Source organism: Pseudomonas sp. S60 (assembly GCF_016647865.1).
In the GTDB taxonomy this organism is placed as follows: Bacteria; Pseudomonadota; Gammaproteobacteria; order Pseudomonadales; family Pseudomonadaceae; genus Aquipseudomonas; species Aquipseudomonas parafulva.
The window spans coordinates 1-55979 of the sequence record NZ_JACVVH010000021.1; the positions used below are offsets into that span (position 1 = coordinate 1).

At 63.4% G+C, this 55979-nt stretch carries 48 protein-coding genes, 5 pseudogenes and 1 riboswitch (1 of these 54 running past the window's edge); of the genes and pseudogenes, 32 read left to right on the forward strand and 21 right to left on the reverse strand.

Features of this window, described 5'->3' with window-relative positions:
• Positions 1 to 408 precede the first annotated feature (408 nt).
• The 5 genes from hemA to murI are packed head-to-tail and all read left to right on the forward strand — an operon-like array spanning position 409 to position 5134.
• Positions 409 to 1686, forward strand: coding sequence for a glutamyl-tRNA reductase (gene hemA, locus IAE33_RS12500; protein ID WP_028631686.1), 1278 nt, complete (start codon positions 409 to 411; stop codon positions 1684 to 1686).
• The gene (gene prfA / locus IAE33_RS12505) at positions 1683 to 2765 is read left to right on the forward strand and encodes a peptide chain release factor 1 (protein ID WP_201163727.1); all 1083 of its coding nucleotides are present in this window, start codon (positions 1683 to 1685) and stop codon (positions 2763 to 2765) included. The genes hemA and prfA overlap by 4 nt, the downstream gene beginning before the upstream one ends.
• On the forward strand, positions 2765 to 3595 hold the full coding sequence (gene prmC / locus IAE33_RS12510; RefSeq protein ID WP_201163728.1) for a peptide chain release factor N(5)-glutamine methyltransferase: 831 nt from the start codon (positions 2765 to 2767) through the stop codon (positions 3593 to 3595). Before prfA ends, prmC begins: the two co-directional genes overlap by 1 nt.
• Entirely contained in the window at positions 3589 to 4344 is a 756-nt protein-coding gene (locus tag IAE33_RS12515; RefSeq protein WP_201163729.1) for a molybdopterin-synthase adenylyltransferase MoeB, read from the forward strand. The genes prmC and IAE33_RS12515 overlap by 7 nt, the downstream gene beginning before the upstream one ends.
• Positions 4337 to 5134 (forward strand): glutamate racemase, encoded by a 798-nt coding sequence (murI, locus tag IAE33_RS12520; RefSeq protein WP_201163730.1) that lies wholly within the window; start codon positions 4337 to 4339, stop codon positions 5132 to 5134. The genes IAE33_RS12515 and murI overlap by 8 nt, the downstream gene beginning before the upstream one ends.
• Positions 5135 to 5171: 37 nt before the next feature.
• On the opposite strand, the gene IAE33_RS12525 is transcribed toward murI, so the two are convergent.
• The 5 genes and pseudogenes from IAE33_RS12525 to IAE33_RS12545 form a co-directional block, all read right to left on the reverse strand.
• Positions 5172 to 5861: an SDR family oxidoreductase gene (locus IAE33_RS12525; protein ID WP_201163731.1), complete on the reverse strand. Its 690-nt coding sequence runs from the start codon at positions 5859 to 5861 to the stop codon at positions 5172 to 5174.
• 23 nt (positions 5862 to 5884) lie between these two features.
• Positions 5885 to 7303 (reverse strand): deoxyribodipyrimidine photo-lyase, encoded by a 1419-nt coding sequence (phrB, locus tag IAE33_RS12530; protein WP_201163732.1) that lies wholly within the window; start codon positions 7301 to 7303, stop codon positions 5885 to 5887.
• Positions 7294 to 8194 (reverse strand): annotated as a pseudogene (locus IAE33_RS12535) (MerR family transcriptional regulator). The gene phrB and the pseudogene IAE33_RS12535 overlap by 10 nt, the downstream one beginning before the upstream one ends.
• A complete protein-coding gene (locus tag IAE33_RS12540; RefSeq protein WP_060483308.1) occupies positions 8184 to 9152 on the reverse strand; it encodes a YbgA family protein in 969 nt (322 codons plus the stop codon). Before IAE33_RS12540 ends, IAE33_RS12535 begins: the two are co-directional and overlap by 11 nt.
• A gap of 98 nt (positions 9153 to 9250) precedes the next feature.
• A complete protein-coding gene (locus IAE33_RS12545) occupies positions 9251 to 10237 on the reverse strand; it encodes an NAD(P)/FAD-dependent oxidoreductase (RefSeq protein ID WP_201163734.1) in 987 nt (328 codons plus the stop codon).
• A 186-nt stretch (positions 10238 to 10423) separates the two neighbouring features.
• On the opposite strand from IAE33_RS12545, the gene IAE33_RS12550 reads away from it, so the two are divergent.
• Both IAE33_RS12550 and hemH read left to right on the forward strand, forming a co-directional pair.
• Positions 10424 to 11329: a TIGR01777 family oxidoreductase gene (locus IAE33_RS12550; protein ID WP_201163735.1), complete on the forward strand. Its 906-nt coding sequence runs from the start codon at positions 10424 to 10426 to the stop codon at positions 11327 to 11329.
• A gap of 13 nt (positions 11330 to 11342) precedes the next feature.
• On the forward strand, positions 11343 to 12359 hold the full coding sequence (gene hemH, locus IAE33_RS12555) for a ferrochelatase (protein WP_201163736.1): 1017 nt from the start codon (positions 11343 to 11345) through the stop codon (positions 12357 to 12359).
• Between the two features lie 65 nt (positions 12360 to 12424).
• Here hemH and IAE33_RS12560 read toward each other — a convergent pair whose 3' ends face one another.
• Positions 12425 to 13699 carry a uracil-xanthine permease family protein gene (locus IAE33_RS12560; protein ID WP_028631675.1) on the reverse strand — a complete coding sequence of 425 codons (1275 nt, stop codon included), beginning with the start codon at positions 13697 to 13699 and terminating at the stop codon, positions 12425 to 12427.
• Positions 13700 to 13701: 2 nt separating this feature from the next.
• Positions 13702 to 14340, reverse strand: coding sequence for a uracil phosphoribosyltransferase (gene upp, locus IAE33_RS12565; protein ID WP_028631674.1), 639 nt, complete (start codon positions 14338 to 14340; stop codon positions 13702 to 13704).
• 160 nt (positions 14341 to 14500) lie between these two features.
• On the opposite strand from upp, the gene IAE33_RS12570 reads away from it, so the two are divergent.
• The 3 genes from IAE33_RS12570 (at position 14501) to IAE33_RS12580 (ending at position 15954) form a co-directional block, all read left to right on the forward strand.
• On the forward strand, positions 14501 to 15058 hold the full coding sequence (locus tag IAE33_RS12570) for a hypoxanthine-guanine phosphoribosyltransferase (RefSeq protein ID WP_028631673.1): 558 nt from the start codon (positions 14501 to 14503) through the stop codon (positions 15056 to 15058).
• A 66-nt stretch (positions 15059 to 15124) separates the two neighbouring features.
• Positions 15125 to 15595, forward strand: coding sequence for a hypothetical protein (locus tag IAE33_RS12575; RefSeq protein WP_201163737.1), 471 nt, complete (start codon positions 15125 to 15127; stop codon positions 15593 to 15595).
• Between the two features lie 68 nt (positions 15596 to 15663).
• Positions 15664 to 15954: a PA4642 family protein gene (locus IAE33_RS12580; RefSeq protein ID WP_201163738.1), complete on the forward strand. Its 291-nt coding sequence runs from the start codon at positions 15664 to 15666 to the stop codon at positions 15952 to 15954.
• A gap of 39 nt (positions 15955 to 15993) precedes the next feature.
• On the opposite strand, the gene mqo is transcribed toward IAE33_RS12580, so the two are convergent.
• The gene (gene mqo, locus IAE33_RS12585; protein WP_201163739.1) at positions 15994 to 17502 is read right to left on the reverse strand and encodes a malate dehydrogenase (quinone); all 1509 of its coding nucleotides are present in this window, start codon (positions 17500 to 17502) and stop codon (positions 15994 to 15996) included.
• Positions 17503 to 18105: 603 nt separating this feature from the next.
• The gene (locus IAE33_RS12590) at positions 18106 to 18339 is read right to left on the reverse strand and encodes a hypothetical protein (RefSeq protein WP_028631669.1); all 234 of its coding nucleotides are present in this window, start codon (positions 18337 to 18339) and stop codon (positions 18106 to 18108) included.
• A gap of 155 nt (positions 18340 to 18494) precedes the next feature.
• Between IAE33_RS12590 and IAE33_RS12595 the strand changes: the two genes are divergently transcribed.
• Positions 18495 to 19079 carry a YajG family lipoprotein gene (locus IAE33_RS12595; protein ID WP_060483302.1) on the forward strand — a complete coding sequence of 195 codons (585 nt, stop codon included), beginning with the start codon at positions 18495 to 18497 and terminating at the stop codon, positions 19077 to 19079.
• A gap of 68 nt (positions 19080 to 19147) precedes the next feature.
• Here the strand turns inward: IAE33_RS12595 and IAE33_RS12600 are convergent, their stop codons facing one another.
• Both IAE33_RS12600 and IAE33_RS12605 read right to left on the reverse strand, forming a co-directional pair.
• Positions 19148 to 19354 carry a hypothetical protein gene (locus IAE33_RS12600; RefSeq protein ID WP_201163740.1) on the reverse strand — a complete coding sequence of 69 codons (207 nt, stop codon included), beginning with the start codon at positions 19352 to 19354 and terminating at the stop codon, positions 19148 to 19150.
• A 111-nt stretch (positions 19355 to 19465) separates the two neighbouring features.
• Positions 19466 to 20632: a 1-acyl-sn-glycerol-3-phosphate acyltransferase gene (locus IAE33_RS12605; protein ID WP_201163741.1), complete on the reverse strand. Its 1167-nt coding sequence runs from the start codon at positions 20630 to 20632 to the stop codon at positions 19466 to 19468.
• A 125-nt stretch (positions 20633 to 20757) separates the two neighbouring features.
• Here IAE33_RS12605 and IAE33_RS12610 point away from each other — a divergent pair, with 125 nt between their 5' ends.
• The 4 genes from IAE33_RS12610 (at position 20758) to IAE33_RS12625 (ending at position 22807) form a co-directional block, all read left to right on the forward strand.
• Positions 20758 to 20943, forward strand: a complete 186-nt coding sequence (locus IAE33_RS12610) for a CPXCG motif-containing cysteine-rich protein (protein WP_201163742.1) — start codon at positions 20758 to 20760, stop codon at positions 20941 to 20943.
• Positions 20943 to 21203, forward strand: coding sequence for a putative signal transducing protein (locus tag IAE33_RS12615; protein WP_028631664.1), 261 nt, complete (start codon positions 20943 to 20945; stop codon positions 21201 to 21203). Before IAE33_RS12610 ends, IAE33_RS12615 begins: the two co-directional genes overlap by 1 nt.
• 15 nt (positions 21204 to 21218) lie before the next feature.
• Positions 21219 to 21839, forward strand: coding sequence for an SOS response-associated peptidase (locus IAE33_RS12620; protein ID WP_201163743.1), 621 nt, complete (start codon positions 21219 to 21221; stop codon positions 21837 to 21839).
• Between the two features lie 149 nt (positions 21840 to 21988).
• The gene (locus tag IAE33_RS12625; protein WP_028631662.1) at positions 21989 to 22807 is read left to right on the forward strand and encodes a M48 family metallopeptidase; all 819 of its coding nucleotides are present in this window, start codon (positions 21989 to 21991) and stop codon (positions 22805 to 22807) included.
• A 44-nt stretch (positions 22808 to 22851) separates the two neighbouring features.
• On the opposite strand, the gene IAE33_RS12630 is transcribed toward IAE33_RS12625, so the two are convergent.
• From IAE33_RS12630 to IAE33_RS12640, 3 genes are all read right to left on the reverse strand, one after another.
• Positions 22852 to 23436 (reverse strand): TMEM165/GDT1 family protein, encoded by a 585-nt coding sequence (locus IAE33_RS12630; RefSeq protein WP_028631661.1) that lies wholly within the window; start codon positions 23434 to 23436, stop codon positions 22852 to 22854.
• A gap of 87 nt (positions 23437 to 23523) precedes the next feature.
• Positions 23524 to 23665, reverse strand: a riboswitch (yybP-ykoY riboswitch).
• A gap of 38 nt (positions 23666 to 23703) precedes the next feature.
• The gene (locus tag IAE33_RS12635; RefSeq protein WP_201163744.1) at positions 23704 to 24702 is read right to left on the reverse strand and encodes a class I SAM-dependent methyltransferase; all 999 of its coding nucleotides are present in this window, start codon (positions 24700 to 24702) and stop codon (positions 23704 to 23706) included.
• A gap of 52 nt (positions 24703 to 24754) precedes the next feature.
• Positions 24755 to 25720: a 2-hydroxyacid dehydrogenase gene (locus IAE33_RS12640; protein ID WP_201163745.1), complete on the reverse strand. Its 966-nt coding sequence runs from the start codon at positions 25718 to 25720 to the stop codon at positions 24755 to 24757.
• A gap of 185 nt (positions 25721 to 25905) precedes the next feature.
• On the opposite strand from IAE33_RS12640, the gene IAE33_RS12645 reads away from it, so the two are divergent.
• The 7 genes from IAE33_RS12645 (at position 25906) to IAE33_RS12675 (ending at position 37430) form a co-directional block, all read left to right on the forward strand.
• On the forward strand, positions 25906 to 27588 hold the full coding sequence (locus IAE33_RS12645) for a fatty acid--CoA ligase (protein ID WP_201163746.1): 1683 nt from the start codon (positions 25906 to 25908) through the stop codon (positions 27586 to 27588).
• Between the two features lie 320 nt (positions 27589 to 27908).
• Entirely contained in the window at positions 27909 to 29795 is a 1887-nt protein-coding gene (locus IAE33_RS12650) for a DUF1302 domain-containing protein (RefSeq protein WP_201163747.1), read from the forward strand.
• 25 nt (positions 29796 to 29820) lie between these two features.
• Positions 29821 to 31185, forward strand: coding sequence for a DUF1329 domain-containing protein (locus IAE33_RS12655; protein ID WP_201163748.1), 1365 nt, complete (start codon positions 29821 to 29823; stop codon positions 31183 to 31185).
• A gap of 252 nt (positions 31186 to 31437) precedes the next feature.
• The gene (locus IAE33_RS12660; protein ID WP_201163749.1) at positions 31438 to 34155 is read left to right on the forward strand and encodes a LuxR C-terminal-related transcriptional regulator; all 2718 of its coding nucleotides are present in this window, start codon (positions 31438 to 31440) and stop codon (positions 34153 to 34155) included.
• A 159-nt stretch (positions 34156 to 34314) separates the two neighbouring features.
• Positions 34315 to 35922, forward strand: a complete 1608-nt coding sequence (locus IAE33_RS12665) for a response regulator (protein WP_201163750.1) — start codon at positions 34315 to 34317, stop codon at positions 35920 to 35922.
• A complete protein-coding gene (locus tag IAE33_RS12670) occupies positions 35919 to 36611 on the forward strand; it encodes a sensor histidine kinase (protein ID WP_028631653.1) in 693 nt (230 codons plus the stop codon). The genes IAE33_RS12665 and IAE33_RS12670 overlap by 4 nt, the downstream gene beginning before the upstream one ends.
• A gap of 102 nt (positions 36612 to 36713) precedes the next feature.
• Complete coding sequence (locus IAE33_RS12675) at positions 36714 to 37430, forward strand: OmpA family protein (RefSeq protein WP_028631652.1); 717 nt, start codon at positions 36714 to 36716, stop codon at positions 37428 to 37430.
• A 241-nt stretch (positions 37431 to 37671) separates the two neighbouring features.
• Here the strand turns inward: IAE33_RS12675 and pta are convergent, their stop codons facing one another.
• Positions 37672 to 39759, reverse strand: coding sequence for a phosphate acetyltransferase (pta, locus tag IAE33_RS12680; protein WP_201163751.1), 2088 nt, complete (start codon positions 39757 to 39759; stop codon positions 37672 to 37674).
• A 94-nt stretch (positions 39760 to 39853) separates the two neighbouring features.
• A pseudogene (locus tag IAE33_RS24585) lies at positions 39854 to 39973 on the reverse strand (DUF3565 domain-containing protein); the annotation flags it as partial.
• Between IAE33_RS24585 and IAE33_RS12685 the strand changes: the two are divergent.
• Together IAE33_RS12685 and IAE33_RS12690 are read left to right on the forward strand one after the other, a co-directional pair.
• Positions 39972 to 40457: an FKBP-type peptidyl-prolyl cis-trans isomerase gene (locus tag IAE33_RS12685; protein ID WP_201163752.1), complete on the forward strand. Its 486-nt coding sequence runs from the start codon at positions 39972 to 39974 to the stop codon at positions 40455 to 40457. The pseudogene IAE33_RS24585 and the gene IAE33_RS12685 overlap by 2 nt on opposite strands.
• A 145-nt stretch (positions 40458 to 40602) precedes the next feature.
• Positions 40603 to 41085 carry a glutathione peroxidase gene (locus IAE33_RS12690; RefSeq protein ID WP_082428410.1) on the forward strand — a complete coding sequence of 161 codons (483 nt, stop codon included), beginning with the start codon at positions 40603 to 40605 and terminating at the stop codon, positions 41083 to 41085.
• Positions 41086 to 41176: 91 nt separating this feature from the next.
• Here the strand turns inward: IAE33_RS12690 and IAE33_RS12695 are convergent.
• Positions 41177 to 42328: pseudogene (locus tag IAE33_RS12695) on the reverse strand (glycosyltransferase family 4 protein); the annotation flags it as partial.
• A gap of 261 nt (positions 42329 to 42589) precedes the next feature.
• On the opposite strand from IAE33_RS12695, the pseudogene IAE33_RS24945 reads away from it, so the two are divergent.
• Both IAE33_RS24945 and IAE33_RS24950 read left to right on the forward strand, forming a co-directional pair.
• Positions 42590 to 43276 (forward strand): annotated as a pseudogene (locus tag IAE33_RS24945) (PAS domain-containing protein); the annotation flags it as partial.
• A 126-nt stretch (positions 43277 to 43402) separates the two neighbouring features.
• Positions 43403 to 43816, forward strand: a pseudogene (locus IAE33_RS24950) (methyl-accepting chemotaxis protein); the annotation flags it as partial.
• Positions 43817 to 43908: 92 nt separating this feature from the next.
• Here IAE33_RS24950 and cysZ read toward each other — a convergent pair.
• Complete coding sequence (cysZ, locus tag IAE33_RS12705; protein ID WP_201163754.1) at positions 43909 to 44637, reverse strand: sulfate transporter CysZ; 729 nt, start codon at positions 44635 to 44637, stop codon at positions 43909 to 43911.
• A 332-nt stretch (positions 44638 to 44969) separates the two neighbouring features.
• Here cysZ and trxB point away from each other — a divergent pair, with 332 nt between their 5' ends.
• Positions 44970 to 45932, forward strand: a complete 963-nt coding sequence (trxB, locus tag IAE33_RS12710; RefSeq protein WP_201163755.1) for a thioredoxin-disulfide reductase — start codon at positions 44970 to 44972, stop codon at positions 45930 to 45932.
• Between the two features lie 33 nt (positions 45933 to 45965).
• On the opposite strand, the gene nadC is transcribed toward trxB, so the two are convergent.
• A complete protein-coding gene (gene nadC / locus IAE33_RS12715; RefSeq protein WP_060483288.1) occupies positions 45966 to 46814 on the reverse strand; it encodes a carboxylating nicotinate-nucleotide diphosphorylase in 849 nt (282 codons plus the stop codon).
• Between the two features lie 239 nt (positions 46815 to 47053).
• Between nadC and IAE33_RS12720 the strand changes: the two genes are divergently transcribed.
• From IAE33_RS12720 to ampE, 3 genes are all read left to right on the forward strand, one after another.
• Positions 47054 to 49180: a DUF1631 domain-containing protein gene (locus tag IAE33_RS12720; RefSeq protein WP_201163756.1), complete on the forward strand. Its 2127-nt coding sequence runs from the start codon at positions 47054 to 47056 to the stop codon at positions 49178 to 49180.
• Positions 49181 to 49264: 84 nt separating this feature from the next.
• Positions 49265 to 49837 (forward strand): 1,6-anhydro-N-acetylmuramyl-L-alanine amidase AmpD, encoded by a 573-nt coding sequence (gene ampD, locus IAE33_RS12725; protein ID WP_201163757.1) that lies wholly within the window; start codon positions 49265 to 49267, stop codon positions 49835 to 49837.
• A complete protein-coding gene (ampE, locus tag IAE33_RS12730; protein WP_201163758.1) occupies positions 49834 to 50664 on the forward strand; it encodes a regulatory signaling modulator protein AmpE in 831 nt (276 codons plus the stop codon). The genes ampD and ampE overlap by 4 nt, the downstream gene beginning before the upstream one ends.
• Before the next feature lie 25 nt (positions 50665 to 50689).
• On the opposite strand, the gene IAE33_RS12735 is transcribed toward ampE, so the two are convergent.
• Positions 50690 to 51478, reverse strand: a complete 789-nt coding sequence (locus tag IAE33_RS12735) for a TatD family hydrolase (RefSeq protein ID WP_201163759.1) — start codon at positions 51476 to 51478, stop codon at positions 50690 to 50692.
• A gap of 2 nt (positions 51479 to 51480) precedes the next feature.
• Positions 51481 to 52476: a catabolite repressor/activator gene (gene cra / locus IAE33_RS12740; RefSeq protein WP_060483284.1), complete on the reverse strand. Its 996-nt coding sequence runs from the start codon at positions 52474 to 52476 to the stop codon at positions 51481 to 51483.
• Positions 52477 to 52761: 285 nt separating this feature from the next.
• Between cra and ptsP the strand changes: the two genes are divergently transcribed.
• Positions 52762 to 55614: a phosphoenolpyruvate--protein phosphotransferase gene (gene ptsP / locus IAE33_RS12745; RefSeq protein ID WP_201163760.1), complete on the forward strand. Its 2853-nt coding sequence runs from the start codon at positions 52762 to 52764 to the stop codon at positions 55612 to 55614.
• Positions 55615 to 55979 carry the start of a 1-phosphofructokinase gene (gene pfkB / locus IAE33_RS12750; RefSeq protein ID WP_201163761.1) on the forward strand. Its footprint extends 583 nt past the window's final position, so the window shows 365 of its 948 coding nt (coding positions 1-365); it begins with the start codon at positions 55615 to 55617; the stop codon falls past the right edge of the window. It abuts the gene before it with no gap.

The following is a 55979-nucleotide window of genomic DNA, read 5'->3' on the forward strand; positions in this document are numbered from 1 at the left end:
GCCTCAGCGCTTGACGGGCATCCATGCCCGTCACCTCCCTCCGCAAGCCCTTCGTTCGGCCTCCTGAAGTCGCGAAGATCAAGATCAAGATCAAAAGCCAGATCAAAAGCCAAGTCAAAAGCGAGAGTAAGAGCACGCGTGAGATTAAGTTTTGCCTGATTAAAAGGCCATGGGAATGGCGAGTGTCGGGGCGTTGACGGAATGCGGTGTAGGGCGTGGAGGGTGTGGAACTTATTTGGCGTGCTTTATAAATAGATGTTAATAATTTACAGCGTATTTTGTGGGTAAGGTTAATTACCGCTTACATACTATCGGTCGTCGTCCGGTTGAAGTTTCCAGCGTCAAGCTTGTCCTGCAACCGCCGAAGGAGGACAATTACCGGCTTCTCGTCACAACCAGCGATTTTGCATGGCCTTTCTCGCACTTGGTATCAACCATAAGACTGCCTCGGTAGACGTACGCGAGCGCGTGGCGTTTACCCCTGAGCAGTTGGTAGACGCCCTGCAGCAGCTCTGCCGCCTCACCTCAAGCCGTGAAGCGGCGATCCTGTCCACCTGCAACCGCAGCGAGCTTTACCTGGCGCAGGATCAGCTGTCCGCCGAGGACGTGCTGCTGTGGCTGGCCGACTATCACCGCCTCAGCCTGGACGAACTGCGTGCCAGCGCCTACGTGCACGAAGAGCATGACGCCGTGAAGCACATGATGCGCGTGGCCTCCGGCCTTGACTCGCTGGTGCTTGGCGAGCCGCAGATTCTCGGCCAGATGAAATCCGCGTATGCCGTGGCCCGCGAGGCCGGTACCGTCGGGCCGTTGCTCGGGCGCCTGTTCCAGGCCACCTTCAGCGCCGCCAAGCAAGTGCGCACCGACACGGCCATTGGCGAAAACCCCGTGTCCGTGGCCTTTGCCGCAGTCAGCCTGGCCAAACAGATCTTCAGCGACCTGGCACGCAGCCAGGCCCTGCTCATCGGGGCTGGCGAAACCATCACCCTGGTCGCCCGCCACCTTCACGAGCAAGGTGTGCGGCGCATTGTCGTGGCCAACCGTACCCTGGAACGCGCCAGTATCCTGGCCGAGCAGTTCGGTGCCCACGCCGTGCTGCTGGCCGACATCCCCCAGGAACTCGCCAACAGCGACATCGTCATCAGCTCCACCGCCAGCCAGTTGCCGATCCTGGGCAAGGGGGCGGTGGAAAGTGCCTTGAAGCAACGCCGCCACAAGCCCATCTTCATGGTCGACATCGCCGTACCCCGCGATATCGAAACCGAAGTGGGCGAGCTGGATGACGTGTACCTCTACACCGTCGACGACCTGCACGATGTGGTTGCCGAAAACCTCAAGAGCCGCCAGGGCGCCGCTCAGGCCGCCGAAGAGCTGGTTGCCGTGGGTGCTGAAGATTTCATGGCGCGCCTGCGTGAACTGGCCGCGGTGGATGTGCTGCGGGCCTACCGCCAGCAAAGCGAACGCCTGCGCGATGAAGAACTGCAAAAAGCCCAGCGCCTGCTGGCCAATGGCGGCAACCCCGAAGAGGTGTTGGCCCAGTTGGCCCGGGGGCTTACCAACAAACTGCTGCACGCACCCAGCGTGCACATGAAAAGGCTCTCGGCCGAAGGCCGCCTTGAAGCGCTGGCCATGGCCCAGGAACTGTTTGCCCTCAACGAGGGCTCCACGGACAAATCCCCGCAATGAAAGCGTCGCTGCTGAACAAACTGGACATTCTCCAGGACCGCTTCGAAGAACTCACCGCACTGCTCGGTGATGCCGAAGTTATCTCCGACCAGACTCGCTTTCGTGCCTATTCCCGCGAATACGCCGAAGTTGAGCCGGTGTACGCCGCCTACAGGGAGTGGCGCAAGGTGCAGGCTGACCTTGAGGGCGCCCAGGCGCTGCTCAAGGACAGTGACCCGGACATGCGTGAAATGGCCGTGGAAGAAGTCCGCGAAGCCAAGGAACAACTGGTGGTGCTGGAGTCCCAGCTGCAGCGCATGCTGTTGCCCAAGGACCCCAACGACGGGCGCAACGTGTTCCTCGAGATCCGCGCCGGTACCGGGGGCGACGAGGCGGCGATTTTCTCTGGCGACCTGTTCCGCATGTACTCGCGGTATGCCGAAAAGCGCGGCTGGCGGCTGGAAATCCTCTCCGAGAACGAGGGCGAGCATGGCGGCTACAAGGAAATCATCGCCCGCGTCGAAGGCGAGAATGTGTACGGCAAGCTCAAGTTCGAGTCCGGCGCGCACCGTGTTCAGCGTGTGCCGGAGACCGAGTCCCAGGGCCGTATCCATACCTCGGCCTGCACCGTGGCGGTACTGCCTGAGCCCGACGAACAGGCTGCCATCGAGATCAACCCTGCCGACTTGCGCGTAGACACCTACCGCGCCTCCGGCGCGGGCGGGCAGCACGTCAACAAAACCGACTCGGCCATCCGTATTACCCACCTGCCTACCGGCATCGTGGTCGAGTGCCAGGAAGAGCGCTCGCAGCACAAGAACCGCGCCCGCGCCATGTCGTGGCTGTCGGCCAAGCTCAATGACATGCAAACCAGCGCCGCACAGAACGCCATTGCCAGTGAGCGCAAGCTGCAGGTGGGGTCCGGTGACCGCTCCGAGCGTATCCGTACCTACAATTATCCACAGGGCCGGGTGACCGACCACCGTATCAACCTCACGCTGTACTCGCTGGACGATGTGCTGGCAGGCGGTGTCGAGGCCGTGATTGAACCGCTGTTGGCCGAATACCAGGCCGATCAACTGGCCGCCCTGGGGGACTGATGACCATCATCGCCAGCCTGCTGCGCAACGCGCAGTTACCCGAGTCGCCCACCGAGCGCCTGGATGCCGAGCTGTTGTTGGCTGCAGCCATCGGCAAGTCGCGCAGCTACCTGCACACCTGGCCCGAACGCATTGTCAGCAGCGAGGCCGCGCAGACCTACGCCGGTTACCTGCAACGCCGCCGTGGCGGCGAGCCGGTTGCCTATATTCTTGGCCAGCAGGGCTTCTGGAAGATCGACCTGGAAGTGGCACCGCACACGCTGATCCCGCGGCCAGACACCGAGCTGCTGGTGGAAACGGCGCTGGAGTTGCAGCCCGCGCTGCCGGCCCGGGTGCTTGACCTGGGTACCGGCACCGGCGCCATCGCCCTGGCCCTGGCCAGCGAGCGCCCGGCCTGGCAGGTGACGGCGGTCGACCGGGTACCCGAGGCCGTGGCGCTGGCCGAGCGCAACCGCCAGCGCCTTGGCCTGGCCAATGCCCGCGTGCAGTTGAGCCACTGGTTCGACAGCCTCGGCGACCAGCGCTTTGACCTGATCGTCAGCAACCCACCTTACATTCGCGCTGCAGACCCGCACCTGGGCGCCGGCGATGTGCGGTTCGAGCCCAGCAGTGCACTGGTGGCCGGGGCCGATGGCCTGGATGACCTGCGCATCATCGCCGCCCAGGCACCGGCTTACTTGGTCCCGGGTGGCTGGCTGTTGCTGGAGCACGGTTATGACCAGGCTGCGGCGGTTCGCGCGCTGCTGGCCAGTCACGGTTTTGCTGATGTAGACAGCCGCACCGACCTTGGCGGCCATGAGCGCATCACCCTGGGGCGTCTGCCATGCTGAGCGACCAGGAGCTGCTGCGCTACAGCCGCCAGGTACTGCTGTCGCAGATCGATATCGATGGCCAGTTGCGCCTCAAGCAGAGCAAGGCGTTGATCGTCGGCCTGGGGGGGCTGGGGTCTCCTGTGGCCCTGTATCTGGCGGCGGCAGGGGTGGGGGAGCTGCACCTGGCGGACTTCGACACCGTCGACCTGACCAACCTGCAACGCCAGGTGATCCACGACAGCGCCAGCGTTGGCATGACCAAGGTCGACTCGGCCATGCAACGCTTGCAGGCGATCAACCCCGAAATCACCCTGGTTGCCCACCGGCAAGCGCTGGATGATACGTCGTTGGCCGCTGCGGTGGCGGCGGTAGACCTGGTGCTGGACTGCTCGGACAACTTCGCTACTCGCGAGGCGGTGAATGCCGCCTGCGTTGCCGGCAGCAAGCCGCTTGTCAGTGGGGCGGCCATTCGTCTCGAGGGGCAACTGTCGGTTTTCGACCCTCGCCGTGACTACAGCCCGTGCTACCACTGCCTGTATGGGCAGGGTAGCGAGGCTGAGCTGACCTGCAGCGAAGCCGGCGTGATCGGCCCGCTTGTAGGCCTGGTGGGCAGCCTGCAGGCGCTTGAGGCCATGAAGCTGCTGGCAGGCTTTGGTGAACCCCTGGTGGGCCGGCTGTTGCTGATCGATGCGCTGGGTACCCGTATTCGCGAGCTGCGGGTCAAGCGCGACCCGGCCTGCCCGGTCTGCGGCAAGCGCGATGGCTGAGCGCTCGGCGCCCATCGGCGTCATGGACTCGGGCGTGGGTGGCCTGTCGGTGCTTGCTGAGATCCGCCGCCTGCTGCCCAACGAAACGCTGTGGTATGTGGCCGACTGTGGCCATGTACCCTATGGCGAGAAGTCCGCCGATTACATCCGCGACCGCTGCCGTCGCATCGCGGGGTTCTTCCATGAGCAGGGCGCCAAGGCCATGGTGCTGGCCTGCAACACGGCTACCGTCGCGGCAGTTGCCGACCTTCGCGCGCATTACCCGGGTTGGCCATTGGTGGGCATGGAGCCAGCGGTCAAGCCCGCTGCAGCGGCGACCCGCTCTGGGGTAGTCGGGGTGCTGGCCACCACGGGTACGCTGCAGAGTGCCAAGTTTGCTGCCTTGCTCGATCGCTTTGCCAGCGACGTCCGCGTCATCACCCAGCCGTGCCCGGGCCTGGTCGAGTTGATTGAGACCGGAGACCTGGCAAGCCATGCACTGCGTGAGCGGTTGCAGGGGTACGTTGAGCCGCTGATGGCCGCAGGGTGCGATACGCTGATATTGGGCTGCACCCACTACCCGTTCCTGCGCCCGTTGCTGGCGCAACTGGTGCCTGCTCACGTGGCGATCATCGACACCGGCGCTGCGGTGGCGCGTCAACTGCACAGGCTTCTGGAAGGTGCAGACCTGCTGGCTACCGGGCCAGCACGCGATACGCAGCTGTGGACCAGTGGCGACCCGGCTTCGCTCCTGGGCGTGCTGCCGGTGTTGTGGGGGCAGCCGGGTAGCGTTGAACGGTTTGGGTTGTAGAAGCTAAGCGCGGCAAACGCTGCAATACAGTTGCTTGTCACTTGCCTGGCATCGGCCAGAGGCTGGCCGGGTGCAGCACCTCGAGCACAAGCTCGGGGAGGCGTTCGGCCAACCGTTTGAGCAGTTCCTGCGCCGCAGTCTCAGCCGTCCACGCCTCAGGTATGACGGGCGCAGCCGTGACCTGGGAGTCGACTGCAAGCGGCGCTACCACCGTTACATCAATCCCTTGTGCCTGAAGCGCTTCGCGCTGTTCACGCACCCATTGCACCGTGTTGTTCCAACCGGCAGCGACTTGTGTAGGTGCGTACATCTGCAATGCCGTGTAACGGCTGAATACGGCCATTACCTGAGGTGCGCTACCGCGCTCCAGCAAAGGCACCGCCGCAGCCAGGCTCAGCTGCGTGGCCAGGTGGTTGGACTCGATAAGGTGCTCGAACAGCGCATCACGGGCTATGTCACCGGCCAGGTAATCACCGGTCCCGGCATTGATGATCAGGCAATCAAGTGCCCCCCAGGCCTGCTCGAGCAACTGCCCGGCTTCAGCCGCCTCCGGTGCCCCCTGCAACAGCCCTGGCAGCTGTAGAAACCGGTCATGATGAAGGGGTGCCAACGCATCGGGGCTACCGCTGGCGGCGACACGATGACCTTGCAGCAGCAGGTGCTCTACCAGCGCCATTCCTAGCCCGTTTGATGCTCCTGTAACCCAGAAACTACGTGAGTTAGACAAGATCGATGCCCTCTATACGACTGCTAGCGTTGGAGAGCTTTGAACGCCTCCAGTGCTCGCTGGCGACTGCTACGGAGATCTACAAGTGGACGTGGATACAGACTAGCACTGATTTTGGCAGCAGAACCGCTAGGGTCATGAATACTTTTGTCATCAAGGTCCCGCAGTTCAGGCACCCACTCACGGATGAAACGCCCCTGGGGATCGAACCGCTGCGATTGCGAGACGGGGTTGAAGATGCGGAAATAGGGCACTGAATCGGTACCGGTCGAGGCACTCCACTGCCAGCCACCATTGTTGGCCGCCAGGTCGCCGTCGATGAGGTGGCGCATGAAGTGCCGTTCGCCATGGCGCCAGTCGATCAGCAAATTCTTGCTGAGAAACATGGCAGTGACCATGCGCAGCCGGTTGTGCATCCACCCGGTTTCCAGCAACTGGCGCATGGCCGCATCGATGATCGGGAAGCCCGTGCGGCCTTCTTCCCAGGCCTTCAGCTCTTTGGGGGCGTTGCGCCAGGGCAATGCCTCGGTATGGGAGCGGAATGCACGGTGGCGCGACACCTGTGGGTAACCGGTGAGGATGTGTTTGTAGAACTCGCGCCAGATCAGCTCGTTGATCCAGGTCTGCACACCTGGGTTGCCACTGTCGAACTCGCCATGGTTGCTGGCCAAGGCGCCGTGCAGGCATTGGCGGGGCGAAATCACGCCAGCTGCCAGGTAGGCGGAAAGGCGGCTGGTACCAGGCTTGGCCGGCAGGTCACGCAAGTGTTCATAATCCACGATGGTTTCGTCGGCGAACCGTGACAACCGTTCCTGTGCTTCGTTTTCCCCGGCAGGCCAAAGGTCTCGCAGGGACTTGGCCGGTTTATCGAAGCCGTCTACATGCTGCGGGATGGGGTCGCTGCTGATCGACAGGGCCGCCTGGCGTTTCACCCGTGGCGCCAGTGACGGGAGCCCACGGTGCAGGTGCTCCAGGCAGTTCTTCTTGAATTGGCTGAACACCTGAAAGTAGTCGCCGCTTCGTGTCAGTACGGTACCCGGGCGGAACAACAACTGGTCCAGGTGGCTGTGGGCCTGAATATCGGAGCGCTCCAGCAAGGTCCTGGTTGCGTCATCGCGGCGCTGTTCGTGGATGCCGTATTCCTCGTTCCAGTGCACGCTTTGCACGTGGTGCTTGCGACATACCTGCAGTACGGCGTCGGGTGCCTGGTCCCAGGTGTCGACCTTGCGAATCAACAACGGAATATTCAGCGCTTCGAGCGACTGGCGCAGTTCACGCAGGTTGCGCAGCCAGAAGTCGACCTTGCACGGGGCATCGTCGTGGGCCAGCCATTGTTCGGGGCTGACCAGCCAGAGGGCGAGGGTAGGGCCGCGCTCACTGGCGGCGCTGAGTGCGGTGTTGTCATCGGTGCGCAGGTCGCTGCGTAGCCAGGTCAAGTGCATAGGCTAATGAATTCTCCGGGCTGGCGGCTATGGGTTCTGAAGCAGTCGCAAGGCAGCTTGCGGGGTGTCGAACAGGGCAAGGTTGGGTAAGTCGAGGTGGCTCAGTTGCGCTTGATGCAACGCCACCAGGCTACCGCCGACGAGCGTCGGCACACCCAGCCCATGCAGCGAACGCTGCAGGGCTCTGGCATCGATTCGGGGCCCCAGGTGCAGCAGGACGGCACGTGGGTGCAGCGTCGCCACTGCGCTTTGCAGATGCGCGCCGGCCAGCGCCTGTTCGAGCACTTCCACGGCAAACCCATTGCTGGTAAGCAGCCAGGCGCACAACCACAGCTCGGGGTTGAATGCACGATCGCTGTCTTCAGCCAGCAGCACCGCCGGGCCCTGCAGCAACTGATTGTCGTGGTAGACGCGCGCGCCCAGCTTGCTGCGCAACCAGGTATGGAAGAACGCCTGTTCCAGGCGTGCGTTGAAGTAGGTGCGCCAGCGAAGCTGCAGGTGGTTCAGCAAGGGGAGCAACAGTTGTTCGCACAGGGTCACGGCCGGGTACAGTGCCATCGCCTGGTTGAGCTGGTGGTCAAGGGTGCGCTGCGACAGGTTGGCAATGGCCTCCAGCATCTGCACCTGCCTGGCCTGCCAATCGCTCTGGGGCGGCGTACCCAGCGGTTTGTCGAGCAGCTCGCCCACCTGGCTGACCGACGCGCCGCGCTGTAACCAGGCCAGGATCGATTCGACGCGCTCAACCTGTTCCACCGGGTACAGGCGATGCCCCTTTGGCGTACGTTGGGGCTTGAGCAGCCCATAGCGGCGTTCCCAGGCACGCAAGGTAACGGGATTGACGCCAGTGCGGCGGGCCAGCTCACCGATAGGCAACAGTACTTCAGACCGCATTGCGCAGCCCCAGGCTTTCAGGGTGCGGCTGCAGGTACGCCTGCTGCTGCAGATACGGGTCGGGGTGGTTGCGCAAGTGGTGCTTGAGCAGGGTCAGCGGCACGACCAAGGGTACGACCCCTTGCTGGTATTGGCCGATCAGTTCCTGTAGCTCGCTTTTGTCCGAAGGCGTAAGGGCATCCTTGAAATAACCGCTCAGGTGCTGCAGCACGTTACTGTGAGTGCCGCGGCTGGCGCAGCGACGCAATGCCTGCATCAGCTCGGAGAAGTACTGCGGGCCCACCACCAGCGGATCATCGTCCTTGCTCAGGGTGCCCAGCATGCGCCCCAGGGTTCGGTAAGCCTGGGGGTTGTTGGCCATCAACAGGTACTTGTAGCGCGAATGGAAATTGACCAGCGCCCCGCGGTTCAGGCCTTCGGCCAGTACCCGCTGCCAGTCGGCGTAGGCATACACCCGGCTGATGAAGTTTTCACGCAGCACGGGGTCATGCAGGCGGCCTTCTTCTTCCACAGGCAGGTCAGGCCGGCGTTCGCAAAATGCCTGAGCGTAGGCACCGCGCCCGCTGTGGAAGGCGGGGTGGCCGTTGTCCTGGTACACCTTTACCCGCTCCAGGCCACAGGAGGGCGACTTCTGCATGAAGATATAGCCGCAGATGTCGTCAAGCTCGTTGGCCATCTGCTCGCCGTAGGTGCGCAAGGGGCCGGTGAGGTCCATGCCGGGGTTGCGCGTGCCCACCACTTCAGGGTGATCCGGGTTACCGACCAGGCGGATCGGGTCTCTGGGCACACCCAGGCCGATTGCAACCTCGGGGCATACCGGGGTCCATTCGAAATGCTCTTCCAGCTGAGCGCGGCACAGGTCGGAGGCCTTGTGGCCACCGTTATAGCGAACGCTGTGCCCGGTCAGGCAGGCGCTGATGGCGATGCGTGGCTTGTGGTGGGTTGCAGGGTCGTGCATGGCTGCCTCCGTTAAACCTGTACGTAAATTTAACCTTGTACAAGTTTATTCCAGCACATCGCTGGCTTCATTGAAACCAGTATTTTGTATATACGCCTTCACTCCAGGTGCTCGAGCAGGCGTCTTGCAGCCTCCTGGCCACTGAGCCAGGCGCCCTCCACGCGCCCCGACAGGCACCAGTCACCGCAGGCGTACAAGCCTTGGTCGGCGTCGGCCAGGGCCCCCCATTCATGGTTGCCACCTGGGCGTGCATACAACCAGCGGTGTGCAAGGGCGAACGTCGGTGCAGGCACCACGCAGCCTACCAGCTCGGCGAATTCGCCCCACAGCTGCTCTACCACCTCGTCCTTGGCCAGGTCGATATGTTGCCGGCTCCACGTGGAGGTGGCATGCAGCACCCAGGTGTCCAGCTGCTCGTCACGGCCGGGTTTGCTGCGGTTGCGGGCCAGCCAGTCGAGCGGGTTGTCCTGCAAGAAGCACCCTTGCATAGGCGTCTCCAGGGCTGCCTGGAAACCAAGTGCAACGGCCCAGGTGGGCTCCATCTGCACGCCCGCCGCGACGGCGGCGAGCTTGGGCGTGGCCGCCAGTAAAGGCGTTGCCTGGGGGGCCGGCACCGCGATGATCACCCGGCTGTAGGGCCCATGGCTGCACCCCTCGGTGTCCTGCAGGTGCCAATACTGCTTGCCGCGGAACACCTCGGCGATGCGGCAACTGAAATTCACTGTCATGTCTGTCAACAGGCCGCGAGTGATGGCACTCATTCGCGGCACGCCCACCCAGCGGGTCTGCTCATCCGGGGAGGGCGTCAGTTGGCCGTCGCGGTAGTTGTACAGTTGGGGTTTCCACTGGGCGGCCCAGCCGGCCGCCACCCACTGCTGCACCTGGTCGACGAAGCGACGGTCGCGGGCGGTGAAGTACTGCGCGCCCAGATCGAGGGCGCCAGCCTCGCTGCGTTTGCTGGCCATGCGCCCGCCACTGCCGTGCCCCTTGTCGAACAGGTGCACGAGCTGCCCGGCCTTGTGTAAAGCCTGAGCGGCGGACAGGCCAGCGATTCCGGCCCCGATGATGGCAATAGGTACAGTCATAATGGCCTCTCAAACCTTGCTATGAGCAGACTACGCTGTCAGGCAAACCTGTACAATCCAGAAAATCTGTATAAGGTTATTCCGCTTCCACGGAAAGGTTGGCCTATGTTTATCGGAGAGCGTCGGGTCCAAAAAGTGCCTTGATGTTAAAAATAGACCACCGCCGTATTCTGCGAGGACACAGCCATGCACATATTGCTGACGGGCGGCACCGGATTGATTGGGCGGCATCTGTGCCGCTACTGGCTTGCACAGGGCCATCGGCTGACGGTATGGAGCCGCCGCCCGGACCAGGTGCCTGCGCTGTGCGGCAAGGGGGTACGGGGCATTGCCCGGCTGGAGCAGTTACCCGCCGATGAGCCGCTGGACGCCGTGGTCAACCTGGCCGGTGCGCCCATCGCTGATCGGCCTTGGACGGCGTCCCGGCGCAGCGTGCTGTGGGCCAGCCGTATCACCCTGACCGAACAGTTGCTGGCGTGGCTGGGTAGCCGCGAACAACGGCCGCAGGTATTGATTTCCGGTTCCGCGGTGGGTTGGTATGGCGATGGCGGCGAACGTGAGCTGACCGAAGAATCCCCGCCGGTACGGGAAGACTTTGCCAGCCAGCTGTGCATTGCATGGGAAGAAACCGCCCAACGTTCCCAGGCCCAGGGTATCCGTGTGGTGCTGGTGCGCACCGGGCTGGTGCTGGCCAGCGATGGCGGGTTCCTGTCACGTCTGCGCCTGCCGTTCAAGCTGGGCCTGGGCGGCCCGTTGGGTAACGGCAGGCAGTGGATGCCGTGGATCCATATAGACGACCAGGTCGCCCTGATTGATTTTCTGTTGCAGCATGGCGAAGCCAGCGGTCCTTATAATGCCTGCGCCCCTGAGCCGGTGCGTAACCGTGACTTTGCCCGGGCGCTGGGCAAGGCGTTGCACCGCCCCGCGGTGCTACCGGTACCTGCACTGCTGCTCAAGGCTGGGCTAGGTGAAATGTCCAGCCTGCTGCTGGGCGGCCAGCGGGCACGCCCGGCGCGCTTGCTGGCTGCAGGCTACAGCTTTCGCTTCAACGATCTGCAATCGGCGCTGGGCAACCTGTCCAGCCGCCTCTGACTAAGGATGTTGCATGACTGATCACGCCCTGTTGCTGGTCAACCTGGGTTCACCGGCCTCCACCTCGGTAGCCGACGTGCGCCGCTACCTGAACCAGTTTCTGATGGACCCGTATGTGGTCGACCTGCCCTGGCCCATCCGCCGCCTGCTGGTATCGCTGATCCTGATCAAGCGGCCCGAGCAGTCTGCCCATGCCTACGCCTCTATCTGGTGGGATGAAGGCTCGCCACTGGTGGAGCTGACCCGGCGCTTGCAGGCGGCGATGGTCGAGCACTGGCCCCACGGCCCGGTAGAGATTGCCATGCGCTATGGCCAGCCGGCCCTGCCCGACGTGCTGGAACGGCTGGCCGCGCAAGGCGTGCGCAAGGTGACCCTGGCGCCGCTGTATCCACAGTTCGCCGACAGCACCGTCACTACGGTAGTTGAGCTTGCCAAGGACACCATCACCGAGCGCCACCTGCCCCTGCAGATGCGCGTGCTGCAGCCGTTCTATGATCAGCCGGACTACATCGATGCGCTGGTGGCCAGCGCACGGCCGTATCTGCAGCAGGATTACGACCACGTGCTGCTCAGCTTCCATGGCCTGCCAGAGCGGCACCTGAAAAAACTCTACCCCAAAGGCATCCGGCATGACTTGCGGGCAGCCGACTGTTGCGAGGGGGCCAGTGCTGCGGTGCAGGCGGTGTGCTACCGCGGCCAGTGCCTAGCTACTGCCAAAGCCTTTGCGCGCAAGATGGGCATACCCGATGGCAAGTGGTCGGTGTCGTTCCAGTCGCGGTTGGGCCGGGACAAATGGATTGAACCGTACACCGAAACGCGCCTGGACGAACTGGCCAAGGCCGGTGTGAAAAAGCTGCTGGTGATGTGCCCGGCCTTCGTCGCCGACTGCATCGAGACGCTGGAGGAAATCGGCATGCGTGGCAGCGAGCAGTTCATCGAGGCAGGCGGGCGTGAACTGGTGCTGGTGCCCTGCATGAACGACCACCCGGAGTGGGCGAGGGTGCTGGCAGACCTGTGTGAAAAGGCCTGACACTCGGGGTGTGGCAGGCCCTGTTGCCGCTGAGCGCGCAGCAGGGCCTGTGGGTCATTGCTGCCTCAAGGCAACTGGTCATCCAGTTTCTTGTGCTTCCAGGCGTCGTTGCCCGGCAGGATCAGGTTCAGTGCAATAGCCACGATAGCGCACAGGGCGATGCCCTTCAGTCCCCAGTCATCCGGCCCGTCACCCGTGCCCACCAGTACGCCGCCGATACCGAACACCAGCGTCACCGAAACGATCACCAGGTTGCGCGCCTCGGCCAGGTCCACCTTGTGGCGGATCATGGTGTTCAAACCCACGGCGGCAATGGAGCCGAACAGCAGGCACAGAATGCCGCCCATCACAGGGATTGGGATGCTTTGCAGCAGGGCGCCGAACTTGCCGATGAAGGCCAGGGTAATAGCGAACAGCGCAGCCCAGGTCATGATCTTCGGGTTGTAGTTCTTGGTCAGCATCACCGCGCCAGTCACCTCGGCGTAGGTGGTGTTGGGCGGCCCGCCAAACAGGCCGGCTGCTGTGGTGGCCAGGCCGTCACCGAGCAGGGTGCGGTGCAGCCCGGGCGTTTTCAGGTAGTCACGGCCGGTCACGCTGCCCACCGCGATAACGCCACCAATGTGTTCGATTGCCGGCGCCAGGGCGACCGGGACGATAAACAGGATGGCTTGCCAGTTGAACGCCGGGGCGGTGAAGTTGGGCAGCTCCAGCCAGGGTGCAGCGGCGATCTTGGCGGTATCGACCACGCCAAAGGCAAACGACAGGGCAAACCCCACCAGCACACCCGCAATGATCGGCACCAGACGGAAGATGCCTTTGCCGAATACCGCCACGATCAGGGTGGTGAGCAACGCTGGCATGGAGATAAGCATGGCGGTTTTATAAGGCAGCAGCACGCTGCCATCACCAGCCTTGCCCATCGCCATGTTGGCCGCGATCGGTGCCATGGCCAGGCCAATGGAGATGATCACCGGGCCGATCACCACGGGCGGTAGCGTGCGGTCGATGAAGCCGGTGCCTTTGATTTTTACCATCAGCCCCATGAAGGTGTACACGAAACCCGCGGCCATCACGCCGCCCATGGTTTCGGCCAGGCCAAACTGGCCTTTGGCGAGGATGATGGGGGTGATGAAGGCAAAGCTCGAGGCCAGGAACACAGGTACCTGGCGGCCGGTGACCAGCTGGAACAGCAGCGTGCCGATGCCTGCGGTGAACAGTGCGACGTTCGGGTCCAGGCCGGTGATCAAGGGCATCAGCACCAGCGCTCCGAATGCCACGAAGAGCATCTGCGCGCCCGAAACGACCTGGCGCCAGAGCGGGTCGTTGAAGCCGTCCTGCATGGTCAGGCGTCCTTCTGCTTGGTGCCGAAGATCTTGTCACCGGCATCACCCAGGCCCGGCACGATGTAGCCGTGCTCGTTCAGGCGCTCGTCGATGGAGGCGGTGAAGATCTGCACGTCCGGGTGGGCTTTCTCGACCACCTGGATGCCCTCGGGGGCGGCGACCAGGACCATGGCGCGGATTTCCCGGCAACCGGCCTTTTTCAGCAGGTCGATGGTCGCGACCATGGAGCCGCCAGTTGCCAGCATCGGGTCGATGATCAGTGCCAGGCGCTGGTTGATATCGGGCGCGAGTTTTTCCAGGTAAGTGTGTGCTTCGAGGGTTTCTTCGTTGCGGGCCACGCCGACGGCGCTGACCTTGGCACCCGGTACCAGGCTGAGCACGCCGTCGAGCATGCCGATACCGGCACGCAGAATCGGCACGACGGTAATTTTCTTGCCGGCGATTTTCTCTACCGCAACCTTGCCACACCAGCCGTCGATCTCGTAGGTTTCGAGGGGCAGGTCCTGGGTGGCTTCATAGGTCAGAAGGGCGCCGACTTCCTGGGCGAGTTCGCGAAAGTTCTTGGTGCTGATGTCGGCACGGCGCATGAGGCCGAGCTTGTGGCGGATCAGCGGGTGGCGGATCTCACGGGTGGGCATAGGGGGCTCCGAAAGGCGGGCAAAAAAACCGCGCTAGATTAATCTATTCAGCCTGTGCTGTCGTCTGATCATTCTGCACGTTAGTCCATAAACGCTTGATCTGTGGCGAGCGGATGCGTACCTTTGCCCGCTTTTCCAAAATGCCCCCCTGGAGAGCGCAATGTCCGCCGATCTCGAGCATATTCGCCAAGTGATGCGTGAAGCCGACTGCCTGTATACCGAAGCCGAAGTCGAGGCGGCGATCGCCAAGGTCGGCGAGCAGATCTGCAAGGACCTGCATGACAAGAACCCGGTGGTGTTCTGCGTGATGAACGGTGGCCTGATCTTCTCCGGCAAGCTGCTGACGCACCTGCAGTTCCCGCTTGAGGCCTCGTACCTGCATGCCACCCGTTACCGCAACCAGACCAGCGGCGGCGAGCTGTTCTGGAAGGCCAAGCCAGAGGTATCGTTCATCGATCGCGACGTGCTCATCGTCGATGACATCCTCGACGAAGGCCACACCCTCAGCGCCATCATCGAGTTCTGCAAGCACGCCGGTGCGCGCACGGTGCACACCGCGGTACTGATCGACAAGGAACACGACCGCAAGGCCAGCCCCGACCTCAAAGCCAACTATGTCGGTCTGCCTTGCATCGACCGATACATCTTCGGTTATGGCATGGACTACAAAGGTTACTGGCGCAACGCCAACGGCATTTTTGCCGTCAAAGGCATGTAACACGGCGCCAGCCTCACGGCCCTGGTACAGCATGCTAGAGTGCTCCTTCATGCCAAGGAGCCTTACATGCGTGCGATTCTCCCGTTCCTGCTGGCGGTCAGCCTGCCCCTGGCCGCCGCACCGATGCACAGCCAGTTCCTTCCGCCTGACGACCAGGCCTTGCGCCAGCAGGCGCCCACCGGCCAGCAATTGCTTCAGGTGACCGACTACGCCGTGGTGGTGGGTGCCCAGCGCCAGTCCGACCAACAGCCCATCCCCATCACCTCCACCTTGCAGGTGCGCCTGAAAGGCAAGCCATTGAGCAAGGGTGCCACCATCACCCAGGTGCTGTTGACCTTCGATGGAGAGGCCGCCAAAAGCCTGAAAAAGCCGGTGTACGACGAGAAAACCAAGACCCTTGGCCTGAACTACCCCGTCAGCGACTACAGGGTGATCATGGACCTGCTGCGCAACGAGACGGTGTATGTGCAGTTTCTGACCTACGGTAACGGCCATATCTGGGCTGACCTGCACACAGGTACCGTACGTACGCGTTGAGGCGCGCTGGCTGCGGGGGGTACACTGCCGGCCTTCGAAATCCCGTGATGGTCCAGTTGGAGTCGGCAATGCGTAAAGACAAGAAACAGGTAATCGGTGACGAAATCAGCGACGACTACGTCAAGTCGTTTCTTCAGTTTGAGCCGGCAGATGGTGTGACTTCGCCGTCGCTGCACAAGCTGGTTAAAGCCTACCGTGGCCTGCGCGTCGATGATTTCCAGCGTTTTGTGGGCTTCTTTGTGGCAGCCGGCCTGGACCTGGACGGCAAGGACGAGCACGGCAAGACCTTCGTTGAGCAGATCGCCGACCAGCGTAACGCGCCCGAATACATTGAGATTATCGACAACGCACGTGCGTAAGCGGAAGGGTTGGGGCTGCAACGCAGCCCCAGTCAGTAATCACGCGTAGTGCTTGGCCGCCGGGCTGTCTTCAGCCAGGTCCAATGCTGCGTCGTTGTCCGCGCTGATCTTGTGATACAGCGCCGCGTCGGTTGCCAGGGTCTTTTCCCGTGCCGGGAAGATTTCCTTGAGCTTGGCAGCCCATGCACCCTTGGCCTGGTCCGGGAAGCAGCGCTCGATCAGCTCAAGCATGATCGAGACCGTCACCGAAGCGCCAGGCGATGCGCCCAGCAGCGCTGCGAGGCTGCCGTCCTGCGCTGCCACCAGCTCGGTGCCGAACTGCAGCACGCCGCCTTTTTTTGGGTCTTTCTTGATGATCTGCACCCGTTGGCCGGCCACTTCCAGGCGCCAGTCTTCGGCCTTGGCGTGTGGGTAGAAGCGGCGCAATGACTCCAGGCGCTGCTCCATCGACTGCATCACTTCGCTGACCAGGTACTTGGTCAGGTCCATGTTGTCGCGGGCCACCGCCAGCATAGGGCCGATGTTGCCCATGCGCACCGACAGGGGCAGGTCCATCAGCGAGCCGTGCTTCAGGAACTTGGTGGTAAAGCCTGCATAGGGGCCGAACAGCAGGGATTTCTTGCCATCGACCACCCGGGTGTCGAGGTGCGGCACCGACATGGGCGGTGCGCCCACGGCAGCCTGGCTGTAGACCTTGGCCTGGTGCTGGCTGACGATCTCCGGGTTGTCGCAGCGCAGCCACTGGCCACTCACGGGGAAGCCGCCGAAGCCTTTGCTCTCTGGAATGCCGGAAGCCTGCAGCAGGGGCAGGGCAGCGCCACCTGCGCCCAGGAAGACGAAGCGCGCGTCCACCTCACGGCTACCACCGCTGTTGACGTCCTTGATGCTCACGGTCCAGCCGTCGCCGTTACGGCGCAGGCCCACCACCTTCTTGCAGTACTTGACCTGCGCGTCGGGCGCATCGCCCAGCAGCTTGAGCAGCTTGTTGGTCAGTGCGCCGAAGTTCACGTCGGTGCCCTTGAGCACACGGGTGGCGGCGATGTGCTGGTCGGCTGGGCGCCCCGGCATCATCAGCGGCATCCACTCGTTCATCACGGCCTTGTCTTCGGTGTATTCCATGTCGGCGAAGGCGTGGTGCTGCTTGAGCAGCTCGTAGCGCTTCTTGAGGAATGCGACACCCTTGTCACCCTCGACATAGCTCAGGTGCGGGACCGGGTTGACGAATGCGCGTGCCGGCCCGAAGTTGCCCTTTTTGCTCAAGTAGGCCCAGAACTGGCGGGACACCTCGAACTGGGTATTGATGTGCACCGCCTTCTTGATGTCGATGCTGCCATCGGCGGCCTGGGGCGTATAGTTGAGCTCGCACAGGCCAGCATGGCCGGTGCCTGCGTTGTTCCACGGGTTGGAACTCTCTGCGGCTCCAGAGTCCATCGCCTCGACGACCTCGAGCTTGAGGCCCGGGTCAAGCTCCTTGAGCAGTACGGCCAGGGTGGCACTCATGATGCCCGCGCCTACCAGTACTACATCAACCGATTCGTTCTGCGCCATTTACCGCGTCTCCACACTCTACAGCTACCTAATTGACAGCACGGCATACCGGGTTCGCCAGGATCGCCATGTCCGACTTTTCGCAGTTCTTGAAGCGTTCGCGGACACCGCCAGTCAGTCTTGGGGTTGCTACATTGAACCCTGTTTGCCATGGGTGCGGCAATTCGACTTATGGTCAAGGTGTCGTGCGTGCGATACGGAACGGCTCAGACACGCATCCGGGATGAGGGTTCTTGCCGCCTGTTCAGGGCTGTTCGGGACACATCTGCTGCTTTTGCACATGCCAGATTGTTCATTTGCTCGCCACACTCTTGTGAAGTAGTGAAAACCGTTTTTTCCACGCTCTTTTGGAGACGTGAACCTCAAAAGGGGACTGCGCGATGGCAACCCGCAGGTTCATGCAGTGTGAAGGGCCGGAAAAGCAGGCACGACAGCCGATGCAAGACCTGAGTGGAAGGCTCTCTGTGGGCGAGGCGGGTGAAGTTGCCGGGGTCAGACGGCGAGTGCGGGGCCCGATCAGGAGACGTCCTTATAATCGGGGGGAGATTATAGCGATGTCGCGGGGAGAAATGTCGTCAATTCGTGGTTTTATTGCAGCGTTTTTCAAGCTGCGAGGATGCGCTGATGCCAGGGGCGGCTTGCACGGTTGCAAACCCGGGCGCTGGCCGGCAGTTCGCGGCCCAGCCAGGCAAGGTGGATATCGTGAACCTGTACCCAGCCGCCGCCGCTGGGTAGCTGCCGGCATTGCATGAAGGCCAGGCATTTGCCCGTGCCGTCGAGCCGGGCGTAGGCGTTGCCGGGTTTACGTTGCAGTAGCAGGTTCCAGAGCGAAGCCATGGCAGGTGTCCTGTGCAGTGAGGCCTGGCGCAAGCATAAGGGGTAGCCGATTAAACGATTGTGACAGCGCGCACTGGCCTCGCATGCCGCTTGCAGGCCAGGCCCCGCCGCTAGGTATACTGTGCACCTTCGCCGCACTTTCTGGAGAAACGCGCATGTTGCAACGTCTGTTGTTCGGTTTGATCGCCGTAGCCAGCCTCAGCCTGGTCGGCTGTGCCCACAGTCCGCAACAACTCAGCCCACAACCCAAACTGACCGCGCCGCTTGCTCCGGTGGGCAATGGCCAGCCCGTGGTGGTGCGTGTGGTCGATGGCCGGCCGTCGCCGTCCCTGGGGACGCGCGGTGGCATGTACCCGGAAACCAGCACCATCAGCGTCAACGCCAATGACGTGGTGCCCAAGCTGCAGGCCCAAGCCGAAGCCGCCGTGCGCCTGCTGGGCTTTACCCCCACTTCTGGTGCAGGCAGTGCGCCGCAGCTGACCGTGACCCTGGCTGAGCTCAAATACCAGTCGCCCAAAGACAACCTGTACGTGACCGAAGCCACCATTGGCGCCACCTTCCGCGCCGATGTCACCAACAACGGCCGCCGCTACAGTGGCCGCTATGGTGCTTCGCTGGACCAGCGGTTTGGCATGGCCCCCAACCAGGACACCAACACCCAGCTGGTGGGCGATGTACTGAGCGATGCGCTGACCCGTCTGTTCAAGGACCCAAGCATCGGCCAGACGCTGGCGCGGTAATCTGTGGCTTCGCAGGCCCCCAACCGCTGCCCCCACACAGGGCAGCGGTTTTTTTGCCTCTGCGGTGCTCAGGCCGCTTCGATGTGAAAGTCCAGCACGCTGATACCGGTGCCGGTGTCCACCTCTGGCCAATGGTCATGCATGTGCCCGCCGAGGGCGCAGTAAACCAGCCACTGGCGATCTTGCACGTTGATGGCGAAACCGTCGATCAATGCCTGTTGCTCGTCGCTCTGAGCGACCAGATAGAGGCGGTCCTGGTTTTCGGCGTGCAGCATGAACGGGCTCCGGTTCGTTGAAAGGCCGACAGGGTGGCCTGTTCTGATGACGAACGCGTGACAGGTGAAATTAAATGAGGAGGGGGCGCGCGCTGCGCCCCACGCAGGGGATCAGGCTACAGGTGCCTGCTGCTTGACCTGATACTGGTTGCGCACCGGGGTCGCATACTGCAGCACCAGGTAAGGCTGCTGCTCGGGCGGGCAGGCATCCAGGCGGCGCTGCCACTCCTCTTTGGCCTTGGCCAGCTCGTCGGCCGGGAACACCTTATCGGCGCCGGGCACCTGCAGGGTATCGTCCTTGTCTGCCCACATCGCGTAGGCCAGGTAGTGCACCGGGAACAACCGGTAGCCGGCGAGAATCTGCCGGTCGACTGCTGCAGCCAGTTGCTTGGCGTCTTCGTGGTACTCGGTGACCGGCGCGGCAAAGTTGATGTGCACCCGGCCCTTGTAGCCGGTGATGCCCTTGGCGATGCTCTGGTCGTCCTCGCCTGGCGCCTTCTTGTAGGTGCCGGTGGTGGCCCGGATATACAGTTCGCGGGCCTTGGCCTGGTCGCAGGGGTCGTATTCGTAGCTGATCGAAACAGGCGTCAGGTTCAGGCTCTGGATGACCGCACCGAAGGCCTCGTCCTTGCGGCTCATGTGGAACATCTTGAGGATGGCCGAGTCGGTGCGATCATCACCGTCCTTGGCCCGGCCTTCGGCCTGGGCGATCCAGATCGAGGTGGCATCGTTGCGGATGGAGTGGTTGATGTAGGCCGAGAGCAACTGGTAGGCCGCCAGCTTCTCGCGGCGCCCGGTGATGGACCGGTGCACGATGAAGCTTTTGTTCAGGCGCATCATGTCGCTGACGAACGGCTTCTGCAGCAGGTTGTCGCCGATGGCAATGCGCGGGGTCGGCAGGCCAGCGTGGTACACCGCGTAATTGACGAAGGCCGGGTCCATGACGATGTCGCGATGGTTGGCCAGAAACAGATAGGCAGTGCCAGCCTTGAGTTGCTCGACCCCGGTATAGGTGACGCCATCGGTAGCACGGTCGATAGTCTGGTCGACGTAGTACTCCACCTTGTCCTGCAAGGTGGAAACGCAGGTCACACCGGCGAATTCCTTGCGCAGGCGCCGGGCGATCAGCGGTTTGAGCAACCAGCCGAAAGCGCCGGCCGCACGGGGGAAACGGAAGTGCGTGAGAATATCGAGAAATGCCGGGTCGCTGAACAGCCTTGCCAGCACGGCAGGGACCTCAGCGTCGTCGTAGGGTCGGATGGCATCGAATTCGCCCATCATGCTCTCTTGTTGGAAACGGCTAGGGTAATAAGGTAGGGGCGGGCTCCGAAAAACGGCTCGGACGCACACGGGCCCTGTAAACAGACCGGCAATTATACGCATAAGTCACCGCGGAGGCCCCGATGCTGGAAACCGACTTCTATGATTGCCCGTATTGTGGCGAGCGGGTGGAAACCACCGTCGACCTCTCGGCGGGTGATCAGGTTTACACTGAGGACTGCCAGGTGTGCTGCCAGCCGGTGATCTTCAGCTTGCAGGTGCACGATGACGAATGGATGCTCGATGTCAGACGTGAGGACGATGCGTGATGCGGCGTATCTACGAACCCGAAAACCTGCTTGAGGCGGAAATGCTGGCCGGTATGCTGGCCAGCGAGGGGGTGCGCGCACATCTGGTGGGCCGCGACCTGGTGGGCGCAGCCGGTGAATTGCCGATTCACGGTCTGCTGGGCCTGGCGGTGGACGATGAGCACGCCGAGTACGCACGGCAGTTGATCGATGCGTACAATGACGCCCAGCCGATGGTTGGCGACGAACCGGAGAGTTTCCCCGGTACCTTGATCTGCTAGGTTCAGAATTCCCCCATGTGTGGACGTTATGCCCTGTTTCGCTGGCCTCAGGCACTGGCCAGCCTGCCAGGCTTCCCGGTCGGTCACCCCGCCCAATGGAACATTTCGCCGGGTGCCTCGGTGCTCATCCAGCGCCAGCTCGAGGGTGGGCCGGAGGTGGCGAGGGTGCGCTGGGGCTTGACGCCCGCCTGGCTGACCGACCTGTCACGTACCCCTGCCCATGCCCGGGCCGAAACCCTGGCCGAACAGCCGATGTTCCGCGAAGCCTTTCGCCAGCGCCGCTGCCTGATGCCGGCCAACGGCTTTTACGAATGGCGTGGCAGCGTGCGCAAACGGCCCTACTGGCTAACGCCAGGCGAGGGGGCGTCGTTGTACTTCGCGGCCATCTGGGAGGCGTACCCGGTGCAAGGCCAGGTGTGGTTGAGTTGCGCGGTGGTGACGCAGGCCGCGGTGAACCAGCGCCGGCCCCTGATACTGGACGAAGCGGGGCGCGAAGCCTGGCTGGACCCGCTGACACCACTGAGCCGCCTGCAGGAATTGCTGGCGAGCCCGCCTGCGCCCCTGCGCGAGCGCGCCCTGGCCCATTTCGTCAACGACCCGAAGCTGGATGCCCCGGAATGCTTGACCCCGGCCTGATGCGGTCCAACGGTTCACGATCAGGTGGGCTGGTGTACACCCGTCGAGACCTGCGGCCGCGTCTACGTGGGTAAATTCTTACCTGCGGCTATGGCGGGCAACCCTTGAGTCATCCTAGGATACGGCGCATGTCGAAAGGGAGTGATTTCATGCGTAAAGGTTTAGTCGTCAGCCTGCTGAGTGCTGGCATCCTGCTAGCTGGTTGCCAGGCGGTGAACACCACCAGTGGCGGCTCCGTGGGTGTAGAGCGCAAGCAGTACATGTTCAGCATGCTGTCGCCCGATGAAGTGAACAAGATGTACGCCCAGTCTTATCAGCAGACACTGGGCGAGGCCTCCAGCAAAGGGCTGCTGGACAAGTCCAGCGCCGATGCCCGTCGCGTACAGGCCATTGCCAACCGCTTGATCGCCCAGGCCCCCAAGTTCCGGCCCGATGCCGCCCAGTGGAACTGGGAAGTCAACGTGATCAAGAGTGACGAACTCAACGCCAACTGCGGCCCGGGCGGCAAGATCATCGTCTACACCGGCCTGATCGATCAGCTCAACCTCAACGACGCCGAGATCGCCGCCGTGGTAGGCCACGAGATCGCCCACGCCCTGCGTGAACACAGCCGCGAGGCCATGTCCAAAGCCTACGGCGTGCAAATGGCCCGTTCCGGTGCCGGTGCCCTCCTGGGCCTCGGCCAGGACAGCATGGCCCTGGCCGACACCGTGGTGAACTACGCCATGACCCTGCCCAACAGCCGTGCCAACGAAAACGAAGCCGACCTGATCGGCCTTGAGTTGTCGGCCCGCGCCGGCTACGACCCTAACGCAGCCATCACCTTGTGGAACAAGATGAGCAAGGCTTCGGAAGGGGCGCCGCCTGAGTTCATGAGCACTCACCCCGCATCGGCCAGCCGCATTGCCTCGCTGCAGGCCGCCATTCCGAAGGTGATGCCGCTGTACCAGGCTGCTGCCAAGCCATAAAAACCGTGCAAGCCGCCCGCAGATGCCGGCGGCTTGCAGCCCCTTCAGCCCACCCAGCCGCTGGCCTTCATGGCCGAATACACCGCGACGATGGCCAGCACGAAGAACGCAGCCGCTGCCAGGCGGCGGATCAGCGTCAACGGCAGTTTGTCTGCAGCGAAGTTGCCCGCCAGCACTACGGGTACGTTGGCGATCAGCATGCCCAGCGTGGTGCCGACGATCACCATGATCAGGTGCGGGTATTGTGCGGCCAGCATCACCGTGGCCACTTGGGTCTTGTCACCGATTTCGGCCAGGAAGAAGGCGATGAGGGTGGTCAGGAACGGGCCGAAGCGGCGCGCCGGGTTCTCGTCGTCGTCCATCTTGTCCGGTACCAGTGTCCACAGTGCGGTGGCGGTGAAACTTGCGGCAAGGATCCAGTGCAGGGCGGCGTCGCTGAAGAAACTGCCAAACCACGCACCTACTGCGCCGGCCGCAGCATGGTTGGCCAGTGTGGCGGCAACGATACCGGCAATGATCGGCCACGGTTTACGAAAACGCGCGGCAAGAATGAGCGCAAGCAATTGCGTCTTGTCGCCGATTTCGGCAAGCGCAACGATGGCGGTGGGGACCAACAGAGATTCCAGCATCAGGATTCCTACGGGGGCGGGTCGACACGGCTATGACACGTACAGCCTTCCCGCCCCGGGTAAGGTGTGCGTGTCATAGGTCTTGTCAAACCCTGGATCTGTCTGCGCAGATCTGGCCATGCAAGGGTGCATGGTGGGTCGCACGCGCCATGGTCTGTGGACCAAGTGTGTTGACGCGTACCGGGCGAGCGGGTGGCTCGCGGGAGACTACTCCCCTAGGACGGAGCGGATTCTGCCTAGGCGAAACGGTTTCGGCAAGCGTTGTTTTCAGCCACGTGTCGCCTGATAAATCCGAAACCCATCCGCTTCGTCGCGTACCCGGCAGTTGCCCAGCGCCGCTTCGATCAGCGGTTGGTAGCGCAGAAAACTGTTGGCAACCAGGCGAATTTCGCCACCTTTTCGCAGGTGTTCGGCGGATTTTTTTAGCATGGTTTCCGAGGCGTGGTAGTCGGTGTGTACGCCGGTATGGAACGGTGGATTGCTCAGCACCAGGCTCAGGTCAAAAGGCGCTGCGTCGATCCCGTCACCCTGAATGACCTCGCCCTCAAGGCCATTGTCAGCCAGGGTCAGGCGGCTGGCGGCAACGGCAAAGGCGTCCACGTCCAGCAGTGTAAGGCGGCTTTGTGGATAGCGCCGTTTCACGGCAGCACCCAGCACGCCCGCACCACAACCGAAGTCCAGTACATGGCCGTCCGGCAGCCCATCGAGGTGCTTGAGCAACAGGGCGGTGCCCCGGTCCAGGCGGCCATGGCTGAACACGCCCGGCAGGCTGGTGACGCGCAAGGGGCCGTCTGGCAGGTCCAGCTCGAAACGTTGCGCCAGGCTTTCAAGCGGCTGCGCCTGGGGCGCCTGTTCGACGGTGACCTGCCAGAGCTGGCAGTGCCGGGCGCTGTCGAGCTTGCGAGGTTTGCCAAAGGCCTGCAACTGCCTGGATACGGCCTCGATACCCCCGCGTTTTTCCCCCACCACGTACAGTTCGCCGCCCGCCAACGGTGCAGCCAGCGCATTGAGCAGGTAGGCAGCCAGTTCGCGTGACTTGGGCAGGAACAGCACGGCCGCAGTGAACGCCACGGCCGGTGGTTCCACCCCGCAGTGGCTGCGCATTGCGTAACGGCTGGCCAAGGCTGCATGGTCGCCGGCGTGCCAGGTCCAGGCATGGGCTTCAGGCAACTGGCCGAGCAGGTTGTCAGCCGGTGCTCCGGCTATCAGCAGCGGGCCTTGGAACAGCTCTGCCTGGCGGAGCAACACTTGACTACGCGGGTCCATGGACGAGGCCTCCGGAAAAAGTGGCGCAGTGTACCAGAGGCGCCACGTTGGCTCAGCTGACCACTCGCCGCGCCTGCCCGGCGAAGAAGGCCTGAGCGTTTTCGGCCAGCTGCCCGACGACGCGCTGGCGGGCTTCCACCGCGCCCCAGGCGCTGTGGGGCGTGATGATCAGGCGTGGGATGCCGGGCTCGAGCAGTGGGTTGCCGTGAGCCGGCGGCTCGACGCTGAGCACGTCGGTAGCCGCCCCGCCCAGGTGGCCACTGCGCAGGGCATCGGCCAGCGCCTGCTCGTCGATCAAACCGCCTCGGGCAGTGTTCACCACCAGGGCGCCGGGCTTGAGCAGCGCCAGCTCGCGGGCACCGATCATGTGCCGGGTCTGTTCGTTGAGCGGGCAGTGCAAGGTCAGGGCATCGACCTGAGGCAGCAGCTCATCGAGCGGCAGGCGGTCGTTGCGGCTGGGTCGCCCGGGTATCTGCCCGCTCAGCACGCGCATGCCAAACGCCTCGGCCAGCCGCGCCACCGCGCCACCCAGCTCCCCATGGCCCAGCAGGCCGAGGGTTTTACCCTCCAGTTCGACGATGGGGAAGTCCAGCAGGCAGAACTGGCTGGCCTGGGCCCAGCGGCCTTCACGCACGGCCTGCTGGTAGTCGCACAGGCGGGTGGCCAGTGCCAGCAACAGGGCCAGGGTATGCTGGGCCACTGAAGGGGTGCCGTAGCCCTGGCAGTTGCAAACGGTGATGCCTTGCGCATGCGCAGCGGCCAGGTCGACGTTGTTGGTGCCCGTGGCAGCCACCAGAATCAGCTTCAGCTGCGGGTTGGCAGCCAGTGTTGCGGCATCCAGTACCACCTTGTTGCTGATGACCGCGGTTGCCCCTTGCAGGCGCTCTGCCACGTGCTCCGGGCGGGTGGCCGCGAACAGTTCGAAGGTGTCGAACTGCTGCTTCAGGGGCGAGAGGTCAAGGTCGCCAAGGTCCAGGGAGTGGTGGTCGAGAAACACGGCGTGACGCGGGCTGGGCATGGAGTTCTCCGGGGGCTGATCGCAGGCTTCAACCCAGTGTCCAGCCCCTTGCAACCGCCCGTCAACGCCCACCCCTCAACACCTGCGCCTGGCAAATCATTCCTTCGGCTGATTTGGCTGTCATATCGGCGCACTACAGTAACGTCCACACGTTTCCAGCCTGCTGCTCAATGAAAGGGATATTTATGTTGCAGACCCGCATCATCAAGCCCGCCGAGGGCGCCTATGCGTACCCGCTGCTGATCAAGCGCCTGCTGATGTCTGCAAGCCGCTACGAGAAAACCCGCGAAATCGTCTACCGGGACACCCTGCGCCTGACCTACCCGCAGCTCAACGAACGTATTGCACGGCTGGCCAACGTGCTGACCGCCGCCGGCGTGAAGGCCGGTGATACCGTGGCGGTGATGGACTGGGACAGCCACCGTTACCTGGAGTGCATGTTCGCCATTCCCATGATCGGGGCGGTGGTGCACACCATCAACGTGCGCCTGTCGCCCGAGCAGATCCTCTACACCATGAACCACGCCGAAGACCGCCTGGTGTTGGTCAACAGTGATTTTGCAGGCCTCTACCAGTCCATTGCCGGCCAATTGACCACGGTCGAGCGCACGGTACTGCTGACCGACGATGCGGCCAGCCAAGCCACGTTGCCGAGCATGGAGGGCGAATATGAACAACTGCTGGCCGCTGCCAGCCCGCACTACGACTTCCCCGATTTCGACGAAAACTCGGTGGCCACCACGTTCTACACCACCGGTACCACGGGCAACCCCAAGGGGGTGTATTTCACCCACCGGCAACTGGTGCTGCACACGCTGGCCGAAACGTCGGTAACCGGCAGTATCGACAGCGTGCGCCTGATCGGCAGCGATGACGTGTACATGCCGATAACCCCCATGTTCCATGTGCATGCCTGGGGCATCCCTTATGCCGCCACCATGCTGGGCATGAAGCAGGTGTACCCCGGCCGCTACGAGCCAGAAATGCTGGTCAGGCTGTGGCGTGAAGAACGGGTCACGTTCTCTCACTGCGTGCCTACCATCTTGCAGATGCTGCTGAACTGTCCAAGCGCCCAGGGGCAGCACTTTGGTGGCTGGAAGATCATCATTGGCGGCAGTGCCTTGAACCGCTCGTTGTACGAGGCTGCCCTGGCCCGCGGCATACAGCTCACGGCGGCGTATGGCATGTCCGAAACCTGCCCGCTGATTTCTGCGGCCCACCTCAACGATGAACTGCGTGCCGGCAGCGAAGATGAACGGGTCAGCTACCGCATCAAGGCCGGCGTGCCGGTGCCCTTGGTGGAAGCTGCCATTGTCGACGGCGAAGGCAAGTTCCTGCCTGCCGATGGCGAAACCCAGGGGGAGCTGGTACTGCGCGCACCCTGGCTGACCCAGGGCTACCTGAACGAACCCGAGAAGAGCGAGGCCCTGTGGCAAGGCGGCTGGCTGCACACGGGTGACGTCGCCACCCTCGACAGCATGGGTTTCATCGATATCCGCGACCGCATCAAGGATGTGATCAAGACGGGCGGCGAGTGGGTATCTTCGCTGGACCTCGAAGACCTGATCAGCCGGCACACGGCGGTTCGCGAGGTCGCTGTGGTCGGGGTGGCCGACCCACAGTGGGGGGAACGGCCATTCGCCCTGCTGGTACTCAGGGAAGGGCAGGCGGTCGATGCCAAGGCACTCAAAGACCATTTGAAGCCGTTCGTGGAGCAAGGGCAGATCAACAAGTGGGCCATTCCAAGCCAGATCGCCGTTGTTACTGAAATTCCCAAGACCAGTGTCGGCAAACTCGACAAGAAACGTATCCGCCAGGACATCGTCCAGTGGCAAGCCAGCAACAGTGCGTTTCTTTCCACCTTGTAACGGGGCGGTAACCGGGGTGCCTGCGGCAATCTGCCCGGGGGTAACCCGCGTGGCAGAGCGCCTGGCGCCTTGCCAAACGGCGCAAATGCGCCATCCTTGAGCACTGCCAGCCTGCACGCGGAGCAAACACCAGCGGGTCGGCGGCATGGAGCGCAAATCACACTTTAGAGGGATCAAGCGCCTGTGCCTTGCTGGCTATAGTCGGGGTCAGGGGCTTTTCGGGAGGGGAGGGTACGCAGGCGCACGCTTGCATGCCGGTCGTTCAGGCCATTCCTGAAGGGACTCACTGCCATAACAAAAAAGTACATGGAGTAGCGTCGATGAAATCTGCAAACCCGTTCTGGCGCAGGGCCAGGTTGCCCATGGCCGTCAGCCTTGCTTCCACGCTCGCCGGCCCAGCATTCGCAGTCAGCTTCAACATTGGTGAAATCGAAGGCCAGTTCGACTCGTCGCTCTCCATAGGCGCCAGCTGGTCGACCGCCAACCCCAACCGCAACCTCATCGGGGTCAACAACGGCGGCAAGGGCCTGTCGCAAACCTCTGACGATGGCCACCTGAACTTCAAGAAGGGCGAAACCTTCTCCAAGATCTTCAAGGGTATTCACGACCTGGAGCTCAAGTACGGCGACACCGGCATCTTTGTGCGCGGCAAGTACTGGTACGACTTTGAACTCAAGGACGAGCACCGCCAGTTCAAGGACATCAGTGATTCCAACCGCAAGGAGGGCGCCAAGTCGTCCGGTGCCGAACTGCTCGACGCCTTCGTCTACCACAACTACTCCATCGGCGACCAACCGGGCTCGGTGCGCCTGGGCAAGCAAGTGGTGAGCTGGGGCGAAAGCACCTTCATCGGCAGCGGTATCAACGCCATCAACCCCATCGACGTGTCGGCGTTTCGCCGGCCCGGGGCCGAGATCAAGGAAGGCCTGATCCCGGTCAACATGTTCTATATCTCCCAGAGCCTCACCGACAACCTGTCAGCCGAGGCGTTCTACCAGCTTGAGTGGGACCAGACGGTTGTCGACAACTGCGGCACCTTCTTCTCCCAGCCAGACATCATTGCCGACGGCTGCAACAATAACCTGCGCGTGCTCAACAGCAGTCGCACAGTGCCGGCAGCAGCCCGCCAGTTCCTGGCCACACGGGGTGTGAACATCAACGAGGAAGGGGTGATGGTGCGCCGGGGCGGCGACCGCGATGCCCGTGACAGCGGGCAGTTCGGTGTGGCCATGCGCTACATGTTCGAACCGCTGGACACCGAGTTCGGTGCCTACTTCATGAACTACCACAGCCGTGCGCCGATCTTCAGCGCCACCGGCGCATCCCCCTCGGTGTTCGCCGCCATCCCGACCCTGCCGGCGCAACTGCGCGCCCTGGCGCCGCTGATCGTTGCCGGCAACTCGCAGTACTTCGTGGAATACCCCGAAGACATCCGCCTGTATGGCCTGAGCTTCTCCACTACACTGCCCACCGGTACAGCGTGGAGTGGTGAACTCAGCTACCGCCCCAACGCACCGGTGCAGTTGAACACCACCGATATTCTGTTTGCCGGTGTACGCCCGCTGGGCGGCGCACTCAGTAATGCTTCGCTGCTTACCGGCACCCCGGGCCAGGACCTGCATGGCTATCGCCGCAAGGAAGTCACCCAGTTCCAGACTACCCTCACGCACTTCTTCGACCAGGTGATGGGCGCCAGCCGCATGACCGTGGTGGGTGAGGTGGGCGTGACCCACGTCGGTGGCCTGGAGAGCGCCTACGACACCCGCTATGGCCGCGACCCGGTTTACGGCCCAGGCCCACTGCCTTCTACCGGTGGCGCCAATACCTGCCAGGCACTCAACGCCAGCACCATCGCCGGTGCCGGGCCGGGCAGCTCCACGGCCAACCTGAACCGCAAGTGTGAAAACGACGGCTACACCACCCGCACTTCCTGGGGTTACCGCGCCCGCGTGATCTGGGATTACCCGGACGTGTTCGCCGGGGTCAACCTCAAGCCCAGCGTGGCCTGGTCCCATGATGTGTCCGGTTACTCGCCAGGCCCGGGCGGCAACTTCGAGGAAGGCCGCAAGGCAGTCAGCCTGGGGCTGGACGCCGAGTACCAGAACACCTACACCGCCAGCCTCTCGTACACCAATTTCTTCGACGGCAAGTACACCACCGTGGATGATCGCGACTTCGTCGCCCTCAGCTTCGGCGTGAACTTCTAAGCAAACAGATCCAGGACGACATGACATGAACAAGACCAGAAGTCTGCTGCAAGCCGGTGTGCTGGGCCTGTCCCTGCTGGCGACCAGCGTGATGGCAGCGGTGTCTGCGGATGAGGCGGCGAAGCTGGGCAGCACCCTGACGCCAATGGGTGCGGAAAAAGCCGGCAATGCCGATGGCTCCATCGGCCCCTGGCAGCCGCTGGCCAAAACCGCCGGCAGCGTCGACGGCAAGGGTTTCCTTGCCGACCCTTACGGCAGCGAAAAACCCCTGTTCACCATCACCGCGCAGAATGCCGACCAGTACAAGGACAAGCTCTCACCCGGCCAGTTGGCCATGTTCAAGCGATACCCGGACACCTACAGAATTCCGGTTTTCAAAACCCACCGGGGGGCAACTGTACCCGCTGATGTGTTCGCAGCCATCAAGGAGAACGCCACCAAAGCCACCCTGGCTGAGGGCGGCAACGGGCTGAAAGACTTCCGCACGGCAGTGCCGTTCCCCATTCCGAAAACCGGGTTGGAGGTGATCTGGAACCACATTACCCGCTACCGTGGCGGCAGCGTCAGCCGGCAGGTGATCCAGGCGACGCCGCAGCAGAACGGCTCCTTCAACCCCGTGTATTTCTCTGACCAGTTCGTGTTCCGCGACCGGATGAAGGATTACGACCCGAACAACCCGGGCAACATCCTGTTCTACTTCAAACAGGAAGTGACGGCTCCGGCGCGTTTGGCTGGCACCGTGTTGCTGGTACACGAAACCCTCGACCAGGTGAAGGAGCCGCGCAAGGCCTGGATCTACAACGCCGGGCAACGCCGCGTACGTCAGGCACCGCAGGTGTCGTACGACGGGCCGGGTACTGCGGCCGATGGCCTGCGCACCTCAGATAACCTCGACATGTACAACGGTGCCCCGGACCGCTACGACTGGAAGCTCGAGGGCAAGAAGGAGCTGTACATTGCCTCCAACGCCTTCAAACTCGATGACCCCAAGCTGAAGTACAGCGATATCGTCAAGGCCGGGCACATCAACCAGGACTTGGCCCGTTACGAGTTGCGTCGGGTGTGGCATGTGGTTGCCACCCTCAAGCCTGGCCAGCGGCACATTTATGCCAAGCGTGACTTCTACATCGACGAAGACACCTGGCAGGCCGCCGTGATCGACCAGTACGACGGCCGTGGCCAGCTGTGGCGCGTGTCCGAGGCCCACGCCCAGCCGTACTACAACGTGGAGGTGCCGTGGATCACCCTGGAGGCCATCTACGACCTGCAATCGGGCAGGTACCTGGCCTTGGGCATGAAGAACGAAGAGAAGCGTGCATACGACTTCGGCTTCACCGCCAGCAAAGCGGACTTCCAACCCGCAGCACTGCGCCAGTCCGGCATCCGTTAATCCGTAGCCAAGCGGGGCGATGTAGGCGCGAGCACAGCTCGCGATGGGGCGCAAAGCGCCCCCAGCCCCCCAATAAACCCGCTGAATATCCCACCAAACCCCCGCCTTAGCCTCTGTCCATCGCCGTTGTTGCTTTTTGTCGTAGTCTTTTCCCCAGTATTCGCCCCCCCTTTGCCTTCAAATACGCGACGTTAACCGCTAGTCTCGCAAACACCGCTATCGCCGTATTCTTCCAACCAGAACGAGCCGGCCATGTCAGACCTGTCCCGTACGAACGGATTCGCCAGCCAGGCCATCGGCCTGCTGGACGGGCGTTTCTTCCGGCCACCCTTGCCCGATGGCCATGTCGCTCGCCAGCGTCTGTGCCAACGCTTGCACGCGGGGCTGGGTGGGCGCTTGCTGCTGGTCAGTGCACCTGCGGGGTTTGGCAAAAGCTGCCTCGCCATCGAGTTCTGCGAGGCGCTACCGGCCCATTGGCGTAGCCTGTGGCTGGGCTTGAGCCCGCGTGATGCCGACCCGGGTCGCTTCCTCGAACGCCTGCTTGAGGGCCTGCAACAACACTGCCCGGCTGTGGGCGGGCAGGCCATGGGTTTGTTGAAGATGCGCCAGCGTCATCAGCCGTTCGCCTTTGAGCAATGGCTCGACAGCCTGGTCGATGAGCTTGCGCTGTATTTCCAGGCTGATACGCCATTGCTGCTGGTGCTGGATGACTACCATCTGGCCCAGGGGCCTGTGCTCGATGGTTGCCTGCAGTTCTTCGTCAACCACCTGCCTGCTGGCCTGGTGCTGCTGGTCACCAGCCGACAGCGGCCTGACTGGCACCTGGCTCGCCTGCGCCTGTCACGGCAATTGGCCGAGTTGAGCGAACAAGACCTGCGCCTGACCGTGGATGAAGCCCTGGCGGTTATCGGCCGCAAGCCCACCAGCCTGCGCGGCCAGGCACTGGACAACCTGATCCAGCGCAGTGATGGCTGGGTGGCGGGCCTGCGCTTCTGGCAACTGGCTGCCAGTGAGTCGGCTGACGACCAGGCCTTGCCCCAGGCACTGCATGGCGGGGAAGGGCTGATCCGTGACTATCTGCTCGAAGAGGTCATCGACATGCTGCCTGCCGACGTGCAGGCCTTTCTCGATGAAACTGCTTGCCAGGAACGGTTCTGCGCGCCCCTGTGCGATGCACTACGGGTACGGAATGACAGCGCCGCCATCCTGGGTTTTCTGCAAGCGCACCAGGTATTTCTGGTGCCCCTGGACGAACACGGCCGCTGGTTCCGCTATCACCACCTGTTTTCCGACCTGTTGCGCAGCCGTCAGCAAAGCGAGCCGCTGGCTGGCCGGCACCTGCGCGCCTGCCGTTGGTTCCAGGCCCAGGGTTTGCTGGACGAAGCCGTAGAGCAGGCGCTGCGCGGCGGGCACCTGGATGTGGCGGCCGACCTTGTGCAAAGCCTTTCAGAAGAACAACTGCTGGCCGAACAGAACGTCGGCATGCTGTTGCGCTGGAAGATGGACCTGCCCGACAGCCTGCTGATCAGTACCCCTCGGTTGATCGTGCTGTACAGCTGGGCACTGGGCCTTGCCTGCCAGCTGGACGCGGCCGAGGAACTGGCCGGCTACCTCAGCCGCTTTCTGCCCGCGCCCTCTGCCAGCGCGCAGAAATCCATGCTGGCGCAATGGCTGGCACTCAGTGGCGTGATCGCCCGGGGCCGCGGTGATCGCGAGCGAACCCTGGCTTACTGCAGCGAAGCGCTGCACAGCCTGCCTTGCAAGCGTTACGGCCAGCGCCTGGTATGCCTGTCCACCTTGTCCAACCTGGCCATTGCCGAGGGTGACTTCTGGCGTGCCCGCGGCTGGAACCGCGAAGCGCTCGAGCTGGCCCAGCGGGTCGGCAACCCGTTGTTCGAAGCATTGGCCCACTACGACCGTGCGCGCGTGCTGCACGCCCGTGGCGAGGTGCTGCGTGCGCTCGATGAAGTGCGTCAGGGCCTGCAGCGCCTGCAAGGGCTTTCGGCACAACGCCTGTATGCCATTCGCGCACGTCTAACCCTGTACGACGGCTACCTGCAGGTGTCGCGCCTGAACCCCGTGCAGGGCCGTGCCCGCTTGCGCGCGGGCCTTGGTGAAGCCCGCGCCTGCCGCGACATCAGCGTGCTCATCGGCCATTGCGTAATTGCCACCCTCGACGGGCGTGAAGGGCATTTTGCCGAAGCGTTTGCCGAACTGGCCGAAGCAGAGCGCCTGATGCATATCTGGGACGTGCCGCCTGTGTACTACCTGGCCATGATCACCTTGGTGAAATGCGAGCTATGGCTGGCACAAGGGCGCACAGACCTGGCCGAGTCCTGGCTGCAGCGCCTGGGCCAGACCTATGGGGGGGAACAATCGGCCCTGGCCCCCGAGTTCCACCCCTTGTTGCCGTGCCATGTGGCGTTGCAGCAGGCATGGCTGGACCGCAGCCGTGCGCGCTGTGAGGAGGCCGCGCAGCGCCTGGAGGCACTGGTCGCTCGCGGCCAGCGCTGTGGCGGCATGATGCTCACGGTCAGTGCGCTGGCGCAGTTGCTGGCGCTGTTGTTGGGTACTGGCCAAGCCGGCAAGGCCGCGCAATGGCTGCCGGGTTTGCTGGAAGCTGCGCGTGGCGGGGTACTGCAGCCTTTTCAGGTACTGCTCGAACAGCACCCGCAGTGGCTGGCCGAGCAGTTGCAGGGGCATGCCAGCTGCCCGGTCCAGGGCGAACTGCTGCAGCGCCTGCCAAAAGTTGCCAGTACCGGCGCCTCTGGCATGGAGGCCTTGAGCGGCCGCGAGCTGGCGGTGCTCGAGCTGATCGCTCAAGGCTGGTCTAACCAACAGATCAGCGAGCGCTTGTTCATTTCGCTGCACACCGTCAAAACCCACGCCAGCCATATCAACAGCAAGCTGGGTGTGGAGCGCCGTACCCAGGCCGTGGCCAGGGCAAAATCCCTCGGCTTGCTGGCGTGACGCTGGCCCAGCGGGCGGCTGCTCGCTAAAATGCTGGCTTGGGGCCAGCCTGCAGGAACGCAGCTGCCCGCTTTCATCTTTTCCGAGCAGCTGCCGATACAGCGATCGGTGGCATCGCCTCGCGCGGTTTTTCCCATTATTCCAAGGCAGGTCGTGTTGATGCTGCAGTTCGGGCAAAAGAGCTTTCTGATCGTCGACGACTTCACCGACTTCCGCACCTCGACCCGCTCCATGTTGCGCGAGCTGGGCGTGCGGGACGTCGATACCGCCGACAGTGGCGAGCAGGCATTGCGGATGTGCGCGCAGAAGCGCTACGACTTCATCCTGCAGGATTTTCACCTGGGCGATGGCAAGAAGAACGGCCAGCAGGTGCTTGAAGACCTGATCATCGACAAGCACATCAGCCATGAATGCGTGTTCATCATGGTGACGGCCGAAAGCAGCCAGGCCATTGTGCTCAGCGCCATCGAGCATGAGCCGGACGCCTACCTGACCAAGCCCTTCAACCGCGTTGGCCTGGCCCAGCGGGTCGAGAAACTGTACCAGCGCAAAACCTTGCTCAAGCCCATCCTCCAGGCACTGGACCGCAATCGCCCTGGTGAGGTGCTGGCGGCCTGCGCAGAGCTGTGCAAAAAAGACCCGCGCCTGGCGCCGCTATGCCTGCGCTACCGGGCCGATGCGTTACGCAACCTCAACCGGTTCGAAGAGCTGGAGAAGTTTCTCAAGGCCATCCTGGCCAGCCGCCCCCAGCCCTGGGTGTACGCCGCATTGGGCAGCCTGATGCACAAGCGTGGGCAGAATGCCCAGGCGCAAGCGGTGTATGAACAAGCGCTCAAGGCGTTCCCCATCATGCCAGCCCTGTACGACGGCATTGCCGAAGTGCTGGTAGCCCAGGGCGAAACCAAACGCGCCCAGGGCCTGCTGGAAGAGGCCGTGCGCCTGTCACCGCTGTCTGTAAGGCGCCAGGCGACGCTGGGCAAGCTGGCACTGGCCAACGAAGACTTCGACAGCGCTTCCAAGGCCTTCCGCCACGCCGTCACCCAGGGGCAAAGCTCGCGTTACAAAGACGCCGAGAACAACCTGGGCCTGGCCCAGGCACTGATGAGCCGCAACGCCGGGTTTGGTCTGGATGCCCGTACCCGTGTCGAGATCAACACCACCCTCAGTGAAGTGGCCAAGGAAAACCCTGAAGACCAGGGTTTGCAGGTTCGAGCGCGGATGATGAAGGCCGCCAGCCTGCAGCAGGCCGGTGACCCTGAAACCGCTGCCAAGCTGACGGAGCAGGCGGTGTTGCGTCTGGAAAAGATGAACCAGTTCTTCTCGGTGGATGCTGCCCTCACGGTTGCCCGGCAGTTGCAGGCCATGGGTCAGGATGCAGCGGCCACCGTGGTGCTCAGGAACTGTGTGGAGAGTTATGGCGACGACCCCAAGGTCATGGAAAAAGTGGGCAAGCTGACCGACGACCCAAGCGTGCTCAACGCCATTACCGAAGCCGTCACGCTCAACCGTCAGGGCGTGCGCAGTTACCAGGGAGGTCAGCTTGGCGAGGCGTTGCAGATGTTCCGCAAGGCACTGGGCCTGCAGCCCAAAAACATCAGCATCGCCCTCAACACCGCCCAGGCGCTGCTGCGCATCGGCGGTGAAAATCCTCAGCCTGCGATCATGCAGGAGTGCCGTGACGCCTTGACCAGCGTGGCCGGCATCCCTGCCAGCGATAACCGCTATGACCGCTACCGCAAACTGCATACCCGGGTGTTCGGCGCATGAATCAAGACAATCAGGGGCTGGATTTTTCCACGGTGATCGCCTCCACCGTGCACGACCTGAAAAATTCGCTCTCCGCGCTGATCCAGTCCCACAGCCAGTGGGTACAGCGCCTGCCCGAGGAACTGCGTGGCGGCGTGGAGCAGGGCGTGATGGAGCACGAGTTCCGTCACCTCAATGGCATGCTCGTGCAACTGCTGGGGCTTTATAAGCTGGGCGTCAACCAGCTGCCTGTGTGCCCCGACTACCACGAGCTGGACGACTTCATCGAAGCCCAGCTGGCGGCTCACGAGGAGGTGCTGCAGCACAATGCCATTCAGGCAAGCTGGCGCATCGACACCGATAACCCGCTGGGCTTCTTCGACCGCGAGCTGGTGGCATCGGTAATCGCCAACGTGATCACCAACGCCACGCGCTTCGCCGAGCAGGCGCTGTTGATTACCATCGAGGAAGCGGACAACCAGTTGGCCATCTGCGTGAACGATGACGGCCCGGGCTACCCACAGCGCATGATCGACCGGCAGCAGGAGTACATCCAGGGCATCGATTCCAACAGTGGCAGCACGGGGCTGGGCCTTTACTTTGCTGCACGCATTGCCGCCTTGCATGAAAGCAACGGGGTGCAGGGGCGGATCGAGATCTCCAACGGGGGCGAGTTGGGCGGCGGGTTGTTCAAACTGTTCCTGCCGTGATGAAGACTCCTTCATGGAATTTTCCTTTACCGGGGCACTCCAACCCTGGCATAGAGCCGTTTCAGATCTACCGCCTTCACGACTTACAGTAGGAGCTTGCCCATGTTCAACATGCGTCGCCTGATTATCGTCGGAACTGCCGCTGCCATGATGGCCGGCTGTGCTGGCCAGAACCCCTACGAGAACCAGGGGCAAGGCTCCGGTGGCATGAGCAAGACCGCCAAGTACGGTGGCCTGGGTGCGCTGGCAGGTGCCGTTGCGGGTGCTGCCATCGACCATAACCACCGTGGCAAGGGCGCACTGATCGGTGCCGCCGCCATTGGCGCCGCAGCTGCCGGCTATGGCTATTACGCAGACAAGCAGGAAGCCGAACTGCGCGAGAAAATGGCCAACACCGGGGTGGAAGTTCAGCGCCAGGGTGACCAGATCAAGCTGATCATGCCGGGCAACATTACCTTCGCCACCGATTCGGCCAACATTTCCCCAAGCTTCTATGCGCCGCTGAACAACCTGGCAGGCTCGTTCAAGCAATTCAACCAGAACACCATCGAAGTGGTCGGCTTCACTGACAGCACCGGTAGCCGCCAGCACAACATGGACCTGTCCCAGCGCCGTGCGCAGGCGGTCAGTACCTACCTGACTTCCCAGGGCGTCGATGCTTCGCGGGTGTCGGTGCGTGGTATGGGCCCGGACCAGCCGATTGCCAGCAACGCCGATGCCAATGGCCGCGCGCAGAACCGCCGTGTGGAAGTGAACCTCAAGCCAATCCCCGGTCAGCAGTACGACCAGCAACAAGGCCAGGTACAGCAGTACCCTTGATGCTGTTAGGCAGTAAGGGGCTGCGCTGTCGCCCGGCAAGTTGAAGTCGGCAAGCAAGGCGCGGTCCCTTGTGGGAGCGGCGGTGCGGCGATCCGATTTACCCGCGAAGCATCCAGCGCGGAGCATGGCACCGGCTCCGCCGGTGTTCGCGGCTAAAGCCGCTCCCACAGGTCCTGTCAGATCAGCTTGCTACGTGCAGCTCCATGAGCTTGCGATGGGCCGCAAAGCGGCCCCAACCGCCTCAGCCCACCTCACTGGCCTGTATGGCCGTCAACGCGATGGTATGCACAATATCGTCAACCTGCGCGCCACGCGGCAGGTCATTCACCGGCTTGCGCAACCCCTGCAACATTGGCCCCAGGCTCACACCGTCGGTGCTGCGTTGCACAGCCTTGTGGGTGGTGTTGCCGGTGTTCAGATCTGGGAATACGAACACCGTCGCCCGCCCAGCTACCTGGCTGCCCGGTGCCAGGTCCCGGGCAATCGCCGGGTTGACCGCAGCGTCGTATTGCAACGGCCCATCAATCAACAGTTCTCTGGCCGCGTCCTGGGCAATGCGTGTGGCTTCACGCACCTTGTCCACTTCTTCGTCACTGGCCGAGTCGCTTGAATAGCTGATCATCGCCACTCGCGGCGCAATGCCAAACGACTGGGCCGATGCTGCACTCTGCCGGGCGATCTCTGCCAGTTCCGCAGCGCTGGGGTGTGGGTTCATCACACAATCGCCGTATACCAGCACCTGCTCGGGGAACAGCATGAAGAACACCGAGGAAACCAGGCTGGCACCCGGGGCCGTCTTGATCAGTTGCAGGGCCGGGCGAATGGTGTTGGCGGTGGAGTGCACCAGGCCAGAAACCAGGCCATCCACTTCGCCAAGGGCCAGCATCATGGTGCCGATGACCACCGGGTCTTCAAGCTGCTGTTCCGCCATTGGCGCGTTGAGGTTCTTGCTGTTGCGCAGCGCCACCATGGGGTCCACGTAACGGCCACGGATCAGCTCCGGGTCCAGCACTTCCAGGCCATCGGGCAAGGTGATGCCCTGGGCGCGTGCCACGGCGTCCACCTCGTCGGGCTTGGCCAGCAGCACGCAGCGGGCGATACCACGGGCCTGGCAGATAGCCGCCGCCTGTACCAGCAACGGCTCGGCGCCCTCGGGCAGCACGATCCGCTTGTTGGCCTGTTGCGCCCGTTGGATCAACTGGTAGCGGAACACCGCTGGCGACAGACGCAGTTCCCGAGGGGTGCCGCAACGCTGGTGCAGCCAGGCTGCGTCGAGGTGGCTGGCAACGAAGTCGGTGATGAATTCGGCACGCTCGCGGTCGTCCACCGGGATTTCCCGGTTCAGCGAATTTAGGCGGTTGGCGGTGTCGTAGGAGCCGGTGCTCACCGACAGGATCGGCAGCCCGGCCTGCAGCGCGCCCCGGCACAGGCCAAGGATGCGAGCGTCCGGCTTGCTGTCGCTGGTCAGCAGCAACCCGGCCAGAGGCACGCCGTTGATGGCAGCCAGGCTGACGGCCAGGATGATGTCGTCGCGGTCGCCGGGTGTGACCACCAGCGTACCCGGCGTGAGCAGCGGCACGGTGTTGGCCACGGTACGCGCGCAGATGATGATCTTGCTCATGCGCCGTTGTTCGTAGTCGCCGGCGTTGAGAACCTGGGCGCCCAGCAGGTCAGCCACGTCGCGGGTACGCGGGGCGTTCAGTTCGGGCTGGTAAGGGATGCAGCCCAGCAGGCGGAAGTCGTCGCCACGCAACAGTGGCGAGTGCTCGCGAAGGCGGGTGGAGAACGCCGCCATGCTTTCATCGGTGCGTACCTTGTTGAGGATGACGCCGAGCACTTTCGGGTCCCGTGGGCCCCCGAACAGCTGAGCCTGCAGCTCGACCCGGCCAGACAGCTCGCTGAGCACTTCATGCTCGGCGGCCGACACCAGAATCACCTCGGCATCCAGGCTTTTGGCCAGGTGCAGGTTCACCCGCGCGGCGTAGCTGGCATGACGGGTAGGCACCATGCCTTCGACCACCACCACGTCGTTACCGATGCAGGCTTGCCGATACAAGGTAATGATGCCTTCAAGCAATTCGTCCAGCTGGCCATCGCCCAGCATGCGCTCCACCTGCCCCAGGCTCATGGGCGTGGGGGGCTTGATGCCATGGGTGCGGGCAACCAGCTCGGTGGACCTCTCCGGGCCCGTGTCGCCTGGGTGCGGCTGGGCGATCGGTTTGAAGAACCCGACCTTCAACCCGGCGCGCTCCAGGGTGCGGATCAGGCCCAGGCTGATGGAGGTAAGGCCGACGCCGAAGTCGGTTGGCGCTATGAAAAAAGTCTGCATGCGTGCTTCTCGAGATAAGCGGTGCAATGAATCAACGGTCAAGGGTAGCGCTATCGGTTGCCGGTGCGCACCCGTTGCACATCAATGCCGGGTGCTGATGCAGCGCAATGATCCGACTGGTGGACCGTTGCTCGTCTGCAGGGCGTTCGCATTCGGGCGATGGCTTGGTTACACTTGCCCGTTCTACATTCTTTTGCAGAAGGTCTTGCCCCATGCTGATCGCCGCCAACAAGGCAGTCTCCATCGACTATACCCTGACCAACGACGCCGGGGAGACCATCGACAGCTCCGCCGGTGGCGCGCCGCTGGTTTACCTGCACGGTGCCGGCAACATCATCCCAGGCCTGGAAAAGGCCCTGGAAGGCAAGCAGGCCGGTGACGAGCTGAACGTCGCCATCGAGCCGGAAGACGCCTACGGCGAGTACCTCGCCGAGCTGGTAAGCACCCTGAACCGCAGCATGTTCGAAGGCGTTGACCAGTTGGAAGTGGGCATGCAGTTCCACGCTTCTGCGCCCGATGGCCAGATGCAGATCGTCACCATCCGCGACATCGACGGCGATGACGTCACCGTTGATGGCAACCACCCACTGGCTGGCCAGCGCCTGAACTTCCAGGTCAAGGTCGTCGAAGTGCGTGACGCCACCGAGGAAGAAGTTGCCCACCGTCACATCCACGGTGAAGGTGGCCATCACCACTGATTTTCTGCGCTAAGCTCAGAGAGTCGCCAGGCGCTCGGGCAAACCGTTCGGCCTTCCCCAGGGAAGCGGGCGGTTTGGACGAGCGCCTTTTTAGTGGGCGCAATTTGCCTGCGGGGTTGTCGGCATCCTGAGAGGGGGTTTCATCATGAGTGCATTTCACGACCTGAAGTTGAACGCGCTGAACGGGGGTGAGCTGCCCCTGGCGCCTTTCAAAGGCCAAGTGGTGCTGGTGGTTAACGTCGCCTCCAAATGTGGCCTGACGCCTCAGTACAAAGCGTTGGAGAATCTCTACCAGGATTACCGTGACCGCGGTTTCAACGTACTTGGCCTGCCGTGCAACCAGTTTGCCGGGCAGGAGCCGGGCACTGACAAGGACATTCAGGACTTCTGCAGCCTTAACTACGGGGTGAACTTCCCGCTGGGTGCCAAACTGGAAGTCAACGGGCCGCAGCGCCATGCGCTGTATCGGCTGTTGGCAGGCGAGGGGGCCGAGTTCCCGGGTGACATCACCTGGAATTTCGAGAAGTTTCTGGTGGGCAAGGATGGGCGGGTACTGGCGCGCTTTTCACCGCGCACGGCGCCGGATGACCCGGCAGTGGTGCAGGCGATAGAGAAAGCGTTGGGCTGATTGCCGGGGGTGTGTGGGCGGTATGAGGGGCGCCGTTTGCACGGCGTATCGCCAGCAGGCTGCCGCCAACCGGGTGCGCGCATGCAGGTAGGCTGCCTTGTTGCTGGCAAGCGTTGTGAAGGTGGCTTTCGAACTGCTCGACGATGGCCGGCCAGCCCTGGTGGCTGGCATGCTGGCGGGCATTGAGGCGCACGCGGCGCAGGGTTTCTTCTTCTTCCAGTAACCAGCAGGCAGCATCCATGAAGGCTGCCTGGTCACCTGGCATGGCCAGCGCCCCGCTGTGACCGTGGCGGATATGCTGGGCGGCGGCGGCCTCGTCGTAAGCGACCACAGCCAGGCCTGAGGCCATGGCTTCGAGTACCACATTGCCAAAGGTTTCGGTCAGGCTGGGGAACAGGAACAGGTCGCCACTGGCGTAATGCTCGGCCAGCGCTTCGCCGCGCTGGGCACCGCAGAATATGGCATCAGGCATTTGCTGCTGCAGCGCAGCGCGCTGCGGCCCATCCCCCACCACGATCAGGCGTAGACGGCATTGGGGGTGCGCCTGCTGCAAGGCGTGCATGCTTGGCGCCAGCAGGCCCAGGTTCTTTTCCACTGCCAGCCGGCCCACATGCAGCACGGCGATGTCTTCCGGGCCCAACCCCCAGCCGGCGCGCAGGGCCTGGTTGCGCCGGGCGGGGTGAAACAGGCCGGCATCCACCCCGCGCGCCAGCAATGCCAGGCGCTCGAACCCGCGGCGCTCCAGCTCCAGGCGCTGGCTGAGGCTAGGGACCAGGGTAACCGCGGTGCGCCGGTGGAACCAGCGCAGGTAATGGGTGAGCAGGCGTGCCAGCAGGCCCAGGCCATACTGGCCCGAGTACTGCGGGAAGTTGGTATGAAACCCGCTGACCACCGCGACCCCCAGACGCCTGGCGGCGCGCAGGGCACTGAGCCCCAGCGGCCCCTCGGTGGCGATGTACAGCACATCCGGGCGTTCTCGGCGCCAGCGGCGCAACAGCCTGTGCATCGACACCTCGCCCCATTGCAGCCCGGGGTAGCCAGGTAGCGCCCAGCCCCTGCACAGCACCACTGCGGGGTTGCTCTCTGCCGCCCCGTCACCGGCCTGCCGGGGGCGCACTACCGTCACCTTGTGGCCCCGCTGGCACAGCCCCTCGCTAAGGCGGCCAAGGGTGTTGGCCACGCCGTTGATCTCGGGTGGGAAGGTTTCGCTGACCAGGACGATATGCAGGGCGGGTGTGTTCATGAAGAAAGTTTCCGCCGGCAGGGTTGCGCCAATGTGACGTGAACATGACGTAAAGATGACGCCTGTTTTGTGCCACTTCATTTTTATGAAATATTGCTGGCCTGACGCTCAAGACCCTGCCGCGCCCGCCGATTAAAGGGGTATTCGCCCTTACGCTCCAGGAGAGCGGTGATGTTCAACAACAAGCTCAAGCAAGAAATTCGTCAACTGCGGGAAGACCTCATGACGGTCGAGCAGATCAAGAGCAGCCTCGACAGCGAGATGCTGGTCCTGCAGCTCGACCCTAACGGGCGAATTGAAATGGTCAACGGCAACTTCGAGAGCGAAATGCTCTACCGTGCCGACCAGTTGCTGGGGCGCAATATCGAAGACATCGTGCCCACCCACGTCAAGTCGCTGGATTTCTACAAGCGGCTGAAGACCGCCATCAGCCGTGGCGAGCACCTTCACGGTGCGGTACGCCTTCTGCGTGGCGATGGTCAGGAAGCCTGGCTGCGTTCAATCCTGCAGCCCGTGAAAGGCATCGATGGGCGCATCAAGTATTTCTCACTGCATTCAAGCGACCTTACCCGCACCATCGTCACCTCCCGCGAGCATGAGAGCCTGATCAAGGCACTGATGCGTTCTACGGCGGTGATCGAGTTCGACCTCGACGGCAACATCCTCACGGCCAACGACCGCTTTCTGTCTGCGGTGGGGTACCGCCTGGACCAGATTCGCGGCAAGCATCACCGCATCTTCTGCGAACCTGAAGAAGCCAACTCCACGGCCTACCAGGCGTTCTGGGACAAGCTGCGCCGTGGCGAGTACATTGCCGAGCGCTTCAAGCGCATCGATGCTCACGGGCGGGTGATCTGGCTGGAGGCGTCCTACAACCCCATCTTCAATGCCCACGATGAGCTGTACAAGGTGGTGAAGTTCGCCACTGTGATCACCGACCAGGTCAACCAGGAGCAGGCGGTGGCCAGTGCTGCTGATGTGGCCTACAACACCTCGCGCGACACCGACGACAGTGCGCGCAGGGCCACCGACGTGGTCACCCAGTCCGTCAGTGTGATGCGTGGGCTTGAGGCATCCATGCAACAGGCCGCCGAAGGTATCCAGGCGCTGGACACGCAGTCGCGGGTGATCGGCTCGATCATCAAGACCATCAGCGATATCGCTGGGCAGACCAACCTGCTGGCGCTCAACGCTGCCATCGAAGCAGCCCGTGCAGGCGAGCAGGGCCGTGGTTTTGCCGTGGTGGCCGATGAGGTGCGCCAGCTGGCGTCACGCACCAGCACGGCTACCGAGGAAATCGCCCGGGTGGTCCAGCAGAACGAGCAACTGGCTCAGGCCGCAGTGGCAATCATCGACACCAGCAAGCGGCAGGCTGAGGAAGGTATGGCCCTGGCAGACCAGACAGGTAACGTGATCATCGAGATCCAGGATGGGGCCAAGCGGGTTGTGGACATTGTGGGCCAGTTTTCCAGCAGGCTTGGGCAGTAGTACGCTGTTAAGCGCCTCTCCGGTGTGTAGGTAAGGGGGGGGCGCCGGGCGCCCCATCGCGACCTGCGGTCGCTCCTACGGGCGGTCGTTGGTCAGTTTCGCTCTCGCACCCAGAACAAGGTGGCGCCGGCCACCGCTGCGGGCATCATCAGCACGTTCACCCCGGGGATCAGCAGCGCCAGGTACGTCACCCCGCCAAACCCCAGGCTCTGCCAGCGCTTCTGGCGCAGCCAGGCGAGCATGTCCTGCCAGCTCATCTTGTTGTTGTCCGCCGGGTAGTCGATGTACTGGATGGCCATCATCCAGACGCCGAAAATCAACCACAATGGCGCAGCCATCACGTTCACCACCGGGACCAGCGAGAGGATGAAGAGCCCAATGGCCCGCGGCAAAAAATACCCCAGCTTGCGCATTTCGCGGCTGAGGGTGCGGGGCACCATGGCTGCCAGCTCGCCCCAGCTGAACGCCGGGAAGTTATCCTGGCCGCGGACCACCACTTCGACCTTTTCTGCCAGAAACCCGTTGAATGGGGCGGCGATTACGTTGGCCACCAAGGTAAAGGTGAAGAACACCATCAGGATGACCAGCGCCACGAACAAAGGCCACAGGATGTAAGTGAGAAAGCTCAGCCAGCTGGGCAGGGTAGGCATGAGCGTGTCCACCCACAGGCTGAACTGATGGCCGGCAAAGTAGATCAGGCCACCGAACAGCAACAGGTTCACGGCCAGTGGCAGCAGCACGAACAGCCGCAGGTTGGGGCTCAGCACCAGTTTCAGGCCTTCACGCAGATACTGGGGGCCGGAGAGGACGGGGGCTTGCATCGGGGTACTCCGCAGAGGGTTGAAAACGCGCTGACCTTACCCGAGTTTGCTGCCTGCACCAAAGGCAACACGCTGGCGGGAAACTGCTGGTAACAAACCCGTAGACCACGGAAAGCTGGCAAATTCACCGTATAGGCAATGGCTATGAGGTGGATTGTCGAAGGATATTTCCTTAATCTTTGCCACCTCGCTACAGTGCGCTCAACTTTCAGCTTTACGGGCCTGCGCGTCGTAGCCTTCCCCAAAGTGCTGCGCGGGCCCCTTTTATTTCTACAGCTGGCCGGGCCGGTCCATCATGGCCGGCCTCGCAGCCCGCTCGACAGGAGTTCGACATGTCCGAAGTACGTCATTCGCGCGTTATCATTCTGGGTTCCGGCCCTGCCGGTTACAGCGCAGCAGTGTATGCCGCCCGTGCCAACCTCAAGCCGCTGCTGATCACCGGCATGCAGGCCGGTGGCCAGCTGACCACCACGACTGAAGTCGACAACTGGCCGGGTGACCCCCACGGCTTGACTGGCCCGGCGCTGATGCAGCGCATGCAGGAGCACGCCGAGCGCTTCGAGACCGAAATCGTGTTCGACCACATCAACGCTGTCGATCTGGCCAACAAGCCGTTCACCCTCAAAGGTGACAGCGGCACCTACACCTGTGACGCCCTGATCGTTGCCACCGGTGCCAGTGCCCGCTACCTGGGTCTGCCTTCCGAAGAAGCGTTCATGGGCAAGGGCGTGTCGGCCTGCGCCACGTGCGACGGGTTCTTCTACCGCAACAAGCCGGTAGCCGTGGTAGGTGGTGGCAACACTGCCGTGGAAGAGGCGCTGTACCTGGCCAATATCGCCAGCAAGGTGACCCTGGTTCACCGCCGTGACACCTTCCGTGCCGAGAAGATTCTGGTCGACAAGCTGCACGCTCGCGTTGCCGAAGGCAAGATCGAGCTCAAGCTCAACGCCACGCTGGACGAAGTGCTGGGCGACAACATGGGTGTGACCGGTGCCCGCCTGAAGAACAACGACGGCAGCAGCGACGAGCTGAAGGTCGACGGTGTGTTCATCGCCATTGGCCACACCCCGAACACCTCGCTGTTCGAGGGCCAGTTGACCCTGAAGGACGGTTACCTGGTGGTCAGCGGTGGCCGCGAAGGCAATGCTACCGCCACCAACGTAGAAGGTGTGTTTGCCGCTGGCGACGTAGCCGACCACGTCTACCGTCAGGCGATCACGTCGGCGGGTGCAGGCTGCATGGCCGCGCTGGACGTCGAGCGTTACCTCGACGGCCTGGCCAACGCCGCCTTCTGACCTGGCAAGCCGGGGCCGCTTGGCGGCCCCGTGCTACAGGCTGAGGCGCATCGACAGGTCGACCGCCTTTACGTCCTTGGTCATTGCACCGATCGAAATATAGTCCACGCCCGTTTCGGCAATTTCCCGCAGGGTTGCCTCGCTGACCCCACCGCTGGCTTCCAGCTTCGCTTTGCCCGCAGTGATCCCCACCGCCTCGCGCATCTCGTCCAGGCTCAGCTCATCGAGCATGATGATGTCGGCGCCCGCCGCCAGCGCCTGGCGCAGCTCGTCCAGGGTTTCTACCTCAATCTCCACCGGCTTGCCTGGGGCAATGCGGTGCGCGGCGGTTACCGCTTCGGCCACGCCACCACTGGCGGCAATGTGGTTCTCCTTGATCAGGAACGCGTCGTACAAGCCAATGCGATGGTTGTGGCAACCGCCGCAGGTGACTGCGTACTTCTGCGCCAGGCGCAGCCCCGGCAGCGTCTTGCGGGTGTCGAGCAGGCGCACCTGGGTGCCCTGCACCAGGTCGGCCAGCAGCCGGGCGCGGGTAGCCACGCCGGACAGCATCTGCAGGAAGTTCAGGGCACTGCGTTCACCGCTGAGCAGCGACCGCGCCGGCCCCTCCAGGTGAAACAGCGGCTGGTTGGCCTGGGCACGGTCACCGTCGGCTACTTGCCAATGCACCGCAACGCGCGGGTCCAGTTGCCGGAATACCGCATCCACCCACGCAGTGCCAGCGATCACGCATGCCTCACGGGTGATGATGGTCGCTTTGGCCAGGCGCTCGGCCGGGATCAACTGCGCGGTGATGTCGCCACTGCCGATGTCCTCCAGCAACGCGCGGCGCACATTGGCTTCGATTTCAGCGGTCAGGTCGGCAAGGCGTAGGTTCGGCATGTTCGGCTCCACAAGCTAGATGCCGGCGATTATAGGGCAGGGCGCAGGTGTGTACAGCCGCATGGGCGACAACCTCTGGTCACGTGCAGGGAGTCATTTCTGATAAATGCAGGTCACTGTCCCTAGGAAAACGGTGCTGGCAGCAGTGGAATTTTTTGCTGATAATGGCGTCCGTTATTTGGCGTCATAGCTTTGACGATCAAGGGCCATGAACGGCCAGACCCTGCAAGGAGTACAGGATGCGCAAAGAGGGCAAGGTTGTGCCTCTGGCGGCAGCCAGCGATCAAGGACGACGCCCGCCGCTGGCCGGCCTGCCCGTGCTGTTGCTGCAGGTGCGTGACAAGGCCGCCTTGCAACTGCGCCAAGGCCTGCACGACCTGTTCGACAATGCCGACGACACGCTGTTCGAAATGGCAGACAAGGCGGCCGATCGCGGCGGCCAGCACCTGTACTTCGAAGCCATGCGCGACCTGCGCCTCAAGCGCAAGAGTATTGAACGCGGGGTCATAGACACCTTCCATGACCGCTTCGCCCGCCTAGGCGACAACGACCTGGTGGGTGGCTTGATGGTGCCTGCGCCCGTACGCCGTGCGGTTCATCCTCAACTCACCGCCACCATCGACGCCATGGTTGCCAGGGTCAATGCTCGCGACGCCACCGCGCTGCAGCACATGGGGCTACGCTTTCAGGCTCTGCTGGAGTGGCCCCTGCCTGAACAGCTCAACCCGCTGGCGCCTGCCGCCCTGTGTGGCTATTTCATCGATGCGGTCCGTAGCCTGGGCGTGGCAGCACGGGTGAAGGATGTGTTGCTCAAGCTGTTCGAGCGCTACGTGCTGCGTGATGCGGACGTCATCTATGACGAAGCCAACCGGTTGATGGCCGCCGCCGGGGTATTGAGCCATTTGCCGCCCAGCCCGCGCCGCCGTGCCGAGGACCGCCAGTTGCCAGTGCGCCAGCCGCTGGACGAAGGTGAAGGCGCGATAGCCGCCGATGCCTCCGGCCATTTGCTGTTCGACACCTTGCAGCCATTGCTGGCGCGATCGCGCGGGCTGTTTGCCCCGCGGTTGCAGGCCAACGGCAACGCGCAGCCCGTCGACACCGCCGACGTGCTGCGACTGCTGTCACACCTGCAGCATTACGTGCCAGGCCCAGAAGCCATCGACGAGTTCGAACTGGGGCAGCAGCTTGAGCAACTGCTGCTGAGGGTGAGCGTGCGCAGTGGTACGCGCCGGCGAATTCACCCGGCCGACGAAGACATGATCAACCTCATGGGCCGCGTGTTCACGTTTATCGGCTGCGATGAAAATCTCCCGCCTGTTCTTCGCTCGCTGCTCAAGCGCCTGCAAATTCCTCTGCTGAAGGTCGCGTTGCTGGACAAGAGCGTGCTAAGCCGGCCTGGCCACCCGGCCCGGCGCTTGCTCAACGAAATCGCCGCGGCCAGCCTGGGTTGCAACCACGACAAGAACGGCCTGGGTGGCACCCTGCAACTGCGAGTGGAGCGGATTGTGCAGCGCGTTCTCAACGACTTCGCTGAAGACCCGCGCCTGTTCGCCGAGCTGCTTGAAGAGTTCCTCGGCCAGAACCAGCACGAGCGGCGCCGTAACGAGCTGTTCGAGCAGCGCACGCGTGACGCCGAAGAGGGGCGAGTCCAGGCCCTCCAGGCCAGGCGGCAGGTTCAAGCGGTGCTGAACCAGCGCTTGCGCGGGCGTGTGCTGCCGCAGGGCGTGGTGCACATGATGGTGCAGCACTGGAGCCAGGTGCTGATGCTGGCGTGGTTGAAACAGGGTGAGGCGTCGTGGGCCTGGCGCACGGCAGTACACACCCTGGACACGCTGCTTGCCAGCGTAACCCCGCCTTATGAACCCGAAGCGCTGGTGCAGCAGGTGCCCGCGCTTCTGAAAGCACTGCGTGAGGGCCTTGCCAGCGTGGCGACCGACTCGGCCACAACCCGCGACTTCTTCTTGCAGTTGGAACAGCTGCACCTGCGCGCTTGCGCCGGCGAACAACTGCCCTCGGAGGATGATGTTCTGGTTGCCCAGGACATCATGCTCGATGCGGCGCAAGAGGAAGGCGCCGTGATGCCTCGCTTGGCAAATGGCCCGCTGAGCCAGGTGAACGGTTTGCGTATCGGTACCTGGATTGAGGTGTTGGACGAACAGGAAGCCCAGCGCTGCAAGCTGGTAGCCCGCATCGATAGCCGCGACAGGTTGGTGTTCGCCAACCACGCCGGCATGAAAGTGCGCGAGTGGGACGTCGCCGGCCTGGGCCTGGGCCTGCAACAGGGCACCGTACGGGTGCTGGACGACGGACCCTTGTTCGACCGGGCGCTCGATGCGGTGATCAAAAGCCTGCATGACCTGAAGTAGGCCGCATTACAATCATTCACATGCCAATGGCGATGGCCGCAGGGCATACTGTGCCCCTGTCTGGCGCTTTTCAGGATCTGCCCCATGCAATTGGACCGTGCCAGTGGTTGGTTCCACGGAGACGGAATCACGCACTGCCCCTCGCCAAATTTCAATGCGCGCCCGCAGGGCGAGCCTATCTCCCTGCTGGTTATCCACAACATCAGCCTGCCACCTGCGTGCTTTGGAAGTGGCAAGGTGCAGCAGTTTTTCCAGAACCGGTTGGACCCGGATGAGCACCCGTACTTTGCAGGCATCTGCCACCTGACGGTATCGGCGCACCTGTTCATCGAACGTGACGGCGCCGTGACGCAGTTCGTGTCATTGTGCGACCGCGCCTGGCACGCCGGTGTGTCCAGCTTCGACGGGCGCGAAGGCTGCAACGACTTTTCCATCGGCATCGAGCTTGAAGGCACCGACGAGCTGCCCTACACCGATGCCCAGTACCGGGTACTGGAACAGGTGACCCGGCTTATCCGCAGCGCCTGGCCTGCCATTGGGGTGGATCGCATTACCGGCCACAGCGACATTGCCCCGCAGCGCAAGACCGACCCAGGCCCTGCATTCGACTGGTCGCGCTACCGCGAGGCGCTGCACAACGGCGAGGGCAAGGCATGAGTTTTCTGGTGTTGTTGATGGCGCTGTGGTTCGAGAAGTTTTCGGCCATGCGCCACGGGGTGCAGCGCGACGGCTTCTTCCTGGGCGAACTGGCGCGGCTTGAGCGCAGCGGCCAGCGGCAGCCAGGGTGGGTGTTGGCTACCGTGGTGCTGGCACCGGTCGCCTTGCTGGTGCTGCTACTGCACGTGCTAGAGCCGGTCGCCTATGGACTGTTGGCCCTGCCTGTGCACCTGCTGGTACTCATCTACAGCCTGGGCCGTGGCGACGTCAAAGCGCCGCTGGGGCCGTTGCGTGATGCCTGGCGCCGGGGCGATGACCAGGCGGCGCTGCATGTGGCAGAGCGCGACCTTGGCCTGGTGGCCGACGGGCCGCGCAGCTTGATGGAGCGGGTGCAGAGCCAGTTGCTATGGCAGGTGTACCAAGGCTTTTTCGCCGTCATTTTCTGGTACTTCGTACTGGGCCCCGCCGCCGCGCTGGCCTATCGGCTGCTGGCGCTGTGCACCGAGCACAGCAGGCAACCTGCACTGCAAACCCGTGCAGAACAGCTGCGCCATATCATGGACTGGCTACCCGTGCGTGTGGTGGCGTTGAGCTTTGCCCTGGTGGGCAATTTTGTCGCGGTCACCCGGGTGATGCTCCATGAAGTACTGAACTGGCACATCAGCGCTGCGCACCTAGTTGCCCGCGTTGGGCGCATTGCTGACGATATCCCCGATGAAGAAGACACCGAACGTGGGCTCGGCCGGCTGGATAGCCTGTGGGAGCTGGTGCTGCGTTGTGGGGTGCTGTGGTATGCGGTGTTCGCGCTGTTGACCGTGCTGCTCTGAATTGCAGGTAGCGCTATACCCGGCGTTACTGCAACGCCTGCCAGCCGAATAGCTGGCAGGCATTGCGGGTGCTGGCATCGGCCAGCGCTTGCACCTCCACCCCCATCACCTCGGCCAACGCCTGGGCAATGTCTGGCAGGTGCTCCGGGCTGTTGCGCACGCCCGGGTGCATAACAGGGGCCATGTCGGGCGCGTCGGTTTCAAGTACCACGGCGTCCAACGGCAGCTTGGCCAGGGTCTTGCGCAGGCGCAGCGCCTGCGGCCAGGTGCCGGCACCGCCGAGCCCAAGGCGGAACCCCAGCTTGAGGTATTCGCGCGCTTCTTCGTAGCTGCCGGCAAACGCATGAATGATACCGGCCCGTGCCGGCCGGTAGCGCTTAAGGGTGGCGATCACCTGGGCATGGCTGCGGCGCACGTGCAGCAGGGCGGGGAGCTGGAAGTCGCAAGCCATTTGCAGCTGCGATTCGAACAGGTGTTGCTGCTGCGCCTTGTCCAGGTGCGGCAGGTAGTAGTCCAGGCCGAACTCACCTACCGCACACAGCCGAGGGTCGCCCTGCAGGCGCTCGAGCCACCCTCGCAGGTGCTCGAGGTCGGCTGGCCGATGCTGCTCAAGGTATACCGGGTGCAGCCCCAGCGCTGCGGGCAGGCGCGGGTCGGCGCAGGCCAGGTCCCACACCCGCTGGAAATTGGCCCGATACACCCCCAGTACCACCATCCTCATTACGCCACGCGCCGTCGCGCGGGCCAGCAGGCCTGCGCGATCGGCATCGAAGTCGGGGAAATCCAGGTGGGTGTGGGTATCGATCAGGCGCATGGTCAGGCCCGGGTGATGCGCTGCTTGAAGGTGCGGCCAACCGCGTGTACCCCGGGCTGGTAGCGTTGTTCTTCGATAGCGGCCAATGCCAGCTCCAGCGCCGTTGCCGCAATCTGGCCGTGCTGCTGGGCCATGGCGTTGACCGGAAGCGGCAGGAAGTCCAGCAGCTGGTTGTCGCCAAAGGTACCCAGTTGTAGCTGACGGGCCCCGGGCGGGCATGCCTGCAGGGTATCGAACACCCCCTGCAGCAGTACGTAGGACGTGGTGATCAAGGCGTCCGGCAGGCTACCCAGGTCATCGATGAGTTGCTGCATCAGTTGCTGGCCGCAGGCACGGCTGAACGCATCGCCCTGATAACGGCGCACTTCGCCGGTGTAACCCTGCAAGGCTTCATCAAAACCGCCGGCGCGGGCCTGGCTGACGGACAGTTCCGGGCGCGCGCCAATCAGCGCGATGCTGTTGGGCGATGCGCTCAGCAGGCTGGCTGCCAGCCGGCGGCTGGCATCGCGGTCATCACTGATCACCGAGCAGAAGTGTGCCGGGTCCAGGCTACGGTCGATGGCGATCACCGGCAGGCCTTTGTCCTGCAGTTCGCGGTAGCTCTGGTCTTCGGGCGGCAGGCAACTGGCGACGAACAGGGCATCGCAACGCCGCGCCCGGAACAACTGCTGCAGTTGCCGTTCGCTGTCAGGCTGGTCGTCGCTGCTGGCAATCAGCAGTTGGTAGCCGCGGGCCCGGGCGCCTTGTTCCAGCTGCTTGGCGATCCGGGCGTAGCTGGGGTTTTCGAGGTCCGGCAGGATGAAGCCCAGGGTACGGGTATGCCGGCTGCGCAGCCCGGCCGCCTGGGGGTTGGGGGTAAAGCCATGGGCCTCCACCACCGCACGAACCCGTTCCACGGTCGTGTTGCTGATGCGCTGCTGTTCGGCCTTGCCATTGATGACGTAGCTGGCAGTGGTCACGGACACACCGGCCAGACGGGCGATATCGCTGAGTTTCACCGAATTTTCCTTGTTATTACCGGGGCTGGCTATAAGCGTTGGCCGGGCATTCTGCCTGGCGGGTGGCTTGCGGCGCAGACGACTATTGTCGCAATTGTCCGACAGGATGGGGCTTTTTCCTCGGAAGATTATCGAGTAACGTGGCCGCCTGGTCAGGTTAAACGTTTCAGCCTCCGAATTTTCTGCCTCGGCTGCCCTCTGTGCAAGGCTGTTGAGCTGGCCATTTCCGTGAATTTCACAACAATACTCCAGTACCCACCTCGGGAACTGCAAAAGGAGAAGGTCATGCTCGAGCTCGCCAGAGAGCAGATAGCCATGGGCCAGACGGCCCCAGACAAGGCGCACGCATTGCGCCTGCTGGCGGACCGGCTGGTTGCTGACGGGCTGGTCGCCGACGGTTACCTGCAAGGTTTGCAGGACCGCGAGGCGCAAGGCTCCACCTTCCTCGGCCAGGGGATCGCCATCCCCCATGGCACCCCGCAAACCCGCGATCTGGTGTTCGCCACCGGTGTGCGCCTGTTGCAGTTCCCCGAAGGTGTGGACTGGGGTGATGGCCAGAGGGTCTACCTGGCCATTGGCATTGCTGCCCGCTCCGACGAGCACCTGCGGCTGCTGCAACTGTTGACCCGCGCCCTGGGCGAAACTGACCTGGCCGAGGCGTTGCGCCGGGCCAGCACGGCCGACGCGCTGCTCAAGCTGCTGCAAGGCGCCCCTCAGGAACTGGCGCTGGACGCCCAATTGGTGGGCCTGAACCTGGCCGCCGAAGATTTCGACGAACTGGCCTGGCGCGGCGCTCGCCTGCTCCAGCGTGCCGAGTGCGTGGACAGCGGTTTTGCCGCCGTGCTGCAGCAGGCCGAGCCTCTGCCCCTGGGCGAAGGCCTGTGGTGGTTGCACAGCGAGCGCCAGGTCCGCCAGCCAGGCCTGGCCTTCGTGACCCCGCAGCAGCCGCTGCGTTACCGCGACCAGCCGCTCAACGGCCTGTTCTGCCTGGCCAGCCTGGGTGCGGCGCACCAGGCCCTGCTGGAACGCCTGTGCGAAGTGCTGATCGAAGGCCGTGGCCAGACGCTGTACCAGGCGACCAGCAGCCGGGCCGTGCTCCAGGTGTTGGGTGGCGAGGCGCCAGCAGACTGGCCCAGCGCGCGCATCGTGCTGGCCAACCCCCATGGCCTGCATGCCCGTCCGGCCAAGGTGCTAGCGCAGTTGGCCAAGGGCTTTGAAGGCGAGATCCGCGTACGCCTGGTCGACAGTGCCCAGCCCGCCGTGTCGGTGAAGAGCCTGAGCAAGCTGCTGAGCCTGGGCGCCCGCCGTGGGCAGGAACTGGAACTGGTGGCCGAGCCTGACATTGCTGCCGACGCCTTGCCGGTGCTGCTTGCCGCCATCGAACAGGGCCTGGGTGAAGACGTCGAGCCGCTGCCAACCAGCCCGGCCCCGGTAAGCACCCCGGCCCCAGAGGTGTTGCGGGCGCCCGCGCCGGGCAGCCGTGTGCAGGGCGTGGGCGCTGCGCCGGGCATCGCTTGCGGGCCAGCCCATGTGGTCACCGAACGCGCTTTCGACTACCCGCTGCGTGGCGAGTCGTGCAGCGCCGAGCGCCAGAAGCTGCGCGATGCCATTGCCAGTGTGAACACCGACTTGCAGGCGCTGGTGCAACGCAGCGAGGCGAGCATCGGCGAGATTTTTGTCACCCACCAGGAAATGCTCGCCGACCCGGCCCTGACCGATGACGTCGAACAGCGCCTGGGGCAGGGCGAGAGCGCCGCCGCTGCCTGGATGGCCGTGATCGAAGCCGCCGCCAGCCAGCAGGAGGCCCTGCATGATGCCTTGCTGGCCGAGCGTGCGGCCGACCTGCGCGACGTGGGCCGCCGGGTACTCGCCCAGCTGTGTGGCATAAAGGCACAGGCCGAGCCTGACCAGCCCTACGTGCTGGTGATGACCGAGGTCGGCCCGTCTGACGTCGCCCGCCTGGACCCGGCACGGGTCGCCGGTATCGTCACCGCCCAAGGGGGCGCCACCGCACACAGTGCCATCGTGGCCCGGGCCTTGGGCATTCCGGCAGTGGTGGGTGCAGGTGCCGCGATGCTGCTGCTGGAAAACGGCACGCCGCTGTTGCTGGATGGCCAGCGCGGCGTGGTCAATGTCGCCCCGCCGGCAGAAGACCTGCAGCGGGCATTGGCCGAGCGCGACCTGCGCGAGCAACGCCTGCAGGCGGCGTGGGAGAAACGCCTGGAACCTGCGGTCACCCGTGATGGCCACGCCATCGAAGTGTTCGCCAACATCGGCGAGAGCAGCGGCATCGCCAAGGTGGTCGACCAAGGCGCCGAAGGCGTGGGCTTGTTGCGTACCGAGCTGATTTTCATGGCCCACCCCCAGGCACCTGACGTCGCCACCCAGGAGGCTGAGTACCGCCGGGTGCTGGACGGCCTGGGCGGCCGCCCGCTGGTGGTGCGTACCCTGGACGTGGGCGGCGACAAGCCTTTGCCCTACTGGCCGATCGCTGCCGAAGAAAACCCCTTCCTGGGTGTGCGCGGGGTGCGCCTGACCCTGCAGCGCCCACAGGTGATGGAAGACCAGCTGCGCGCCCTGTTGCGTGCCGCCGACAACCGCCCGCTGCGCATCATGTTCCCCATGGTCGGCCAGGTGCATGAGTGGCGCGAGGCACGGGCCATGGTCGAGCGCCTGCGGGCGGAAATACCGGTGGCAGACCTGCAGCTGGGGATCATGGTCGAGGTGCCGTCGGCAGCGCTGCTGGCGCCGCAACTGGCCCGCGAAGTGGATTTCTTCAGCATCGGCACCAACGACCTGACCCAATACACCCTGGCCATCGACCGCGGCCACCCCAGCCTGTCGGCCCAGGCCGACGGCCTGCACCCGGCAGTGCTCAGCCTGATCGACATGACCGTACGCGCCGCCCATGCCCATGGCAAATGGGTAGGGGTATGCGGCGAACTGGCCGCCGACCCGCAAGCGGTTGCCGTGCTGCTGGGGCTGCAGGTGGACGAACTGAGCGTCGCGTCGCGCAGCATCGCCGAGGTCAAGGCACTGGTGCGCCAGGCCGATTATTCGACGGCCCGCGCCCTGGCGCAGGAGGCCTTGCAACAAGACAGCGCCGCAGCGGTGCGTGCGCTGGTGGAGCGTTACTGAATGGCCAAGATACTGACCCTTACCCTGAACCCGGCACTGGATATCACCATTGGCCTGGACACCCTGCGCCCCGGGCACGTCAACCGCAGCCTCGCCCAGCAAAGCCACGCCGCCGGCAAGGGCCTGAATGTGGCGCAGGTGCTGGCCGACCTGGGGCACAGCGTAACTGTTGCCGGCTTCCTCGGGCAGGACAACCTGCAGGCGTTTGAAGCCCTGATCGACTGGCGCGGCTTTGCCGACTGCTTCGTGCGCGTGCCCGGTGAAACCCGCAGCAACCTCAAGTTGGTCGAAGCCGATGGCCGGGTCACCGACATCAACGGCCAAGGCCCTGAAATCGACGACGCCGCCCGCCGCGCCCTGTTGCG

What these genes read in the sequence shown, in the direction of transcription:
- IAE33_RS12550 (WP_201163735.1), top strand. Translation starts at nt 10,424, where the DNA reads ATGCACATATTGCTGACGGGCGGCACCGGATTGATTGGGCGGCATCTG.
- IAE33_RS12615 (WP_028631664.1), top strand. Translation starts at nt 20,943, where the DNA reads ATGCGGCGTATCTACGAACCCGAAAACCTGCTTGAGGCGGAAATGCTG.
- IAE33_RS12735 (WP_201163759.1), bottom strand. Translation starts at nt 51,478, where the DNA reads ATGCGCCTGATCGATACCCACACCCACCTGGATTTCCCCGACTTCGAT.
- IAE33_RS12630 (WP_028631661.1), bottom strand. Translation starts at nt 23,436, where the DNA reads ATGCTGGAATCTCTGTTGGTCCCCACCGCCATCGTTGCGCTTGCCGAA.
- hemA (WP_028631686.1), top strand. Translation starts at nt 409, where the DNA reads ATGGCCTTTCTCGCACTTGGTATCAACCATAAGACTGCCTCGGTAGAC.
- IAE33_RS12560 (WP_028631675.1), bottom strand. Translation starts at nt 13,699, where the DNA reads ATGCAGGACGGCTTCAACGACCCGCTCTGGCGCCAGGTCGTTTCGGGC.
- trxB (WP_201163755.1), top strand. Translation starts at nt 44,970, where the DNA reads ATGTCCGAAGTACGTCATTCGCGCGTTATCATTCTGGGTTCCGGCCCT.
- IAE33_RS12580 (WP_201163738.1), top strand. Translation starts at nt 15,664, where the DNA reads ATGCGTAAAGACAAGAAACAGGTAATCGGTGACGAAATCAGCGACGAC.
- mqo (WP_201163739.1), bottom strand. Translation starts at nt 17,502, where the DNA reads ATGGCGCAGAACGAATCGGTTGATGTAGTACTGGTAGGCGCGGGCATC.
- IAE33_RS12610 (WP_201163742.1), top strand. Translation starts at nt 20,758, where the DNA reads ATGCTGGAAACCGACTTCTATGATTGCCCGTATTGTGGCGAGCGGGTG.
- pta (WP_201163751.1), bottom strand. Translation starts at nt 39,759, where the DNA reads ATGCAGACTTTTTTCATAGCGCCAACCGACTTCGGCGTCGGCCTTACC.
- IAE33_RS12595 (WP_060483302.1), top strand. Translation starts at nt 18,495, where the DNA reads ATGTTGCAACGTCTGTTGTTCGGTTTGATCGCCGTAGCCAGCCTCAGC.
- murI (WP_201163730.1), top strand. Translation starts at nt 4,337, where the DNA reads ATGGCTGAGCGCTCGGCGCCCATCGGCGTCATGGACTCGGGCGTGGGT.
- ptsP (WP_201163760.1), top strand. Translation starts at nt 52,762, where the DNA reads ATGCTCGAGCTCGCCAGAGAGCAGATAGCCATGGGCCAGACGGCCCCA.
- IAE33_RS12575 (WP_201163737.1), top strand. Translation starts at nt 15,125, where the DNA reads ATGCGTGCGATTCTCCCGTTCCTGCTGGCGGTCAGCCTGCCCCTGGCC.
- IAE33_RS12685 (WP_201163752.1), top strand. Translation starts at nt 39,972, where the DNA reads ATGCTGATCGCCGCCAACAAGGCAGTCTCCATCGACTATACCCTGACC.
- IAE33_RS12570 (WP_028631673.1), top strand. Translation starts at nt 14,501, where the DNA reads ATGTCCGCCGATCTCGAGCATATTCGCCAAGTGATGCGTGAAGCCGAC.
- IAE33_RS12540 (WP_060483308.1), bottom strand. Translation starts at nt 9,152, where the DNA reads ATGCACGACCCTGCAACCCACCACAAGCCACGCATCGCCATCAGCGCC.
- IAE33_RS12590 (WP_028631669.1), bottom strand. Translation starts at nt 18,339, where the DNA reads ATGGCTTCGCTCTGGAACCTGCTACTGCAACGTAAACCCGGCAACGCC.
- IAE33_RS12690 (WP_082428410.1), top strand. Translation starts at nt 40,603, where the DNA reads ATGAGTGCATTTCACGACCTGAAGTTGAACGCGCTGAACGGGGGTGAG.
- IAE33_RS12635 (WP_201163744.1), bottom strand. Translation starts at nt 24,702, where the DNA reads ATGGACCCGCGTAGTCAAGTGTTGCTCCGCCAGGCAGAGCTGTTCCAA.
- cysZ (WP_201163754.1), bottom strand. Translation starts at nt 44,637, where the DNA reads ATGCAAGCCCCCGTCCTCTCCGGCCCCCAGTATCTGCGTGAAGGCCTG.
- ampD (WP_201163757.1), top strand. Translation starts at nt 49,265, where the DNA reads ATGCAATTGGACCGTGCCAGTGGTTGGTTCCACGGAGACGGAATCACG.
- IAE33_RS12670 (WP_028631653.1), top strand. Translation starts at nt 35,919, where the DNA reads ATGAATCAAGACAATCAGGGGCTGGATTTTTCCACGGTGATCGCCTCC.
- IAE33_RS12660 (WP_201163749.1), top strand. Translation starts at nt 31,438, where the DNA reads ATGTCAGACCTGTCCCGTACGAACGGATTCGCCAGCCAGGCCATCGGC.
- IAE33_RS12625 (WP_028631662.1), top strand. Translation starts at nt 21,989, where the DNA reads ATGCGTAAAGGTTTAGTCGTCAGCCTGCTGAGTGCTGGCATCCTGCTA.
- IAE33_RS12605 (WP_201163741.1), bottom strand. Translation starts at nt 20,632, where the DNA reads ATGGGCGAATTCGATGCCATCCGACCCTACGACGACGCTGAGGTCCCT.
- IAE33_RS12645 (WP_201163746.1), top strand. Translation starts at nt 25,906, where the DNA reads ATGTTGCAGACCCGCATCATCAAGCCCGCCGAGGGCGCCTATGCGTAC.
- IAE33_RS12515 (WP_201163729.1), top strand. Translation starts at nt 3,589, where the DNA reads ATGCTGAGCGACCAGGAGCTGCTGCGCTACAGCCGCCAGGTACTGCTG.
- phrB (WP_201163732.1), bottom strand. Translation starts at nt 7,303, where the DNA reads ATGCACTTGACCTGGCTACGCAGCGACCTGCGCACCGATGACAACACC.
- IAE33_RS12640 (WP_201163745.1), bottom strand. Translation starts at nt 25,720, where the DNA reads ATGCCCAGCCCGCGTCACGCCGTGTTTCTCGACCACCACTCCCTGGAC.
- IAE33_RS12650 (WP_201163747.1), top strand. Translation starts at nt 27,909, where the DNA reads ATGAAATCTGCAAACCCGTTCTGGCGCAGGGCCAGGTTGCCCATGGCC.
- IAE33_RS12720 (WP_201163756.1), top strand. Translation starts at nt 47,054, where the DNA reads ATGCGCAAAGAGGGCAAGGTTGTGCCTCTGGCGGCAGCCAGCGATCAA.
- IAE33_RS12665 (WP_201163750.1), top strand. Translation starts at nt 34,315, where the DNA reads ATGCTGCAGTTCGGGCAAAAGAGCTTTCTGATCGTCGACGACTTCACC.
- prfA (WP_201163727.1), top strand. Translation starts at nt 1,683, where the DNA reads ATGAAAGCGTCGCTGCTGAACAAACTGGACATTCTCCAGGACCGCTTC.
- prmC (WP_201163728.1), top strand. Translation starts at nt 2,765, where the DNA reads ATGACCATCATCGCCAGCCTGCTGCGCAACGCGCAGTTACCCGAGTCG.
- IAE33_RS12545 (WP_201163734.1), bottom strand. Translation starts at nt 10,237, where the DNA reads ATGACTGTACCTATTGCCATCATCGGGGCCGGAATCGCTGGCCTGTCC.
- nadC (WP_060483288.1), bottom strand. Translation starts at nt 46,814, where the DNA reads ATGCCGAACCTACGCCTTGCCGACCTGACCGCTGAAATCGAAGCCAAT.
- IAE33_RS12675 (WP_028631652.1), top strand. Translation starts at nt 36,714, where the DNA reads ATGTTCAACATGCGTCGCCTGATTATCGTCGGAACTGCCGCTGCCATG.
- IAE33_RS12655 (WP_201163748.1), top strand. Translation starts at nt 29,821, where the DNA reads ATGAACAAGACCAGAAGTCTGCTGCAAGCCGGTGTGCTGGGCCTGTCC.
- IAE33_RS12620 (WP_201163743.1), top strand. Translation starts at nt 21,219, where the DNA reads ATGTGTGGACGTTATGCCCTGTTTCGCTGGCCTCAGGCACTGGCCAGC.
- hemH (WP_201163736.1), top strand. Translation starts at nt 11,343, where the DNA reads ATGACTGATCACGCCCTGTTGCTGGTCAACCTGGGTTCACCGGCCTCC.
- IAE33_RS12600 (WP_201163740.1), bottom strand. Translation starts at nt 19,354, where the DNA reads ATGCTGCACGCCGAAAACCAGGACCGCCTCTATCTGGTCGCTCAGAGC.
- ampE (WP_201163758.1), top strand. Translation starts at nt 49,834, where the DNA reads ATGAGTTTTCTGGTGTTGTTGATGGCGCTGTGGTTCGAGAAGTTTTCG.
- upp (WP_028631674.1), bottom strand. Translation starts at nt 14,340, where the DNA reads ATGCCCACCCGTGAGATCCGCCACCCGCTGATCCGCCACAAGCTCGGC.